Origin of the sequence: Maribacter luteocoastalis (assembly GCF_048890225.1) — a bacterium.
Lineage (GTDB): Bacteria > Bacteroidota > Bacteroidia > Flavobacteriales > Flavobacteriaceae > Maribacter > Maribacter luteocoastalis.
Map to the genome: position 1 here is coordinate 57,672 of NZ_JBMFZG010000006.1, position 57,671 is coordinate 115,342.

Below are 57,671 nucleotides of genomic sequence, written 5' to 3' on the forward strand. Positions count from 1 at the left end.
GGGTCAACTAGGTCAATAGACCTAATATCCAACGAGTTAAGAGCCTGTAAAAATTCTTCGAAGGGAATTGTGTTATAACACCAATAACATACACTATGATTAATATTGTATTTTAATTTATCCGCTATTTCCTGTTTGTTACTGTTGGCTACTACATTGGTTGTAGCCACTAAACCAACGGATGCTGCTGCCGCTGTTCCTATAAAACTTCTTCTTTTCATTGTAAAAATTGTTGATTTCTTAAAGATAATTTTTTTAGATTTAAAAAATGGAAATACAGCCGGATAAAAGCAAATTAATAGAATTGGCCCATTATAGAATGCCATTTGGGAAATATAAGGGGAATTATCTGGTAAATTTACCGGAAGCATATTTAATATGGTTTCAACAAAAAGGTTTTCCTGAAGGTAAATTGGGAGAATTATTGCGTTCTATGTTAGAAATCAAAATAAATAATTTGGAATTCATAATAAGAAAGATCCAGAAAGATTTTCCTAAGGAAAGCACTTAATTTCCTTTGGCAATTTGTAACTTTGTGTCCCGTAACACAGAAATCTATACATGTCACAAACAAAATACATCTTCGTTACGGGAGGCGTAACCTCTTCTTTAGGAAAAGGAATTATCGCTGCCTCATTGGCAAAATTACTCCAGTCAAGAGGATACCGAACCACAATTCAAAAACTAGATCCCTATATTAATGTAGATCCAGGTACTCTTAATCCGTACGAGCATGGTGAATGTTATGTAACCGATGATGGCGCAGAAACCGATTTAGATCTTGGTCATTACGAGCGTTTTCTTAATGTAAGGACTTCGCAGGCCAATAATGTTACCACTGGAAGAATTTACCAAAGTGTTATAGAAAAAGAACGTAGAGGTGAGTTTTTAGGGAAAACCGTTCAAGTAGTACCACACATTACCAACGAAATAAAGGACCGGGTTCAAATATTAGGTAAAAGTGGTGATTATGATATTGTTATTACCGAAATTGGAGGTACCGTTGGTGATATAGAATCTTTACCTTATATAGAAGCTGTACGTCAGCTACTATGGGAACTGGGCGATAATAACGGAATTGTTATTCATTTAACATTAGTGCCTTATTTATCTGCCGCTGGGGAGTTGAAAACCAAGCCTACACAGCATTCTGTGAAGACCTTAATGGAGAGTGGTATCAAAGCTGATATTTTGGTTTGTAGAACTGAACATGAAATATCTGATGAGATTAAAGACAAGTTGGCACTTTTTTGTAATGTCAAAAGAGAGGCAGTAATACAAAGTATAGATGCTTCTACCATTTATGATGTTCCATTGTTAATGCAGGAAGAAGGATTGGACACAGTTACTTTAAATAAACTTAATTTACCTGATACTACAGAGCCAGATTTAACCAATTGGAATAAATTCTTAAAAAGACATAAAAACCCAAAAAATGAGGTTACCATTGGTCTGGTGGGTAAATATGTAGAATTACAGGATTCTTATAAATCTATTTTAGAAGCGTTTATACATGCAGGTGCTGAGAATGAGGTAAAAGTGAAGGTACGTTCCATACATTCTGAACATTTAAAGGGTAAGAATTTAGATAATAAATTAAAAGGCCTTGATGGTATTTTGGTAGCTCCAGGATTTGGAGAAAGGGGAATTGAAGGAAAAATAAAAGCGGTAAATTATGCAAGGGAGAACAACATACCATTTTTAGGTATCTGTTTAGGAATGCAAATGGCCGTTATAGAATATTCTAGAAATGTACTGGGTATTAAGGATGCCTGTTCTACCGAGATGGATGCGAATACAACTAGTCCGGTAATAAACTTAATGGAAGAACAAAAAAACATTACCAACAAAGGAGGGACAATGCGTTTGGGTGCTTGGGATTGTTTGCTTAAGGACAATAGCTTGGTGCAAAAAGTTTATGATGGTGCCAAAGAAATTTCTGAACGTCATCGCCATAGATATGAATTTAATAATGCCTATAAAGAACAATTGGAAAATGCCGGATTAATTGCGTCAGGAATCAATACGGAGACCAATCTTGTTGAGATAGTGGAGTTAAAGGACCATCCATGGTTTATTGGTGTACAGTATCACCCTGAGTACAAAAGTACCGTGGCCAATCCACATCCTTTGTTCGTGGGATTTGTAAAAGCCGCATTAATACACAAAAAGGCACAAACTAATGCCAGTATGGCATAAACTGCCTAATTGGGCATATATTTGCTTTCTGAAAACCAAACAATTACCATACAATTAAGATATTTTAGATGGAAGAAAAGAAGTTGGATGTAAATTCTATAATCGGTTTTGTACTGATTTTTGGAATATTAATATTCATGTTTTATCAAAACAGGCCTACGCCAGAAGAACTTGAGGCAGAAAAGGCTAAACAAGAACAGATTGATGCACAGGTTGCTAAAGAAGCTATAAAAGAGGTAAAAGAGGTTGAGCCAGAACTTAACTTAAGTGATTCCACAGCTGTTGCAAATTATAAAAGTCAATTGGGGTCATTTGGGTTTACTGCCCCAACAGAAGGGACGACTACTTTAGAAAACGAAGTACTTTTTCTAAAAATAAGTAATAAAGGCGGTCAAATTGTAGAGGCAAAAATGAAAAACTTTGTCACCTATGATTCGGTTCCGGTTTACTTGGTGAAAGATGGAAATGCGTCCTTGGACATGAATTTTTCAACAACGGACAATAGGGTGTTAAGTACTTCAGATTTGTTTTTTGAGCCTTCAATGAGCAAATCAGGTGATAACCAAGTACTTTCATTAAAAGCAAAAACATCAGATAACCGATACTTGGAATATCGCTATGAAATGAAACCAGACGATTATTTGGTTGATTTCACTATACGTACCCAAGGGTTGGATAATGTTATTAATGACGGTAAACCGGTTACCTTGGATTGGAACTTAAAAGGAATTAGACATTCCAAAAGTATTCAATATGAGAACAGGTATACAAGGTTAACCTATCAGCATGAGGGTGATAAAATCAGTAAACTTTCAGAAGGTAGTGATGATGAAGAGGCTGAGGAAGCTATTTCTTGGCTATCCTACAGGCAACATTTTTTTAGTACCATCTTAGTTGCTGACGAGCCCTTCAAAAGTGGGAAATTGACTTCTACTAATTTGGTAGAAGAAGAGAGTAGAACTTTTGGGTTTACAAAGGAATATACTTCTGAACTACCAATTGAGGTTAAAGGTGGTGAAATAGCCAAAAACATGCATATGTATTTTGGACCTACCGATGTGGCAGTACTTTCTAAGTATGGTGATATGGGCTTGGTAGACTCCATTCCTTTTGGATGGGGAATCTTTGGATGGATAAATAGGTATGTGTTTACACCGTTTTATTCCTTTTTAAGTTCTTATTTCCCTTATGGTATAGCCATCGTAATTATGACCATATTAGTTCGTTTGGCAATGTCCCCGGTTACTTATAAGTCTTATCTATCTCAAGCCAAGATGAAAGTATTAAAGCCAGAAATCACAGAACTTGGTGAAAAGTATAAGGATAATGCCATGAAAAAGCAGCAAGAAACCATGAAGTTGTATGGCAAGGCAGGTGTAAGTCCCATGAGTGGCTGTGTGCCGGCTTTTCTTCAAATGCCAATTTTCTATGCATTGTTCATGTTCTTCCCAACGTCTTTTGCGTTGCGACAGAAATCATTTTTATGGGCAGATGATTTATCATCCTTTGATACGATATACCAGTTTCCGGAAGGTTTTTCAATTCCATTTTATGGAGATCATGTTAGTTTGTTTCCTATTTTGGCTTCTATTGCCATATTCTTTTATATGATGATGACTACTGGTCAGAATATGCCAACTCAACCGGGTATGCCAAACATGAAGTTCATCATGTATTTAATGCCTTTTATGATGTTGTTCTTTTTTAACAACTATGCCAGTGGATTAAGTTTATACTATTTTGTATCTAACTTAATTACCATTGGAATAATGTTGGTTATTAAAAATGTCATATTGGATAATGACAAGATACATGCACAAATCCAAGAGAATAAAAAGAAGCCTAAGAAAGAAAATAAGTTTCAACGTAAAATGCGTGAAATGATGGAACAAGCAGAATCTCAAAAGAAGAAATAATTACTCACATTACAGATTAAGTATAAAATGAAAAGCCTTTCCAAATTGGAAAGGCTTTTACCATTGATTAAGGTTTGGTTTGGTAAGTTTTGGGGATGTAAATATGTAACTAATTAAATGGTAAAAAAAAATTGAGTTGTCAAGTAGGTAAATTTGTATGCTAACCGATCTACTTATGTTGTTTGATTATACTAGTTTGCCAAATAGTTATAGTAACACCCTAATTAGTACACTTCATAAAAATCTGCTTTGAACTGTAATTTTGTATTTTTGTACCGACAAATATGTCAGTATGAAAAAAGTAGTTATTGGTCTTTCAGGTGGAGTAGATTCTAGTGTTGCAGCCTATCTTTTAAAAGAACAGGGTTACGATGTTATAGGCCTTTTTATGAAAAATTGGCATGATGATTCGGTAACTATTTCTGAGGAATGCCCATGGCTAGAGGATAGTAATGATGCATTAATTGTAGCTGAAAAATTAGGGATACCATTTCAAACGGTAGATTTGAGTGTGGAATATAAGGAACGTATTGTGGATTATATGTTCAGGGAATACGAAATGGGGCGTACGCCAAACCCTGATGTACTTTGCAATAGAGAGATTAAGTTTGATGTGTTTTTGAAAATTGCGATGCAATTGGGAGCAGATTATGTGGCTACAGGGCACTATTGCAGAAAAAGGACCATACAAAATACCGATGGGTCGGAAACTTACCAATTGTTATCTGGCAAGGATACCAATAAAGATCAGTCTTATTTTCTATGTCAGTTATCCCAAGAACAATTATCCAAAACACTATTTCCCATTGGTGAGTTGACAAAACCGGAAGTTCGTAAGATAGCTGCTGATATGAAATTGATTACCGCTGATAAAAAGGATTCCCAAGGACTTTGTTTTATTGGTAAAGTACGTTTACCTGAATTCTTACAACAAAAATTAAAGCCTAAAAAAGGTAAAATTATTGAGGTTGCGGCAACGGTATCTAAATATGAAAAACTTATACCGGTATTTGATTCTAAAAAAGAGGAATTAGCCTTTTATTCGCAAAAACCGGTATATAATGTTTCTGATGGAGTAGTGGTTGGAGAACACCAAGGAGCACATTATTTTACTAAAGGGCAACGTAAGGGGTTGCATGTAGGGGGTACCAAGGAACCTCTTTTTGTGATAGATACGGATGTAAATGAGAATATAATTTATACAGGTCAAGGTAAATCCCATCCAGGACTTTACAGACGTACTTTGTTTGTTCAGGAAAATGAAATACACTGGATAAGGGAAGACTTACGCCTTAAAGCTGATGAGAAATTAGCGGTTAAGGCTCGTATACGCTATAGGCAAGAACTCCAAAATGCTACTTTATATCAAATTGATAACGGTTTATATGTTGATTTTGAAGAAAAACAGTCTGCAATCACTGAAGGGCAGTTTGTGGCTTGGTATATAGGCGATGAGCTTATAGGTTCAGGTGTTATCAGTTAAGAAATAAATGCAAAATAAAATCACCCAACTATTTAAAATTCAATATCCTATTGTTCAAGGGGGCATGGTCTGGACCAGTGGATGGCGTTTGGCTTCTGCTGTGAGCAACGCAGGGGGATTAGGTTTATTGGGCGCAGGTAGTATGTATCCTGAAGTATTGCGTGAACATATCCAAAAATGTAAAAAAGCGACCGATAAACCTTTTGGTGTCAATGTGCCTCTACTGTACCCTGATATTGAGGAGCTTATGCAGGTAATAGTGCAAGAAGGGGTTAAAATCGTTTTTACTTCAGCAGGTAATCCTAAAACTTGGACAACATTTTTGAAGGAAAACGGAATTATAGTAGTACATGTAGTTAGTAGCTTAAAATTTGCGTTAAAGGCAGAGGAAGCTGGTGTTGATGCAGTAGTTGCCGAGGGTTTTGAAGCTGGTGGGCATAATGGGAGAGAGGAGACTACAACCTTGGTGTTAATTCCGACAGTAAAAGAGAAAATAAATATTCCACTAATTGCCGCTGGAGGTATCGCAACCGGGCAGGCCATGTTGGCAACCATGGTTTTAGGTGCCGATGGTGTTCAAGTTGGTAGTAGATTCGTCGCATCCAATGAGGCATCAAACCATTTAAATTTTAAACATGAGGTGGTTCATGCAAGTGAGGGAGCAACGGAATTGACCTTAAAGGAATTGACCCCGGTACGGCTTTTAAAGAACAAGTTTTATTATGAAATTAAGGAAGCATATACCCATAATGCCAACAAGGAAGAGTTGAAAAAATTATTAGGTAGGGGTAGGGCAAAAAAAGGCATGTTCGAAGGTGATCTCGAAGAAGGCGAACTGGAAATAGGTCAGGTAGCTGCTTTGATTCATGACATAAAGCCAACTGCCACCATAATCAAAGAAATGGTAGCAGAATATCAATTGGCCAAGAAATCGATAAAAGATATAAATTAATTAGCTATCCTTTTTCTTTAGACTTCCCAAATACTCCATTAAATCCCTTAATTCACGTCTACTAATCATTCTTCCCATTGGTGGCATTGCAGAAATGGAATTTTCCCTTTTAGCTATTCGTCGTAATGGAACTTCCATAGGTTCTGCTTCAGAAGTTCTTAATAATAAATCATGGTCACGTTCTTCAATTAGGACACCAGTCACTTTTTGTCCGTCTGTCATTGTCAAAGTTACCGATCCATAACCGGGAGCCAATCTTACACTTGGTTCTATTAATGCTTCCAATAATTTTTCACGAGAAAGTATATTGGCAATATTATCTAAAGCGGGGCCTACTTCACCTCCAGAACCATTAACAGCATGGCATCGTACACATTGGGCTGTAGGATTATTATTAAAAACAGTTCTTCCTGACCACCAGTTACCACCGTAAAGGGTTTCTTGATAGGAATCTGCAGTGTACCCGGCTTTTTTAAGCTGATCCATTTGTGTAATTAAATCGGTATCCTCAGTTGATTCAACAGATTCTATCAAGTCCAACATAATACCTTGTCCAATTTGGTTCTTGCTAGCTTTGGTTATAAGGCTAGCTAATATGGCCTTGCTTTTATCCGAAGGTAAATAACCCAAAACATTTAGCATTTCTTGTTGTTCGCCAACTGATCCTTTTTGGAATATTGGTCCCACAATAGCAGGTAGTTTTTCTTTAGGTAAATCCAGTTTTGATAACAAACTAACAGCAGATGTCCTAACCTCTTCATTTGCATCTTGCATTCCTAGAGACATTGCCATTTCCATTTTAGCAAAATTTAAATTCCCTAAAGCGGCCAACATAGCCGCCCTTACCTTTGGGTCCTTATTTTGACGAAAAATAGTATAAAGCCCATCATTATATGACTCAATACCAACTGCGCTGATTGCTTTTGATATACCAATTAATATTTCAGGGTTTTGATCCTCTAAGAAGATGGGAATTTCTTGCTGTAATTTGTTTTTCAAAATATCTCCTTCTCGGGTAATCTCTCCTCTATACCTTCCATCTACCCTGTCAAGAACGGAAGGTTGGTTCCAAGTTCCTAATGCTGCAAGTGCTTCCCCCCTTAAAATGTTAGAAACATTTTCACGTTTTGCAAAGTTGATAAGTGAGTTCAGCTCTTTTTCCGTTCCAACCCTTAACGCGGCGTTGATTGCTCTTCTTAGCAAGGGTTCCGATGTAAACCTTTCTTCGTTTAAGGTATTTGCCAGGGCAGGTAAAGCAGGCTCTATAGACCAATCATCATTTATTGCCCTAGCGGCTTCGGCAACTATATATTCATCCTTATCTTCAAGGAAAACACTAATATTGGGGTCCTGTAGTCTTCTTAAAACTAGAACTGCAGCAATACGTAAACTTTTATTTTCACTATTGGCTAATTTTAAGATAGGGGCAGTATTACCAATTCTAGATAAGGCCAATACTGCGGCATGTCTTAGATACAGGTCCTTGTCGCCATTGGAAGAAATTAAATTTAATAAGGGTTCTATAGCATTTTCATACTGTAACCTACCCAATGCCTGTGCAGCAAAAAACTTTACCCTGTCATTCTCATTGGCCAAAAGGTTCACTAAAGGTTCTGCAGCAGGTTTATATCTAACATCACCCAAAACTTTTGCTGCCTGTGCAATTATTTCAGGATCTTGATCAGTTAACAGAGCTAGTAGTGGTTCTGCCTTGTCATTACTGTCTGATGCTACTTGGCCTATGCCCCAAATGGCATGTATTCTTGCCAATTGGTTTTCCTCTTCAAGAATGGCCTTTTTTAGTGCTCTATAGCCCCAAAATGTTCTTTTTGCTAATTCAAATTGTGCTTTTTTACGAATACGCATGTCACCATAGCTCAATAACTTGATTAAATTATCGGTATCATCGTCTTTGTAATTATGCGTCATTAACCTTTCAGTTTCCAGACGCTCCTGTTCCAAATCGTTTTCATTCTCGGAAACATCCATTTTCCAAACCCTACCAAAATTTTTAGACCCCCAACCATTTATCCAATCCGCAATAAATAAGGCTCCGTCCGGTCCAAAGGCAATTCCAGTTGGCAATACACCTGTCAATATAGATTGATCAGTATTGAGCTCAAACGTTGCCCCTTTTGGTTTCAGGTCAAAAGACCATATATGTGATCGACTTGGGTCTCCTACAAATTCCACTAAAAAGAATTTGTCCAACCATTTTTTTCCTAATGCCGTACCAGGATTATAAAGCATGCCAGTAGGGCCATTGTGAAAATTTTGAATCGGAGGAATAATGTATGCGGCCTGACCTTCCCATCTAGGAATATATAGTTTCTCATCCATCCAAACGTTATATCCATTATTGTTTGGATCCGTATATTTACCATACTGCCAATTGGCCCGCCAACCAGCGTCAGAACCTTCTACGATATGTACTAAACGTTCACTCTCTCCCTTATGGTCACCATCATTGTCAGAAGATATAATATTGCCGTAAGCATCAAAAACAAATTCGTGTGTGTTTCGTAGTCCACGTGCGAAAACTTCAAAATCACTACCATCTGGATTACTTCTTACAATGACACCTTGGTTGGGATATTTATGGTTTACCCCATCTACAGTGGTGATGTTAGCGCCAATATCACCAATACCCCAATAAATTTTACCGTCGGGACCTTCAGTGGCACCGGACATGCCATGACCTCCAAAGCCAATATGTACCGCAAACCCTGTGGCAATACTTGTTTTTTCATCTAAAATTTTGTCGTCATTGGTATCTCTTAGACGGTACATGTCTGGCCCTATACCTAAAAAGACATCTTCATCACGTACCAAAAGTGCTCCGGCAACATCATTAACTTCATCATTAAAATCATTCAATATTTGAGTGGATACATCTGCAATACCATCGCCATTGGTGTCTTCCAGCATCCAAATTTCATCCTTTTCTACAGCCAAATCATGCCAATCATGTATGGAATCGTTATTTAAATCTGGAAACCAATTATTCTCCTTACTGCGCTCTGGCGCAAAGGTTTCATGTAGAAATTCCCTTCTTTCCTCAACAGATTGTAATCCAATAGATGCGGTCATCCAATCGCGATGTCCTCTAATGTCAAATTCTGAATTTTTGTTTCGATTAGATCTAGTGATGTAAACTTTGCCATTTTTATCCATATCCATCGCAATGGGGTCCGGTGCCAAGGAATCTGTTGCCCAAAGACTCAATTCCAGTCCGTCTCCAACAATGGCAGAGACATTGGCTCTAGCAGTATTTATTTTTTCGGTTACAGTAGTGCTGTCCTCAAAAATAACTACAGGTGTTTCAACGGGTTTTTTATTTTGGCAAGAAATAATCGTAATACATATAATGGTAATCGGGAGTAGGAACTTGAAAAATAATCTCATCTTGAATTGTATATTTTAGGAATCCCTAAAATTAATAAATATCGAAACCAAAGTACCAAGAATTATAATAGGATTTTTAGTGGTCTCTTACTCAAATTGTGAAATATTTATTTTTATATGCTGATTTTTGATTAAATACATGAATTTTACCATTACAAGGGTAGGGGTTAAGTGTGACTTGAACTATATTTGAAAGGATATATTAAAGCGACAGATTTATGAAATACAGATTTTTATTTTTCTCAATTCTAATTTTTAGTTATTGCACGGTAAAGGGTCAAGAAGGTCATCCTTTAGAAGGTAAATGGAATTTGACCATTACCCAAGAAGGTATGGAATTGCCAGCTTGGTTAGAGGTTAGACATTCTGGAACCAATACATTAATTGGTAGATTTACCTATGCATTTGGTAGTGCACGACCTATTGCGGAAATTAAAAAGTATGGCGATATTTTTTCTTTTGAAATACCGCCACAGTGGGAACCTGGTGCTTCGAATATGGAGTTTGAAGGTAAATTAGTAGGCGAAGGTCTTGAAGGCACTATGGTATATGCCGATGGCAAAACCTATAATTGGACAGCTACAAAATCACCTGAATTACCTTTTTATGAAAATATTAAAATGGGAAAGACCATTTCCCTGTTTAATGGTAAGAATTTAGATGGATGGGTGCTAAAACCTGATAATCAATGGTTAGTTGTTGATGGGATATTGACAAGTCCTAAATCTGGAGTAAACCTAATTTCGGAAGAAAAATTCAAGGATTTTAAACTTCATACAGAATTCCGTTACCCAGAAGGAAGTAATAGCGGTTTATATTTGAGAGGACGTTATGAGGTGCAAATAGCAGATAATATAGGATTGGAAGCAGCTTCTATATATTTTGGAGGTATTTACGGACTGCTTTCCCCAAATGAAAATGTAGCCATGAAAGCAGGGGAGTGGCAAACCTTTGACATTACCTTAATCGGTAGGCGTGTTACTATTGTCGCAAATGGTAAAACCGTTATTTCAAACCAAAATATTGATGGAATGACCGGTGGCGCATTAGATAACAATGAAGCTGAAGCTGGACCCATTATGATACAGGGCGATCATGGTCCTGTAGAGTTTAGGGTGATGGAAATTACACCTATAACCAAAGGGTAGCTTATAAAAAAAACAGTCACTGGCATTGTAGTATCCTATGACAATATCAGTGACTGTTCCTTAAAAGATTGATATCAGCAACAATACGCTCAATTTCTTCATCTTTTGTGCCGTCGTATACCCCGCGAATATGTTTATTCTTATCAATAAGGATAAAATTTGGGGTATGGATAAAGTCTTGTAGCCCACCATCACCTTGATCAACAACCGCAAAATAACTTTTACGGGCCAAATTATAAATATGCACTTTTTTACCAGTGGTGATATTCCATTTACCATCAATGGCACCATGTTTTTTGGCATATTTTTTTAGTATAGGAACACTATCCATTTCAGGAGTGACTGACATGGAAAGCAACATGACATCATTGTCATCTAAGAAGATATTCTGCAATTTTTCCATATTATTAGACATTATAGGGCATATACTAGGGCAACGCGTAAAAAAGAAATCAGTTACATAAATCTTATTTTTATAATCAGTTTGCGTGACTATTTTTCCATTCTGATTGACTAATTCAAAATCGGCAATGGTATGATCATTATTGCTATGTTGTAAGTACCGATCAACCAGTTGAGGGTTAAAATCCGTGGGCCTAAAAACGGGTAGTTCCGCGGATTTAGTAGTTGCCCTGTATCTAAAAAACAGCATTCCAATAACGAAAACCGCTGTCAGCGCATACCAATACTTTGATTTTTTATTGAATTTCATTATTCGCTTACTTAGAGGACAGAGGTATTTATATCGATATCGGCATGTTCCCAAGCTTTTTCAAATTCCTGCTTTATTACCTTGGCTTCTTCTGCCTTACCTTGCGCTTTTAAACTGTTATACAATCCCAATAAAGACCAACCATTTTGACGAAGAATTTCTAAATCTTCCTTAAATATTTTTTCTGCATCCTCATATTTATGGGCTTTCATTAATACCGCTCCTAAATTTTGTCGCGTAGGTATATGCCATGCAGCGGGTTCCGTATAGGTTAATCCATCCTCAAAAGCAACTGCTTTTTCTAGATGTTCAATTGCATTTGAAATATCACCTTTTAAGGCTGCCAATTCACCCGCTACCACTTCATAGGCTATATTGGCGGAGTGAATGGAAGCATTGTTTGCCGTTGCTATTAACGTTTCCAATTCAGGATCTTTTTTAAGTAGGGCAATTGCATCTAATTCTTCTTGCGCTTCTTTTATATTTCCCTTTCGTACAAATGCTATTCCCCTGGCATAATGCCGTATGAGGTTTAGGTGTTTAATTTTAGGATCAGGTGCCGGTATGGTTAGAATTTCGTTCCATTTACCAAATCGCGTATAAGCCAGTAATGGTGTTGAGGCAAAATCTTGAAGAAATGACATTTCTATTAATTCACCAACGGGAACTTTTTCCGCAGTCTTTTTAGCTGCATCTATGGCAATGCCACTACTACCTAACAAACTTGCCGAAGACCACAAGAAATGGATGTTATGTGGATAATACGATAAAGGGTATAACCCTTGGGAAAAACATTGGGCAATATAATCCTCATCTGCCAAAATTGCAGCTTGGTTAATTTTTACGGCATCTAAATATCTTCCTACCCTAATGTATATATGCGAGGGCATATGTACGATATGACCTGCGCCCGGCATTAAAGAGGCCAATTGATCGGCACTTGCAACTCCCAAATCGGGATAAGGCAATTCTACCATGTGTATGTAATAGTGATGTCCACCAGGGTTTTCAGGTTCTAATTCCATCGCTTTCTCAAGTGAAGCCTTTGCTCCTTTAATATTTGGAGACGGATTCCCGTCTTTATCCCAGTAATTCCAAGGAACGGTGTTCATGACCGATTGGGCATATAAAATTTGAATGTTGGCATCATTAGGGTATTGTTGTACCACTTTTTCCATTTCCTTCATGTAGGCCATATTAAGATTGGCTATGTCGGCACTTAAATTTTCGCTATATCTAGCGGACAATGCTTTTATTAATTTTTTTTCCTTAGGAGTGGCTTTGGTTGCCAAACGATTAGCCTTAGCCATTGCCTCGTTTATTTTAATCTTTCTTTCTTCAAGAGGTAAAGGATCATTTATGTTTGGTCCTAGGGCATATGCTTGTCCCCAATAGGTCATCGCAGAATTTGGGTCCAATCTTGCCGCCTCCATAAAAGAGCGGTGGCCTTCAGCATGGTTAAAGGCGTAAGATAATTTCACACCTTGATCAAAGAAGTCTTGAGCCCTTTTATTTTTAGTGCTTATTGTAAAATGGAGATTGCCAAGATTATTGAAGAGTGGAGAAATCTGTTGTGTGGTATCTACGTTGTCCAACATGAATTTTGTAGGCGTACACTTTGTTAAACTAAAGGACGCTTTTTGATAATTCTTAATCGTAGAACTACTGGTATTCTTGGTTATAAAATGAATGCCAATAAGTAATGACAATGCAACAATTACGATACCTAATTTTGTTTTCATCATGTTGGTTTTAAGTTATTCTTTTCGCCTTTTATTTAGATTGAAAATTGATCAACCCAAGCTTCGGCCTCTTTGATTTCAGGACGTTTACTGCTAGACTTTTTAATGAGTTTTAAAAGTGAATTAAAATAAAGTAATGCTTTTTCCTTATTGCCAGATTGTTTTGCTGCAACTGCTGCCCCATATATTCCATTAAATCTGTTTGGGCGTCTTTTTAGGTTTAGCTCATATACCGTTAACGCTTTGTTTGGCTGGCCTATCGCTAAATACAAATCTGCCAAAAGTTCATCTGCAGGTAAAATTTCCCCAGGTGTTACCGGATGTTTAGAAGTCTGGCTTTCCATATCTGCTGCTGCCGTCATTAGAACTATGGCTTCCCTTGCATTACCCATTTTTAGCTGTAACCATGCCTCTACTGATTTGACTTGGATAGCTACTTGATTCGCCTTATAGGCATCACCAAGTGTGATTAATTCTTTCTCTAAAGAATTTAACAATTCGAGTTCGTCTTTTGCCGAATTTAAGTCGTTCACATGAATGGCTCCCAATGCCCTTGCAAAATGTAATAATGATTTTTGCCAAGGGAAGTTCTCCCAATCCAATTCTAAATTTGGTGGTAGTTCTACTTTAGAAGCTTCTTCCCAATTCTTGTTTTCCACTGCAATACGGGCGGGAATTGCGGCTGCAGTATAGGCAATTTTAAAATTTTCAGGAAATACCTTTTCAAAAGTCTTTAGGTATTCATATTGCCTTATCGCATTGTTATTATCCCCTGTTTGTAAATAGGCATAGACCAAATAGCCCATGGCATGGATTTCCTCATTCCAATGTGCTCCTGCTTCCATGCTCTCTGAATAACAGGTAGCTGAGGAAGCTGAATTAATATTGGTATTTATAGATTCTTCCCATAGACCTAATCTCGTAAAGATATGTGAAGGCATATGCTGTGCATGGGCGGAAGCTGGCGCAATTTTGGCATAGCGTCGAGCCGTGCTTAAACCCAACTCTGCCAACTCGGGATAGTCATACGAGTGAATAATGTAATGTGCAATTCCAGGATGGTTTGGCTCTTTTTTGAAAAGGTCTTCCAATATTTTTCCTGCCTTGCGTTGTTTTGAATATGTTTTATCGGCTGGCAATGCGGATGCACGCAAAGCCAAAGCATAAAAAACGGCAACTTCAGTATCATCCTTATTTTCTAGATACATTTCTTCCATCTTTTGGGCATACCTTAATTTTCTGGTGTGGTTTTCAACCGTTTCCCAGTCCTTATAAAAAGCACCGATAGCCTCTAAATACTGTTCTGCTTTTTTGGATTTCGGCAATTTTTCGGCCACAGCCAGTAGTTTAACCCCTTTTTTTAATACTTCTGCACTTGGTGGCGCCCATAAGCCATGATAAATACTCATGGCTACGCCCCAATATGCCATGGCGCATTCTGGATCTGTATCTATAACTTGGACGAAAGCTTTTTCGGATTCGATATACTCAAAAGAATGTAACAAAGAAATTGCAAGGTTGAAAGTTTCTCTAGTTTCGTAATTGCATGTTTCCGAAAAGTTAACATCGCCAAACTGTCCATTACCGCACAATTGTAAATCTCCTCTTAGTAGATTTAAGGAACTTAAATCCGTTTTTAGTTTATTGTTTTTACAGCTAAAAAAGAAAAGTAAAACAAGTGACAGTAACCATGTGGCGTAATTTTTCATATCTACTATTTATTTGTCGTCAATTTTTGGTGAATTATTGTGCCTTCATTAATAACAATTTCTATAATCTCCTTAATATCTTGCTCTGAAGTCCTAAAGTTTACGATACAGCTTCTTAAACAGTATTTACCCTGTACAACGGCATTGGATAAAAAAACCTTGCCATCTTGTTGTAATGTATCCAATAAGGCCTCATTCAAAGTATTGAGATATATTTCCTTCTTTTCAATATTTTCCGGAAGGTTTTGGGATGGAATATATCTAAAGGTGGTGATACTCAAATTTTGGGTTATTGCTTCCAGTTCTAGATGTTCATCAGCTAAATCGAATAGTAATTTGGATAATTCAATATCCTCTGCAATCATTTTTTTATAACCATTGCTTCCAATTTGTTGTAATGCCATCCATACTTTTAGACCCCGAAACCCTCTAGAATTTTGGAGTCCATATTCATAAAAATTCAAGGATTTACCTTCCTCATTTTTACTAAAATTGTAGTATTCGGGATGTGAACTATAGGTGTTGATCAAATGTTGGGGATTTTTGACCAGTGTACAGCCTGCCTCAAGAGGTGCATAGAGCCATTTGTGGGGATCAAGAGCAATGGAATCTGCATCACCCAATCCATCAAAAAGATTCTTTAATTCGGGAAGAATGGCCGCAGGGGCACCATAGGCCCCATCAATATGAAACCAAAGGTTATTTTGTTTACATATGGATGCAATTTTCTTTAGATTATCTACAACTCCTGTACTTACATCTCCTGCGGTACCTATTACCATAAAGGGCTGATAACCCAATTTTAAGTCTTCCTTTATTGTTTTCGAAAGAACTTCATTGTCCATCTTGTTTTCCGAATCAGTAGGAATCCAACGAACAGATTTTGACCCATGGCCGAAAAGGATGGCTGCTTTTTCAACCCATGTATGTGTTGACTTTGAGCAATAAACCATCAGATTTGAATTGGTTTTTGTAAGTCCGTCATCCTTTAATTCTGGAGATGCCTTAGCAGTTCTTGCAGCCAAAAATGCTGTAAAATTGGCCATATTGCCGCCACTTACTAGAATACCACCATAACGGGGAGAAACGCCTATGAATTCTGCTAGCCACCCTATGGTTTGCTTTTCAATTTCAGTCGCCATAGGACTTAATAGCTGTGCACCGACATTTTGGTTTACGGATGCTGACAACATATCTGCAAGTATGCCAATAGGAGCAGGGGAAGAAGTGATGTAGCCCATAAATTTAGGATGCCCATTAAAAAGAGAGTGGTTAAGTAGAAGATCTGTAGATCTTGAGATGATTTCATCTGCAGAAAGGCCATTTTCTGGCATCCCTGAATTGCCCAAAAGTACTTGTAATTGTAAAGGTGATTCTCCTTTGGTAACAGGGTATTCGGTTATGCTATCCATAAAATTTGCTATGGTATCAATTAGTTGATAGCCTATTTTTCGAAAAGCCTCCTTCTCAATTTCAATGGGTGTTGCTTTACGTTTGTTCACTGCACTACTATTCTTCATACTTATATAATTGATTTGGCAATTAGGTTTTTACCTTTAAGGTTATTTTTAAAAGTAAATCGTGATATTTTCATCATTTATTGGTTGTCATTGATTATGGCTTCAATACTGCTATAGTTTATTGCGTTCCAAGGTAACTTCATCGCCATTGGGATGTGCATCCAAAATCATATTCTTGATGGCAATTTGGTTGGATGATTTTCTTTTTTGTTGCCAAAATTCTATTTTTTATGGGGTATTTGGTAATTAATAGAAAGTTGCATTTTATTTTGATCAATGGATTTACAGCACTAATGCTTTTTAGGGGATATAACAAAAACAAGTTACCCATAAATATCTATTAATTAAAAACTTACATTTTTAAAGAGGGCTAAATCACTATAAATTGAATTATTATGTAAATGTTAAAGACCTCAGTAAAAAATCTCTTTATATAAAATGCCAACGGATATGATCAATACCATACACCCAAAATATTTTTTAAGATGTTCACCTTTAATATAGTTAGATATATAAATCCCTAAGCATATGCCTAAGGTTGAGATTAGGGTAAAACCCAACAGAAAACGCCAGTTTATCACCAAATTTCCAATGTCCCCAGTAAAACCTATCAATGATTTTATGGAAATAATAAACAAAGAAGTAGCTACTGCTTTCTTCATCGGTATTTTCATAAATAGCACCAGTGTCGGAATAATCAAAAAGCCCCCACCTATGCCAACGATACCAGTGAGTAAACCGATAGTTAGGCCTGCAACTATAATAATTGGATAATTAAGGCGATACGTATTATGACCATTAATGGGCAACCTTTTTTTCAAAATCATAGATAGCGATGAAAGTAGCATGATGATGGCAAACAGGACCATAATGCCGGTATCTCTGGTAACCACAAATTCTTTTATAGTAACTATCTCAATAGGGATTATCGGTATTAGGTATTTACGGACAATATATACCGCAATGAATGCTGGGACACTAAAGACAATGGCTATCCTATAATCTACCAACCCCTTTTTCCAATTGCTTAATACACCTATCGTGGAAGAAGTGCCTACAACAAATAAGGAGTATGCAGTAGTTGTTATGGGGCTGATTTGAAATATGTATGTGAGAATGGGGATTGTTATAATTGAACCCCCACTTCCCATCAAACCTAAAACCAGACCAACGGACAATGCCCCCATATATCCGAAAATCTCTATGGTTTCCATAATTTGTACTTTAAAAAATTACTTCCTATTATTTGATACTTCGGGGGTTATTGCCCTTCTTTAATATAGCCCCAACCTTGCCCCTGTTTTTGGATAATCTCTAAAATACCATCAGGAACAGTCCTGACTCCGGTAATCAACTGAGAATCATCAATTTCATGACGATTCAAGGATGCTTGGCAAACCACAAAATCTACATTTTCATTTTTGGCAAGATCTTCCATATCTTCAGAAACAATTGAATTACCTTTCACTACCATACCATACGCACCGCTATATATGACTATCTCGAACTTAGAATCTGGATAGGCCTGGGCCATCATTTTTACATGTCGCATTGCCGATTCGTGAACCTGGGTGTTGCTACTAGCTACATCAAAAACGATTTTGACCGGTTTTTCTTGGGCAAGGACCATTATGCTGAAAAAGCACATCACTGCTAAATTTACTATTGTTTTCATATGTTGTTATTTGATTATTCACCGGCGTAAATATATCCACAGCCTTTCTCTTGAGCCCTGCCCAAGGCCCAAACACCTGATGGTACTATTTGAATTCCAGGCAATACCGCCGCTTTCCATTCTTCATATGTTTCTTTTGGGTCTAATCCCATTTGTTGTGCAATGGCACCGCTATAAACAGACATTGCCAAGTTGCATACGCAGAACATGGCACCTCTAGCTTGCATATCCTTGATTCCTTGAATAACAGGAAGTGGAAAATCACCTTCTTGAGGTTCATAATAAGGATTTCTCTCATAGTTGGTACCGTCAGCTTTTTTAACATGAAAAAGCTCTCCCAAAGGGTATTTTTTCCAAAGTGAAGAATTGAAGGCAAACGGAATACCATCGTGTCGTAAAACGGTCATCGCTGTGATATCATCGTCAGATGACCCAGTTTCGTTATTGGACAGGTAAAAGGCCCAGTTCCAAATTATTGGGAATCCTTTGTGAGGATAGGATCCATCATATACTATACGATGCTTTCCTTTTATTTTTTTGAACCAATCATCCGCTTCGTTCATTTGGGTTTCATTAAAATCTGTCATACCTGCAAATGCTGGATTACCAAGCACAGATAGGGTACTTGCTGTAGCGCCAAGCATGATGGCACCCATGAAGTTTCTTCTGGAATTTGTCTTTGTTTTCATAATTACTTATTTAGATTTAACAATATTATACTCATTTTTATAATACGCTATGATAGGTTGAAAAGGCCCTATTTGATGTTGCTGTATCGAGAAAGTATCGGAATATGGTCCATACGGGGTAGATACCGGTTTTCTTTTCAAGTCTGGAAAATCATGTTCTCTATTTAATTTTGAAGGTCTTTTCTGTTGATTTATATATCCTGCAACATCGTAAGCTTCTTCGTCATTTAATAAAGGAGCATCATGGGTACTTCCAAAGGGCATATTGGCTTTAATGAATTGTGCCGATGTTATCACACGGGTCATTCCTGCGCCATCATTGTAGGAATCGTTCCCCCAAAGCGGTGGATATTGATAAGTAAAACTTTCAGGTATTTTGAACCCTTGCCCAGTTTTACCATGACAGAGGGCACAGTTGGTTTCAAAAATTTGTTCGCCTTTTTCCAAACTAACGGCCCTATTTGGGATTTTAATTTTGACAAAGCCTTGTCCATATACCTTGCCATTTTCAGGGGCAAACCTACTCAGCCAAGCCATGTATTTGACAAATGCTTTCATTTCTGTACTTTCTATTGGAATTTTTCTTCCGTTCATGCTACGCTCCATACAACCATTGATTCGTTCCTCTATGGTGCCAATTTTGTTTTCCCTACCCCTAAACTGGGGGAATCTGTTCATGATGCCAATAAGAGGTGCGGAAAAAAGCTTCGTGCCGGCCTGTAAATGACAATTGTTACAGGCCAATCTATTACCGGAGTACACCATATCCGAATTGCCATTATCTGGACCAATATATTTGGGCGTATTTATAAACAGCTCATAGCCAAGTTTTATATCTGAATTTTTATCGGAATCATCTAATAATGAAATATCATAGCTCGATACTATTGGGTCAAGTGTAATTTCTGCTAATGGGATAGGGTCTTTTGAGAATGTACCCGAGTAAATCAATAGGATAAATACACAGGTCAATACCATAATACTACTGAAAACTGTGATTTGAAATCTCAGTTTTTTAATTAGATATTTAGTATCATTTTTCATAAAGCGTCGAACTACTTATTTTTTCCTAAAGTGTGGTCGGGGAGTGATACAAGTTTAGATATACTTCAGAAAAATGGTTTTCACTATTTATTCATTCGCTAGCAGTATTTGTGCAATTCTATTTCAATAACGTAATGTTTTTAGTGTTTCTCTTTTAAGAGGCCATGTGTCAAATTAAAATTTGACATCGAAGAACTATGGTTCAAAAAAACGTACAATTGATTTAAGTAGTTATCATTCTATTATACCTCTTTAAATCTTGTTTTTGTTACCCAAAAATTATATTTAAGAATTTTAACTTCGAGTAGTAAATTTTTTAGCGTTTACTTTTTTATCAATATTTTGATGGAACAAGTAATTGGGAAGAGAAGATTGGTGTTTTATGTTTAACTATATTTTATTTATAATATAATAGTTTGTAATTGAGATGTATAGCTGTTACTTGAAGGGAAGGTGTCTTTTCAGAAACAAACATATCCAGTTTTCTACTATAGATTTAGCTATGAATTTAAAAATTTTGGCAAATAATAGTGGTATGGTATGAATGGCTAATTTGATATATCACTAGGTGGGTAACCATATTCTTCCTTAAAGGCACGGCTAAACCATGAAGGATCGTTAAAACCAACGGTATAGGCAATTTCTGAAACCGATTTATCAGTATTTTGAAGTAATTCCTTTGCAGATTCCAAACGAATGGTTCTTATAAAAACGGCGGTTGACTTCCCTGTGATTGCCTTTAGTTTTCGGTAAACTTGGGATTCACTTAAACGCAGTTTAAGACTAAGTTGAGCGATACCAAAAGTAGAATTATCCAATTCTTCATGAATCAAATTGATGACTTTGGCAATAAACTTTGTTTCGGCATTTTTTGGTTGTTTTGCTATTACTTCGGTAACTTGGCCCTGTTGGAATTTATGGATTAATTTTTTCCTTAAAGAAAGCAATTGCTCCAATCTTGTAAATAACTCCTCTTTATTAAATGGTTTTGCCAAATAAGCGTCTGCGCCTTGGGTAAGTCCTATTACTCGATCTTTTGTGGTTGCCTTGGCGGTCAATAAAACAATAGGGATATGATCTGTACGTTCATCTTTTTTGAGCATACTACATACTTCATACCCATCTCTACCAGGCATCATAACATCCGATATTATAATATCAGGAGTGTGTTCAAAAGCCATTTCCAGGCCTATATTACCATTGATTGCGTGGATGGTATGATAATATCCGCTTAAGCATTGTTTTAAGTAATAGGAAACATCCTTATTGTCTTCAATAATTAGCACCAATGGTAAATTCTCATCGTTTTTAACGGTGTTATCCTGTAATCCTATAAAATCTATTTCTGGATCCGATTTTTTTTGATTTCGTTTTAATGATTCAATAGTGACCTTTGGGGCCTTTTGGGTTATGGGTAGTGTTACTTTGAAAACACTGCCTTTATTTGGTGTGCTATCTACCGAAATGTCCCCACCAAGTAAATTCACCAATTCCTTGGTTAAAGCGAGGCCAATTCCTGTACCATCCCTTTTTCTGGTAACTGTTGCATCAACCTGGTAAAATCTATTGAAAATATGAGGTAATTCCTCTTTGGTTATCCCCATACCCGTATCAGTAACTTTAATAATCAACATGGTATTGTTTTCATGGTGAATATGAAGAACAATCTTGCCTAAGGCTGGAGTAAATTTGATAGCATTTGAAAGTAGATTTGATATTATAGTTGATAATTTATGTGAATCCACATCCATTATTAATTCATCAACTTCAGAATAGACCGTAAAGTGAATGTCATCTTCTTGGGCAAAGGAATGAAAGCTTTCGCCTAAATATTTAATAAATGGTATTACATTGATTTGAACAAGATTGGTTTCCATATGCCCACTTTCAAGTTTGGAAAGATCAAGCATTTCATTAACTAGTGACAACAGATTTTTACCATTTCTACGAATCATATCAACCGCGTTTTTAATATGCGGTGTGGTATGGGTATCAAACTTGCTTTCTAGAGAATCTGTCATTCCTAGTATTACCGTTAATGGTGTTCTGAATTCATGGGTTATATTATCATATAAACTATTTTTTAATTGACTCACCTCTTTTAGGCGAAGGCTTTCTTCCACGGCCAATCTTTTTGAGAGTTGAAAGCGGTAAAACCTGTCGGCAAATGCCACTGCAATACTGGCATAAATAATATATGCCCACCAAGTTGCCCACCATGGCGGTAATATTTCAAGGTTCATTTGTAAAGGTTCTTGTTCCCATTCCTTACCTCGTGAAAAGCCATTAACTTGTAAGGTATAGTGACCAGCTGGAAGATTTAAGAACTGGATTTCAGGATCTTTTAAAATATTCCATTCTGTATCTGTAGGGAGTAGTTTATAGGCAAAAGATACATCTTTATGAAGTCTATAATCAATACTTGAAAAGCCAAGGTAAAAAGGGAATTCATTATTTTTGAATTGTAAACGCTCTGTCTTGTTAATTACGGATGTTAACCAAGGTTTTGTTGTATTGTGTGGTTTTACAATTTCATCCCTTACCCTTAATTGTGAAAAATAAAGTGATTCCGGCCTATCAATTTCTTCTAAGTTTTTGGGGTGAAAAAAGGTTACCCCTGCAACCCCTCCTAAATATATAATACCATTCCTGTCTTTAAATTTAGCATGGATGTCAAATTCTTTACTCTGAATACCATCTTGAACCCCGTAAAATTTGAAGTCCTCTAAAAGAGGATCAAACTTTACAATACCTTCTGTTGTACCTAACCACAGCTTGTCGGATTCGTCATGTTGAATACAATAAATTATTCCGTTCGTATTCTGTTTTTGTTTTCCCCATGATTTGAATTTGTGGTCTCCCAAAAATAGATTTAATCCATAATGGGTGGCCAACCATAATTTTCCTTTAGAATCAATGGTAATATCATATACTGAATTTGCCGAAATAGCATGGGTATCGTTTTCGTCTTCTGTATAATTAGTGAAAACTGCTTGGTCAAAATTGGTGCCTGAAAGACTTAGTTGGGATAATCCTCCTTGGGATCCAACCCAAAGTGTATTATGTTCATCAACAAGAATACATTGTGTAAAATCATTTATCAGAGAGTTTGGGTCTCCCTTGTCATTTTTGAATCTTTTGACCTTAGTATCATAGTCATTTGTCAGGGTAAGCCTGAAAATACCATGCCCGAAAGTTGCGCCCCAAAGATTATTGTTTTTATCCAAGGCAATACCTTTGATAAAATCGTTATTAATTGATTTTGAATTATTTGGGTCATGTTGAAATACTCTAAATTTTGGATTGTTGGGGTCAAAAGACACCAAGTCAATCATACTTAATCCACGGCTAGTTGCTAACCATAGCCTCTGGTTTATAGTGTCTTTAAGTATTTCGCGAACAACATTACCAGATATACTAGAGGGGTTATTTTGATCTACTTTGAAATAATAGGTTTTTCCACGGCTAATTAAATTTAACCCACCATCAGATGTGCCAATCCACAGTTGATCTTTGTCTTTTAAGATGGAAAAAACCACATTGTCGTTCAGTAGGTGTTCCCCTCTTTTATTTTTAGAGATATTATGAAAATAAGGGGCTTTAAAATCAAGGAGGTTTAAGTTATTGGCGGTACCAACAAAAATTTGATTTTCAGTTATTCTTAAAAGTGAATGAACGGTGTTATTGCTTAGACCAAGTGTTTCATTTTCATTATATTGAATCTTTTTTAAAACTTTTTTAGCGTCCCAATCAAATAAGAAGAGACCATTCCCAGTTCCTATCCAAACTTTTGATTCTCCTTCCTTTAAGAATTTTGTGACATGTTTTATGGGACTATCGCCCTTACTGTTCAGTTCAAAGGGGAATACTTCATCATTAATTTCATCGTATATAAAAATCCCCGTATCGGTGCCGATTAACAATCCGTCGTTGGTTTTATAAAATGCCTGCACATTACCTTGTACTTTAAATTTTGGCGAAAGAGGTGGATTTTTTAAATTGGATAGGTCCCATTTATAAACCTCCCCTTGAAAACCACCTATCCATAATTTTTTTTGATTATCTATTTGTAAAGCGCTTAAAGCTTTGTCATTTAAAAAATTATCTTGTTGAAAGGATGCACTGCTGTTAGACTGTAATCTATACAGTCCAGATTTTCTAGAGGCTACCCATGTAGTTCCATTTTCCTCAATTTCCAGACTGGTAATATTTTCATTTTTTTTGTTTCCTAACTTAATTCTATGGAATATATCCAATTCTTGGTCGTAATAATTAAGACCATCATCCAAAGTGCCTACCCATAAATTTCCATTATGACTTCCTAGTAATTTGGTAATGTAATTACCTGAAATTGTAGTGGAGTCTAGCTCGTTATAATTATAATGTTTAAACTCGTGTCCATCAAACCTATTTAATCCGTTTTGAGTTCCAATCCAAACAAATTCATTGCTGTCTTTAAAAAGGTTTAAAACCGTTACTTGGGAAAGACCATCATCTAAAGTGAAGTATTTTATTCTTGGATGGTTCTGTCCATAACTACTTGCACAGATTAGTAGTGAAATTAAGATGTAAATAACGGATATAAAATTAATTACAACTTTCATCTTTTATTTTTTGGTCTTGATTTAGTTGAAATTGAAGGGGAGTTTTACAACTAAAAATTTCTTTTACTTTAAGAATAAGCGATATGCAGACATTCTTTGAGTAACTAATGTAAGCATTGCTGTTTAAAAGAAAAACAAATCTGTGTGAATTGGTAATTGTAAAACTTTTTGAACTAAAATTTTATACCAACATTAGGCTTTTGTTGTAGTAAATAAAAAGATTTGACCCTTTCCGCTATTAGTAGCCGTCAGGAGTTTTATTAATTTTAAATCTTTCTACTTTAAAGTGCGGCAATACTCGTTAATACCGATATACTTTTTGATATTAAATAGGGAGGTGACACCTATTATAATTTTTGAATTAAAATTAAACGGTCAATTTTTTTGGTAGCTCGTTCAAATTTTAAAAGGTTTTGATTGAATTAAAAACCGAAATAATTAATCCAGATCAAAGCATTGGCACATCCATAACCAAAAACTTAGTGTCTGAGATGGCATCTATATTAAAAGAGTTGGTCTCCCATATACCAAAACCATCTCTCGTATCTAGTTTTTGTTCATTTATGATAAGATTGCCTTCCAATACAAAAATATAAGCACCATTGCCTTTTTTCTTAATGGTATAGGTTTCATAGGAACCTTGATCAAAATTTCCCAAATGAAACCATGCATTTTGATGTACCCAAACACCTTGATCGTCCTTATTTGGGGACAAAATTTGATATAATTCGTTTTTTACGGCTATCGGGGTCAATGTTACTTGATCATATCTCGGCGTTACTTCTTGTATGTTAGGGAATAACCAAATTTGAAGAAATTTTACCTCAGAATCAGAATTCTTGTTATACTCACTATGCGATACTCCTGTACCTGCACTCATCACTTGTACATCACCTTCTTTAATAACAGTAGAATTTCCCATATCGTCCATGTGTTGCAGATCTCCTTGTAAAGGAATGGATATAATCTCCATATTGCGATGTGGATGCGTGCCAAACCCTTTACCACCAGCCACGGTATCGTCGTTGAGCACTCTTAACGCACCAAAATTCATTCTTTTTGGGTCATAATAATTGGCAAAGCTGAAGCTATGAAATGAGTTTAACCAACCATGATTTGCATGGCCCCTAGTATTAGCTCTGTGTATTATGGTTTTCATTGGTAATTTTTATTAAGAAAAATTAGTCGGAATGTGATTTGTAAAATTACATGGTATGATTTGATATAGGTCTTAAAGAATTGATAATTCTAGGTAGGGTTTTAAGATGTGAAATTGTTTTAAAGATATAATTAAGGGCTAAAATTTTAGGATGAATTTTGCGTTCATGGTTATACGTTATATTTCCCGAGGTATTATGAAATACGTTTTTATCACTCTTTTCTTAGCAATTGGAACTATGGGACAAGCCCAAGAAATTGAAAATGTAGCCAAACATGTTGGTGCAGGTGCTGTTATTGGGGGAGTAGGCGGTTATGCAGCCCATAAAATTTTTAAAGGTCAACGAGGATGGACGTGGGCAGGTGCCATCGGTAGTAGTCTGGCTGCCGGTTTAGCCAAAGAAACTTACGATAAATCTACTGCGGGGGTTTGGCAAACAGATGATGTGCTTTACACCACTTTGGGAGGTATAATTTCTGGTTTGGCAATGGAATTGCTTTTTAATAAAAATAATAGGAGTGGAAAAGGTGGCCTGCGAAAAAATTGTGGTTGTCTTGTATCCAATAAAAATAATCAAATATTTGATTTTATGCCTTTGGCAAAAGCCAATGGTTCTAAAAATATTTCTTCTGAAATACAAGTTTCCTATTTTTTAAAATAGCCCTAGAGCAAACCTCTAGCCTTAATTTCTAAGTACTTGTTAATTGTGTTTATGGTCAATTCTTCTGGTTTGGTCAAAATGGTCTGAATACCATACTTTTGAAGTTCTTTTTGCATAAGAACCTTTTCAAAAGAGAATTTTTCTGCTATCGTTTTATGATATATAGATTGCAGATCCTCTACATCTGTTGAAATCAATTTTTCCAATTCAGAGTTCTTAAAGAAAACAACTACTAAAACATGTTTTTTTGCCAAAGCCAAAAAATAGGGAAGTTGTCTTTTAAGTGATGAAATATGTTCAAAATTAGTGTAAAGAAGCAAAAGGCTCCTTTGGTTAATTTTACGCTTTATATGACTGTAAAGAACTCCAAAATCTGAATCGGTAAATGAAGTATCAATGTTGTACAGTTGTTCTAAAATTGTATTGAGATGTGTAGGTTTTTGTAATGCCGGGACATAAGAATTTATAGCTTTTGAGAAACCAATTAGTCCTGTTTTGTCATTTCGTTTTAAGGCAATATTTGAAAATGCCAAACAGCTATTAATGGCATAATCTAAAAGTTTTAAATCGTTAAATGGCATTTTCATCACTCGACCAGTATCAATTATGGAATACACTGGTTGTGATTTTTCATCTTGGTACTGGTTCACCATTAACTGATTTTGTTTGGCGGTAGCCTTCCAATTTAGCGTTCTAACATCATCTCCCTGTACATATTCCTTAATCTGTTCAAATTCCTGTGTATGTCCAATTCTTCTTATTTTTTTAAGACCCAACATGGAAAGTCGGTTACTGATAGCTAAAAAATCATACTGTTGCATTTGTATAATAGAAGGATAAACAGGAACCATTTGGTCTTTTTGAATAGCGAATTTTCTTTTTAGTATTCGTAGTGGGGAAGAAGCGAAAACTATCAAGTTTCCAAAAACATATTCCCCTCGGTCAACCGGTCTTACAGTATATTTAAATTGTTTTTTTTCTCCTTTTATCAATGTATTCTTATAATCAAAATCACGTTTTTGAAATTGCTTCGGCAGTTCATCTACAATAGAGATGTAGGTTTTAAATGGGTAGTATGCCTCAAATTCGATTTTAATGGGATTTGCATCACTATTAGAAAGTTTTAATGGCAATTTTCTTCGGGCCTGGATACCTTTTCCCAATCCGTAAAGTAATAGGATATCAAAAAAAAACAAGCCTACAAGTAGTAAGAAAAGTACCCAAGCAATAGGATATAGTACTTTTATCCAATAGGAAACCACAAAACAAGCGGCTAAGCAACCCAAGTACCTAAAAAAAATATTATGAATGTAGAAGGATTTTAGAAACTTCATCTAACGTGGAATTTCTACACTTTCAGTAATCATTTTAATGACGTTTTCTGTAGTCATACCCTCCATTTCCCTTTCTGGAGTTAGAATTACCCTATGATTAAGTACAGGGACCAGTGCTTTTTTTACATCTTCTGGAGTAACAAAATCCCTACCGTATATGGCGGCAAAAGCCTTGGCACTGTTTAATGTGGCAATTGAGGCACGTGGGGATCCACCCAAATACAAATGTGGATGGTTTCTGGTCTTGGTAACTACTTCTGCTATGTATTTAAAGATTTTTTCTTCAACAATAATTTCCTGTATTTGGTCTTTAAAATACTGAAGTTCCTTAGGGTCAAGGACATTTTTAAGTAATGATTGCGGCAATGCACCTTTTCTGTCGTGGTGTGTTTTTAAAATTAGTATTTCCTCTTCTGTTTCTGGGTAGGATACTTTTATCTTAAATAAAAATCGGTCTAATTGAGCTTCTGGTAGTGCATAGGTACCTTCTTGTTCAATTGGGTTTTGTGTGGCCAATACCATAAAGGGAGTATCCATTTTATAGGTAGTGCCATCCATGGTCACCTGTTTTTCTTCCATGGTTTCGAACATGGCAGCTTGTGTTTTTGCCGGGGCACGGTTTATCTCATCAATCAAGATAATATTGGAAAAAATAGGTCCTTTTTTAAACTCGAATTCCGACTTTTTTACATTGAAAATGGAGGTGCCTAAAATATCACTTGGCATTAAGTCAGGTGTAAATTGGATTCTACTAAAATCTGTATTCAATGTTTGGGCAAAAAGCTTGGCGGTTATGGTCTTGGCAATACCCGGAACTCCTTCTATAAGTACATGGCCATCTACCAAAAGAGAGACAATTAAGAGTTCAATAAAGTTGTCTTGTCCTACGATTACCTTGGCCAATTCCTGTTTTATATCTAAAACCGCCTTTTGTAGTTCAGCTAACGAAATCCTATTATCAAAACTTAGGTCGTCCTTACGTGGTTCATTATTTTCCATTGGGTTCAAATTTATATTTTTGAATAAGTTGGTTAAGGTCTATTAGTTCACTATCGGTTATTTGTGCCTTATTCTTAAGTTGTTCTATATAACTAAATAGCGTTTTTGTTTGTTCTAAAGTATGTCCGCTTTTTAATGCTAATTTCTTTAGGAAATCATCATCAATTACATTGCTGTCTACATAGTACTTATTCCTTAAATAGTTTAAAAAGTAATTTATCTTGTGCCCAACAATGGTTTTTTGGTCATTTTTTTCAAAATACATATCGGAAATAGTACGTGTAAATGCCAAAGTCTGATTTTCAAGTGGCTTTATAACAGGAATGGCCCGTTGTTTTCTTTTACCTTCGAAAATGACATAAATCAAGGCCCCTATTAAGACAATATAATAGGCCCATTTTAATTCTTTAGTGTTTAGAAATATATACATGGGCGATGTGTAAAACGCTTTGCCACTCTTGTAATGGTTGTCTATGTAAATAGTGCCGCCATTGTTGAGATAAGTACTCAAACCTGCCGTGTAGTCCTTATTGTTATCTTCTAGGATAAAATAGTTGGTGAATGCCTTTGGAAAGGTTGATAGTATAATTTCACCACTACCAAAATTGGTATGTATGGCAGTTACATTATCAATTTCCTCTGGCTTGGATTCACTTGGGAGGGTAACAGTGGCTAAAACGGTTGTATTGGTAGTATCTAACTCTGAGAAAATAATTACCGCAGTTGTTTTTTCATAACTATAGTCGTGATCATTTTTGAAATTTGGATTTACCAGTTTATGGTTTTGCTTTTGGGCCGTTTCAAAACCACCGTATTTCATACTAGTTTTAATCTTCAAGGTATCTGAAAGATGTTCATCAAATCCTTCAGCGGCAATGAATAGGGTATTTCCTTTGGCTGTCCATTCCAGTAATCGGTTAAACTCAACTTCATCAAATTGAATAGTATTGTTAATGAATACATAAGTACCTTTTGGATTATCTTCATTCGTAAGAAACTCAAAAGGAGAAAGGGTAATTTGGGTAACTTTATTTGGGTATAAGGTATTGGTGATGAGTTCATTGAAGATAAAAGTCCCATAAGGGATTTTGTGCGTGCCCACGAAAGACTCAAACCAATTAAGTTCCTTTGGTTTATTGTATTGCAATAACATAAGCACCGCTAAGGTGGCTAGTAAACCAATACTATAAAACGTACCTTTTTTACGCATCTAATACTATTTTCTTTAAGGCTAAAAATTTGGATTCCGCTTTTACATATTTAGTCTTGTCAATTGGGAAATCACCGTACCATACATAATCATATAATCGGGTTATGGATTGAAATGGCTCAATTAATTGTGTCTGTTGGATTTCGTTTAAAAAGTCCTCATTGGTTTTTTGATGTGCCCAATCTATAATGTCTTTTTCTGTCATAATTTGAAGCATGTACAAATAGTAATATCTAACCGCCAAGCGATAATTATCATTGTCCAATGCCCCTTTTATGAGGGTCTGTATATCTTCATTCTTAATAATATGTTCTTCTTCCGATAGCGCTACCGTAGACTGATTATTTTTCGCAAAAAGAATAGACCTTGCATTTACAGTAATAAAAAATTTTATGAGGATAAAGAGCAACACTACAAGTAAAAGGTAGGGTACTATTTCAAGAAATATGTTAAATGCTCCACTAGCTTTTTCTACCCCAAAAATCCATTCGAAAAAACGTAAGACTAGGTTGGATAGCCAGTTTTTAATTGAAATCCACCATTCTGGGGCACTAGATTTTATTATTTCATAGTCAAATTTTGGGTCGCTCAAGTAAGTTTCTAAATCACTAACCTTTATCTCTTTAGGTAGTATATGGGATTCATCATATACCAGTGATAACGAATCTTTTTGAGCATGGATCACACTACCTAAGAACATTAACAAGATGATAAACAAAAAGTGTTTGGTCATTAATTAAATATCAGATATTTTTCCTAAACTTTCTATTTGCTCGTAGGTACCGGTAAAATTCTTTTTTTCGTTAAGGTTAAAATACACAAATACGGCACCTATGATGGATATCAAATTCAAAATAAACTGTCCTAATGTACTAATGATATTTAATACTATATAAATAGGGTCTTGTACTGTACCCATCATATTTTCAGCATCCATTTCACCAGAGAAAATGCCCATTTTCATATATTGATAAATTACAGTGGGTATGGCAAAGGCATATGTTGCCACTGTAACGATGATTCCTATGATAAACAAAGTGGCAAACGTTATCCACCACTCATCTTTCACTAGTTTAAAACAATAGCTGTAGGCATCGGATACACTCATTTTATTAAAGACCAGAACACTAAAAGAAAGTACCAATGGCACATATAAATAGATACCTGGAATTATACAAAATATAAAGCCTACCATAACCGATATCCCTACTAAAATACCGAGTCCTATAAAACTCCAAAAACTACCATACACTTCCTTTTTTATAGTATCAAAATCAGTTGTTCCCTTGCCATTGGCATAAGATTTAATATAATGTAGCACCGTAGACTGTGACATAACATACACGGCTATTATAGAAAATATATATAGCAACGCAACAAAGGCTATTATAGCAATGTTTGAGGTGCCGTTACCACCATCAATCAACATGTAATTGAAGGTATCGCCGATATAGAACATATAGCCGATGAGTGCTAATATCATCACCAATAAGAAAGGGCCAACTATCTTTAAATAAGTGCTAAAAAAAGGTTTGAATTCAGCTCTTAGAAATGCAAATGTATCAGATAATATCTCTCCTAATTCACGTTGTTTTTTAAATTCTATATAATTGGTTTTCATTCAGTTTTGGTTTTTTTATGTAATTGATTTGGGTATATAACGTAATAAAACAATATTAGTGTCAAGGAGCCAATAATGATTAAAATGGCCAGCAAGTCAGGCATTTCGGTGTGTCTAGTCACAAATCCCTCTAAAAATCCAGCGATTATAAAAAATGGAATGGTACTTATCATTATTTTAAGTCCGTTTTTCATTCCCCTTTTAAAAGACGCTAAACGTGTATACGTTCCAGGGAACAACATGCCGTTGGCAAGTACTAATCCGGCACAGCCTGCGATGATAATCACGGAAATTTCGATAGTGCCATGAATCCAAATGGTACGCACCGATTCCCATAGTAGACCCTTTTCATAAAAGAAATATTGAAAGCTCCCTAACATAATGCCATTTTGCAGCATTACCATTAGGGTTCCAATACCTAGTAAAATACCATAAACAAAAGCCATTAAGGCTACCCTGATATTATTTATCGTAATCCCAAGGAACATATTAAACTCCCCCATTTGCTTATAAACGGCCATGGGGTCTCCTTTTTCGATATTTTCAAGGGTCATATTAACATAGCCATCCCCAAGTATTGAACGCACAAAATCGCCTTCATTAGCTGCTGAAAAGGCCCCTACAAATGAAAAGAAAACAAATACCAAAAAAGCAATTAGCAATTCTCTATGATGTTGTTTGAACATATGTGGAAATTCTGTTTTCCAAAAACGTATTATTCTATTTTTCGACTCTCTTTTTGACCTATAAATCTTTTGGTGCGCTTGTGATGACAACGCGTTTAAGTAAATAGCTGTGTTACTATTAGGATAAAAGGTTTTTGCGTAACTTAAATGATCGGTTACTTCTATGTAGAGATTGGACAATACATCTGGGTCCAGATTCGTTTTATTAGCCAAAGCACTTTCAAAAGTTGACCATTTGTCCTTATTTTGCTTTACAAAGGCGGCTTCGCGCATTAACTATAGGGTTTATATCAAAGAAACAAAACAATGGAACAATTTCAAATAGAAACAGCCCAAAATATAAGTATAGACCAAAATACGGCACACCTTGGTGATAGGATCCTCGCATTCATCATAGATACCCTTATAATTGTAATCTATTATGTGTTAATGGTCTGGTTACTTTTGGCAATGGATGTTGAGGCAAATGACCAGTGGGCAATTTATATGTTACTTGGACTACCTGCATTTCTGTATTATTTTGTGATGGAAACCTTTATGGACGGGAAGACTATTGGAAAAAATTTTATGCAGATAAGGGTTGTGAAGCTAGATGGGACAAAACCTAACTTTTCCAGTTTTTTTGTTAGATGGATTCTTAGAATTATAGATATTTCATTAAGCTCCGGAGGTTTGGCGATTTTAACAATTTTGATTAGGGGAAAGGGACAACGAATTGGAGATATTGCAGCAGGCACTACAGTAATAAGCGAGAAGAAACGGGTGTTTTTAAAAGACACCTTGTTTCGGGAATTACCAGCAGATTATAAACCTAAGTTTCCACAAGTAATCATTTTTAAGGATGCTGAGATGCAGACCATTAAAAATGTATATGATAATGCTAAAAGGAATGGTAACCATACTGTTATTATAACTTTGGCCGATAGAATAAAAAAAGTGACCGAAATCTCAACCGATTTTACCCCTATGGAATTTATAGATATCGTAATAAAGGATTATAGTTTTTATACCCAACAGATGTAAGCTATGTTTTACACCTTAATAGATATATTGGGTACTGTGGCCTTTGCTATTTCAGGTGTATTGGTCGCCATGGAGAAAAAACTAGATGTATTTGGGGTTTTTATCATAGCATTTGTGACGGCGGTAGGTGGAGGTACCCTACGGGATGTTTTAATAGGAAACACACCTGTAGGTTGGATGAAAGAACCGATGTACATATTGATTATCCTATTGGCAGTTGTTTTGGCAATTTTCTTTTCCGGACGATTAAAATATTTTAGTAGATCACTCTTTTTGTTTGATACCATTGGTATTGGGTTGTACACTATGGTAGGTATCCAAAAAGGGTTAAGCGCAGAATTGGCACCGGTTATTTGTATAGCGTTGGGTACTATGACCGCGAGTTTTGGTGGTGTATTAAGGGATATATTATGCAAAGAGATTCCAGTTATTTTCAGAAAGGAAATCTATGCCACGGTTTGTATTTTAGGAGGGGCTATTTATTTTCTTTTGATACAGTTTCCATTAGATTCAACTCTAGCATATATAGTGGGTATTGTATCAATAATAGTTTTACGCATTTTAGCAGTACGATTTAAAATATCCTTACCGGATATTTATCCCAAAACATAGTTGAAAACTTCTATTCCAAAACTTCCGCTTTGGTAATGTATATGTTCTGAGAAGGCCAATCCCCTTTGCCAACAGGCTGGGCGTTGATTTTATCAACCACATCCATGCCCTCTATTACTTTTCCAAATGGGGTGAAATCCCCATCTAAGTGATAAGAACCAGGTTTGGTAACTACAATAAAAAACTCATAAGGTGAGGCCAACATATGGGGATTGTTTATTTCGCTGCTTGGCATAGAAACAATTCCACGATGGTGTTTGTATCCCTTTCTAGTATCGGGAGGTAAGAGGTATCTACCAATTTCCCTTCGTTTATTTGCGGTCTGTTTATCATCAGAATTCCCTCCTTGTATGATAAAATCTTTTACTACCCTATGAAACTGTGTGTAGTCAAAATATCCTTTTCTGGTCAAAAAGATAAAATTCGCTTTATGATAAGGCACGTCATCAAATAATTCTATGGTAAAATCCCCAAAATTAGTAGTGATCTTTACTTTGTTAACTTTTAAATCTTTCTGATAATCAAAGAAAAAATCTATTGCATTTTCTTCGTCAAGAATAAATTTTTCTTCCTTTGCTACGGCAGCCTGTTCCTTAATACTGGTAGTATCCACTATTTTTACATCTTGTGATTCTGTGCTTTCTAATTTCTTAGAATTATCTTTACAGCTTAATAGGACCAGTGTTCCTAACACGAGCGAAAACAGAATATTTTTTAAACACATGGATTTTAACATTTTTGAACAACGGTTGTCAAAAATAAAAGATCTACCACTTCCTGGCGAGGCTTCACATTATAAAATGGCACCCAAAGAAAGAATTGATGCCCTTTTAGAATTTGGTAAGTTATCAAAAAATCCAAGAAAAGCGGCGGTAATGGCATTGTTTTACCCAGATGTGAAGAACAGGACCAAGTTGTTATGTATACTTCGAAAAACGTATAAGGGAGTACATTCCAACCAAGTTGCCTTTCCTGGTGGCAAGGTTGAAGAAGTGGATATTGATTTACGGCAAACCGCCTTACGAGAAACATATGAGGAAGTGGGTGTGCCACCATCTGAGGTTACCGTTCTTCGAAAAATATCAAAGGTTTATATTCCTCCAAGTAATTTTGAGGTACAACCATTTATCGGACTATATAAAGAGCCAAAACCATTTACAATTCAAGAATCAGAAGTAGCATCTATTTTAGAAATATCACTTATGGATTTTATCGAGGATGCGAATGTGGTTACAAAAAAAATGACTACTTCCTATGCTTTGGAAATTGATGTACCGGCCTTTAAATTAAATGATTACATTGTTTGGGGGGCTACGGCCATGATGATGAGTGAGATTAAAACCCTTTTAAAACAGGTGTTATAAGCAGTATTTCTTATTTTAGCGGTTATGGGATTATTTAAGAAAAACCCTTTTGGGCACAATTTGTTTTTGAAAAAATGGCTGATACGTATCCTAGCGGTTATGTCCCATCAGCGGTATAAGCGATTTAACAAATTGGAGATTGAAGGTTCTGATATAATTAGAAGCCTACCAGATACCAATGTGCTTTTTGTAAGTAATCACCAGACCTATTTTGCGGACGTTGTTGCCATGTTCCATGTTTTTAACGCCAGTCTTAGTGGTAGGGAAGATTCCATAAAAAACTTAGGATATATATGGCAGCCAAAACTAAACATGTATTATATAGCAGCTGCTGAAACTATGAAGAAAAGTCTGTTGACCAAAATTTTGGCATATGCCGGTTCTATTAGTGTAGAGCGTACATGGCGAGCAGAAGGAAAGGATGTGAACAGACAAGTGAAAATGAGCGATATCTCCAATATAGGAATGGCCCTAAAAGATGGTTGGGTAATTACTTTTCCGCAGGGTACAACAACCCCTTGGAAACCCTTGCGTAAAGGTACTGCCCACATTATAAAGAAATACAAACCTTTGGTAGTGCCTGTTGTTATTGATGGTTTTAGGCGTTCGTTTGATAAAAAAGGGCTTCGGGTAAAGAAAAAGGGTATTTTACAGTCCATGGTTATAAAAGAACCACTTGATATAGATTATGAGAACGAGTCAACTGATGCTATAATAGAAAAATTAGAGTATGCTATAGAGCAGCACCCTTCTTTTCTAAAGGTTATTTCTAAAAAGGATTTGTTAGCCTATGAAGAGGAAAACAAGCAACGGAAATGGAAAGCTTAAATTTCCAATTGTCTTAGTTCATTATAATTCCTTTTAAGCTTTCTTAGGAGCAGACCATAAATTAAAAAATAAACACCTCCCATAAATAAGGTAAGTAAAATTCCAAAAATCCCCATTGAAAGCATCAGTGTTATTTTAAGCTTATCTGGTGAAATTTCTTCTAAACTATCCTTTAAATCTGGGAAGGCACTGGCAATATCATCACTAAGATAAACGCCAACTATCATAATTAAAACCGTGACCATAATCATGGTTAAAGAAAAAATCACATAATGTTTTACCGTTTTTCTTGTTCTAATAATCTTACGCATTAGATTTTTGGAATTGTCCAAAACCGAAATTTCCTTGAACCTTTTGTAGAACTGTACAATGAAGTAAATGACCACGGCATATGAAATTATAGATAGTCCCAACAAATATTTAGATACACCTATATTCTCGTAAACCTTCAAACTATCCTGCATAGAAGGTATTAGGTATAGTAAATGAGGTAGTGAGAACTCTAGAACACTAATTATCAGAATCCATTTAACAATAGAGGAAGATTTCTTCCATATCATCTTATGAATATCGGTATATGATAGTTTTGGCAGCTCCGCATCCTTATTCTGCCAATGTTTTTTTAATAATTCCAATTCATCAGTCATAACCTAGGGGTTCAGTATGGTTTTTAATTTTGTTTTTATACGGTTCATTTTTACTCGAGCATTTACTTCTGTGATACCCAATGTTTCGGAAATTTCCGTATAATTTTTATCTTCCAAATACATAAAAACCAATGCTTTGTCAATATCTCCTAATTGCCTTACTGCCTTGTACATTAGTTTTAATTGTTGTTCTTCAGTTTCATCGTATTCATCGGCCTTAATTTTAAATATAACCGATTCATAATCTTGTGTATGTATTCTTTTTTTAGATTTTCTGTATAATGTAATCGCTGTATTAAGTGCTACACGATACATCCAAGTACTAAATTTAGATTCCCCCCTAAACTTTGGATAAGCTTTCCAAAGTTGTATGGTAATCTCTTGGAACAGATCATTGTGCGAATCCCTATCATTTGTATAAAGTGTACAGATCTTGTGGACAATATTTTGATTGTCCTGTAGTTCCGTCACAAATTTATGTTCCAGTTCTTGGTTCACTAAAGGTTGGTTATTCTTATATTATAAGTCTCGTTAAGTCGGGTTTTGTTACAAACCTTTTAAAATATTATAAAAAAAAGTGCACAAGAAAATCTTGGCACTTTTTATTGATATGATTTTGGTTTAGTTTCTATAGTCTAATGCTGGGGCCCTATCGCCAAGTAGTGGAATATAAGTGAAATTAGGACCTCTCTTTTCTTCAAACTCGGCTTTAGCCGCTGCAACCAACTTTTTGTCCTTAAAAAGATCTATTGCCGTCATAGTAAGTGTTTTTGCCGCAATCATCATTCCCTTGGTTCCTATAGAAGTTCCACCGGCAGCAACCGCTTGCCAACTATGGGCAGGTGTTCCAGGTACCCATGTGGCTGTTCCCATACCTACAGTGGGTACTGTAAAACTTACATCACCTACATCTGTAGACCCATATGCCTTAGCTTCTGTTTTATAAGGTTGAACATTTTTGGCAATAGAAAGATCTGCTTTTTCATAACCTAAAGTCTTTGCGATTTTGTCAGCAAACTCTTTTTCTTCTTCGGTATAATCTATTCCTCCAACAGCGCTGAGGTTATCGTGCATTACCTTTTGTAAGGTTAAATTGGGAAGTAGCTCATGTGTTCCGCCAATCATTTCATAATCCATCGTTGTGCCTGTACCTAATGCAGCTCCCTCGGCAGCCTTTACAATTCTGTCGAAAATATCTATAACCACATCTCTTTTGTTATGTCTAGAATAATAATAAACCTCCGCAAAATCTGGGACAACGTTAGGCGCTTTTCCGCCATCGGTAATAACATAGTGGATTCGAGCATCTGAAGGTATATGCTCTCGCATCATATTTACCATCATATCCATAGCTTCTACACCATCTAAAGCGGAACGGCCTTTTTCAGGAGATCCAGCGGCGTGGGCTGAAACTCCATAAAATCTAAATTTAGCCGATTTATTCGCTAGGGCCGCACCTGCGCTAGCTGCGTTTTGTGCCCCTGGATGCCAGTGTAGTGCAACATCAACGTCATTAAATAGTCCTGCTCTAACCATATATACTTTTCCGGAGCCACCTTCTTCTGCTGGTGTGCCATAAAATCTGATAGTGCCTTCCATTTTATTGGCTACTAACCATTGCTTGGTAGCGATAGCAGCTGCTGTAGAGGCAGTACCAAAAAGATGATGGCCACAGGCATGGCCTGCAGCTTTACCAGCGGACTTTTTTTCGGCAGTGGCTTCTTGTGATAAGCCTGGTAAAGCATCATATTCTCCCATGAACGCAATTACAGGGCCGCCACTACCATATTCGGCAATAAAAGCAGTTGGTATACCAGCTACTCCTTTTTTAATGGAGAAACCTTCGTCACTCAATGTTTTTTGAAGTAAGGCAGAACTTTCTTGCTCTTGATAACCCATTTCCGCATATTCCCAAATTTGATGGGCAATGTCCCCATACATTTCTGTGTTTTCTTCTAACTTATCTATTATAGCAGCCGTTTTCTTTTGTGCTTGTAAAGTGCAAAAAGAAGCAATGACCATGGCTCCAAATAAGAATGCTTTTTTCATAATTTTAATGTTAGTTTATTTTATTGATTAGTCTATGATTTTAAAAGTGTTCTTTATAAACTATTACCATAAATAGCTTTAAAAAATTAAATTTAAAACCTATTTGTCCATTTTTATCTAGGAATTACGATTTTGCTAATTTTTGACTTTAATGTTGGGATGAAACAATTTTAAGTATTCCGTTTTTACGATAAAAATAATAAGGCAAAATTAGGAAAGATGTTCTTTTGGCCATAGCTTGGAGCTTAATACAGCAGGTATTGATAAAGATACTTAAAAATGAGATAATCTTTTCTAATGGTGGTGTGATTGTTTAATTTTACCACACATATCAAAACTATGAACATACCCCGTTCCAACTACCCAAGAATAGTTATTATTGGTGGAGGATTTGCTGGCATTTCGCTGGCTAAAAAACTAAGTAAACAAGAAGTCCAAGTTGTTCTACTGGACAAAAATAACTACCATACATTTCAACCCTTGTTATATCAAGTTTCTACCGGTGGGTTAGAGCCAGATTCTATAGCGTATCCTTTGAGAAAAGTACTCATAGGTTACGATAATTTCTATTTTCGTTTGGCAGAAGTTCAGGAGATAAATAAGGAAAATAAGAAACTCATAACTTCAATAGGCGATTTATCTTATGATTATTTGGTGGTCGCCACAGGGTCTAAAACTAATTATTTTGGGAACAAGGAACTGGAGCGAAACGCCATGGCAATGAAATCAATTCCACAGTCTTTAAACCTGCGTAGTTTAATATTGGAGAATTTTGAACAAGCATTGTTAACAGACGATTATCATGAACGTGATGCCTTAATGAATTTTGTAATTGTAGGCGGAGGACCTACAGGTGTGGAACTGGCCGGGGCACTTGCTGAAATAAAAAAAGGAATTTTACCTAAGGATTATCCGGATTTAGACACACGCAGGGCGCAAATTAATCTTATCCAAAGTGGCGATAGATTATTGAATGCCATGAGTGAAAAAGCTTCTAAAAAGGCTGAGGATTTTTTAGAGGAATTAGGTGTTCAAGTATGGAAAAATGTAAGGGTAACCGGTTATGATGGTAAAACGGTTACAACCAAGACCGATCTTACCTTTGAGTCTGCAACCTTTGTGTGGGCAGCAGGTGTAAAAGGAGCAACGATTAAAGGTTTGGATACTGAGGATTTGATTACTGGCACAAGACTAATTGTAAATGAATTTAGCCAAGTTGTAGGTTGTCCGGAGATATTTGCTATTGGGGATATTGCTTGTATGGCAGACAAGGATAACCCACATGGCCATCCTATGATGGCACAACCAGCAATTCAGCAAGGTGAAAACTTAGGAGAAAATCTTATCAGGTTAATAGGAGGTAAGCCATTGGAGGCATTTGTTTATAAGGATAAAGGAAGCATGGCTACAGTTGGGAGGAACAAAGCGGTTTGCGATTTGAAACGAATAAAATTCCAAGGTGTTTTTGCTTGGTTCGTATGGATGTTTGTTCACTTGTTTTTCCTTATTGGGTTCAGAAATAGGGTAGTTGTCTTTGTGAACTGGGTCTACAACTATGTGCGTTTTGATAGGGAGGCAAGACTAATAATACGCCCTTACAATAGGGATTATAGTCAATTTAAGGATTGATTATATCTATTTTCGTGGATGATATTTGTTCATGACCTCTGCTAAATGTGTTCGATCTACATGCATATACACTTCTGTTGTGGTAATACTTTCATGGCCTAACATTTGTTGTATTGCCCTAAGGTCAGCGCCATTTTCCAATAAATGTGTGGCAAACGAATGGCGAAATGTATGAGGGCTTATATTTTTCTTTAGGCCAATTTTCTCCGCAAGGTTTTTAACAATCGTAAAGACCATAGCACGCGTTAGTTGTTTTCCCCTTCTGTTCAAAAAAAGAATATCCAGGGATTCTTTCTGAATATTTACATGAACACGAACTTCATTTTTATAAATCGAAATATATTTTTTATTTATGTCACTAATGGGAACAAAACGTTGTTTATTTCCTTTGCCAGTTACTTTTATAAAATCCTCATCAAAAAAAAGGTCCGATATTTTTAAGCCTATAAGTTCAGAGACACGTAGACCACAACCATAAAGTGTTTCTATCATTGCTTTGTTTCGGGTACCTTCAGTCTTACTAAGGTCAATGGCATCAATTAGTTGGTTTATTTCAATCTCGGAAAGGGTATCGGGTAGTTTACGTCCTATTTTCGGTGATTCTATTAAATCCAATGGGTTATCCGTCCTATAATCCTCAAACACCAGATAGTTAAAGAAACTTTTTAATCCTGATATGATGCGGGCCTGTGACCTAGGATTGACAATTTTTGCTATCTCATAAATGAAATGTTGTACGGTGTCCTTATGAATGGAAATGGGAGTTTCATTTATGTTAGATGAATTTAAAAAACCAACTAATTTTTCGACATCCAATATGTAATTTTTTATGGAATTGTCTGCCAAGCCCCTTTCAAGTCTTAAATAGTGGCTATAGTCTTTTAGGGCTTGATTCCAATTCATGCCTAAAGATACATTTAATATGGAATACCTTTTTTTGCTTCACTTCTTGAAAAATCATTGATTTAGGTACATTCTACTTTCAAAGATTTTTATATTTGAATACACTAACAAAAAATATGTAAAATGAAAAAACTATTATTTATTGTAGCTATATTTTCAGTAGGAGTACTTAGCTTATCTGCGCAAGATGACCTTAGGTTTGGTGCAAAGGCAGGACTTAATATTTCTTCTTTGGGTGGCGATGCTGCGTATAGTTATGATTCTAAACTTGGTTTCCACTTGGGGGGAGTTGTAGAAATTCCCTTTAATGATATTATCACTGTTCAGCCAGAGGCATTTATCTCATTGCAAGGAAGTGGTGGTTTTTTCGAGGATGACCTAAATTTTTGGTACTTGAACATTCCAGTCCTTGCAAAATATAATGTTTGGGATCAAATTTATATAGAAGCTGGTCCACAAATAGGATTGCTACTCTCAAATAATCTAGATGGAAATACGTATGGTGGAACATTAGAAACCTTTGATGCCACTAACGGATTGGATATAGGGCTTGCCATTGGTGCAGGATATAGATTGGATGAAAACTTCTATTTCCAACTTAGGTTTACTGCCGGATTTATTAATGCCATTGAGGATATAACCTCCAAAAACAGGGTAGTTTCCGTTTCTGCGGTTTACTTTTTGTAGTATTAATTGCGCTATAAAAAAAAGCGAAGGGAATTCCCTTCGCTTTTTTTTTATAAAATATAATTAGCCAAAACATGTAATCTATAAAGTATGGGCTAGAAAATTTTTATCCGTTTAAAAATGAAATAATTTGATGGTATAGTTTATGTTTGAAGGCTTAGCTTTTCTCCTTAAAACAAGTGTTTTACAACTAAAATAGGCCTACTTACAACTTAAATTATATAACTGTGATATAGATGTTAAGTTTACAAAGAATAACAACCAACTTATAAATTCATGAAAACTTTTACAATCTTTTTATTTTTAGTGATCTTTAATATGGCACTGCATGCCCAAGTAGACAGGACCAACTTTAGGGCAGGTTTAACTGCAGGTATGACTGTGGGTGATTATTCAGAGGCCTATGGTTTAAATTTAGGAATAGATATTACACAGCATTGGGGTGTTTCTAACGAATTGGATTTAGGTATAGCATCAGGTTTTATAAATGCATTTGGTGAAAAAACAACTGCTAATACTGGAGGATTAACGGTGCAAACGGAGTTTGATAATATTCAATTTATACCAATAGCAGGTTCCATAAGAATTTACCCTGCCTCTGGTTTTAAGATAGGTGGTGATGTAGGTTACGGATTAGGGGTAAATAAAGGCAATGACGGTGGTTTGTTATATAGGCCAATGATTGGCATAGATATGAATGGTGGTTCTTCTGAATTAAATGTTTCCTATTTTGCGGTAAATGATGAGGTAACTTTTTCAAGTATACTAGTAGGCTTTTTGTTTCTCTTTTAAATAAAATAAAACATATTATGATGAAATGGTATTCTGTGGGTACCATTTTTTTTTGGGACAAAATAATTAGTATTTTTACCCACATGCGCATTATAATAATTAACGGGCCTAATTTGAACCTATTAGGCAAAAGGGAGCCAGATGTATATGGCAACAAAACCTTTGAAGACTATTTCTCAGAACTTCAATTTAGGTTCAAGGATATACAATTAGAATATTACCAGTCTAATATAGAAGGAGAGCTTATTTCTAAGATACAGGAAGTTGGTTTTTCCTATGATGGTATTATATTGAATGCTGCCGCTTATACGCATACCTCTGTGGGTATTGGAGATGCTGTTAAGGCTATTTCAACACCTGTAGTGGAAGTACATATCTCAAACACACACAAACGGGAAGATTTTAGACATGTTTCCTATATTTCTTCTGGGGCAAAGGGAGTAATTCTAGGTTTTGGATTACAGAGCTATGATTTGGCCATAACAAGCTTCAAAAATTAGCTAGCTGTTTTAAGATATTTATCATCTACATAGAATGTTGCAAATGGCAATAGGGAGGCAATACCAAATATTACAAACCTTTTTATGCCCCATTTTTTATTAATGCAAACTAGTAATGCCAGTATTACGAAAGCAATGAATAATACACCATGGGCATAGCCAACTACTTTATTGGGTTCTGGAATTTCAGCCCAATATTTTAAAGGCATGGTTACTCCGAAAAGCGCCAAATAAGATATGCCTTCTAAAATTGCCGTAACCCTAAACGTCTTTAATAACATGTGGTAATGTTTTATTAAAAAGGGCGCCCCAACTTTTAAAAATGTCAGTACGCCCTTTTATATATGTAATTTATTAGAGATGGATTACTTCATCGTAGGCATCGGCTACTGCTTCCATAACCGCTTCACTCATAGTTGGGTGTGGGTGAACCGCTTTTAAGATTTCATGGCCTGTAGTCTCTAATTTACGAGCTACAACGGCTTCCGCAATCATATCTGTCACTCCGGCACCAATCATGTGGCAGCCTAACCATTCTCCGTATTTGGCATCAAAGATCACTTTTACAAATCCGTCAGATGCACCGGAAGCTTTTGCTTTTCCACTTGCTGAAAATGGAAATTTTCCAATTTTAATGTCTAAACCTTTTTCCTTTGCTTGTTTTTCGGTTAAACCAACAGAGGCAATTTCCGGAGTACAATACGTACAACCTGGTATATTTCCATAATCCAATGGCTCAACATGCATTCCAGCCAATTTTTCAACACATAAAATACCTTCTGCAGAAGCTACGTGTGCCAAGGCTTGTCCAGGTGTAACATCACCGATGGCGTAGTATCCAGGGATATTTGTTTGGTAATAATCGTTCACTAAAATCTTATCACGATCAGTGGCAATACCTACATTTTCAAGACCAATATTTTCAATGTTTGTTTTAATACCCACAGCGGAAAGTACAATGTCAGCCTCTAAAACCTGTTCACCTTTAGACGTTTTTACAGTAGCTTTTACACCATCACCCGTTGTATCAACCGAGGTTACCTCGGCAGATGTCATTATCTTAACACCGTTCTTTTTAAAGCTACGTTCCAATTGTTTGGATACATCCTCATCTTCCACAGGAACAATATTGGGTAGGTATTCAACAACGGTTACCTCTGTGCCCATAGAATTATAGAAATAAGCAAATTCGATACCAATGGCACCACTACCAACTACAATCATTTTTTTTGGTTGCGCTGATAAGGTCATTGCCTCTCTGTAGCCAATAATTTTCTTACCATCTTGTGGAAGACTAGGTAACTCCCTACTTCTAGCACCGGTGGCAATAATAATATACTTCCCGTTATATTCAGTTTCAGAACCATCTTCTGTTTTTACGGATACTTTTTTGCCAGCTTCAAGGGTTCCGTATCCTTTAATGACTTCTATTTTGTTCTTTTTCATTAAAAACTGAACACCTTTGCTCATACCTTCCGCAACACCACGACTTCTTTTTACCACGGCATCAAAATCTTTGTCTACGCCCTCTGCTTTAAGTCCGTAGTCTTCCGCATGTTGAAGATATTCAAATACTTGAGCTGATTTTAGTAATGCTTTGGTAGGAATACAACCCCAATTTAAACATACGCCACCAAGGCTTTCCTTTTCAATAATGGCGGTCTTGAAACCTAATTGGGAAGCTCTAATGGCAGTTACATATCCACCAGGACCACTACCCAAAACTATAACATCGAAAGTGCTCATATTTTAATTTATTTGAAGTTCAAAATTGATGTGCAAAAATACAAAACCAAAATGAAATTTGGCCTGTAGTATCAAATTAACCTTAAGTTGTTAAAGTTCGTACTGCTGTGTAACGGTTTATAAGATTTAGTAATGAAGATTCACCTTATACAAAAAAACCAGCTTCCATGCAATTGGAAACTGGTCTGTGTTTTTAACTAGAACTGTATTTTATTTGGCAGGAATAAAATCTAAAGCAACTCCATTGATACAGTGGCGTTCACCAGTGGGAGCCGGTCCGTCTTCAAAAACATGGCCCAAGTGTCCACCACAGGTCGCACAATGTTCCTCAGTTCTTTTGTAGCCAATTTTATAATCAACATCAAAGGCTACATTACCTTCTATTTCCTTATAGAAACTTGGCCAACCTGTACCGGAATCAAATTTGGTACTGCTCTCAAAAAGAGGGGTTTTACATGCCGCACAAACATAAGTACCTTCTTTTTTGTTATCGAGCAAATCACTCGTGAAGGGGTTCTCGGTTGCCGCATTACGTAAAACATAAAATTCAGCAACGGTCAATTCTTTTTTCCATTCTGCTTCAGTTTTTTGAATGCTAAATTCCTTTTTGTCTTTGGTTTCTGTAGCCTTTTCTTTGTTCTGTGCATTGCCGTTACAACTTAGCATCAATAAAAAAACACCTAGCACTAGGTTAAATTTCATAATATTTTGTTTTTAATTTTGTTGGGTTTAAGTTAAAATCCTTACAAATTTAAGATACTTACGCAAAACATCCTGTTAAGGTTTTAATAACCCATACTTCATATAAAAGGCCCTATCAATTTTAAGATAAGGCCTATAAACTTTCAAAAAAAAGTAAGCTAGTTCATTTTTACCTTCTGGATATCTTTTTCATTTATGCCAAGTACACCCATTACCGAATTAATATTGGTAACATCCAATTTACCGGATTGAGTGGCTTCTGCCGGTAACACCGCTATTCTAAACACTTGGTTGTCTGTGTCTGCTGGGGGTAAGGTACTCAAATCAAAATCTGACTCTAGGAAAATGCTCACATCAAAAAAAGTGTAGTCATAATTATATTGTAATAAACCTTGGTCTAAAATTCTGGTCTGCGGCAGTAAACGCCAAATATCAACTGGGTCGCCATTTCCATCTTCTGTTACGTCCCATAATAAATAAACCAAAATTACATCTGTTTCAAATACTTCAATAGTTTGCGGAAATTCATAGAAAATACTATAATCATTACCAATGGAGAACGTGCCTTCAATATCTATAACTTGTCCCAAGATATTTATGCCGTCCTGGCCATCTATTCCGTCCCTGCCATCAAAACCATCAAATCCAGGGGGGCCTTGTGGACCTTCGCAGGATATAAAAAATAGTGCAACTAACATTCCAATTACTAGGCTCGCTTTTTTCATGATATTTAATTTTTTTGGTTCAATTATTATATTTTGTTAGAGCGAATTCAAAAAGCGTTCCAAATTTTAGTATTTTACAAACTAAATAGGAAATCTATCAAAAAGCACAGTATTAATTATGAAATTGCAAAGTTGTTTTTAAGTTGATTAGATTTGCCCTTAAATAAAAATGTATGCCCAAAGTAATATCCCATTCACTTTTTACCGAGTTTGATATAAACCTATTTAAAGGTGGAAAGCACTATCGTTTGTATGATAAATTAGGTTCACATCCTATTGAGTTCGATGGTCAAAAAGGCACTTATTTTGCGGTATGGGCACCTTCTGCCAAGGCAGTTTCCGTTATAGGGGATTTTAATCATTGGAATGAAAATGAGCATAATCTTAATGTCCGTTGGGATTCTAGTGGTATTTGGGAGGGTTTTATTCCAAATGTTGGTGTAGGTGAGAAGTATAAATATAAAATACAATCGCATAATAATGATTTATGGACAGAAAAAGCAGATCCTTTTGGTCGCTTGTGTGAACATCCCCCTAGAACTGCCTCTGTAATTTGGGAGGCAGATTACCAATGGAATGATGAAGATTGGATGGGTTACAGAAAAGAAAAAAATGGCCTGGATCGTCCTTATTCGGTGTATGAGGTGCATTTAGGTTCTTGGAAAAGGGATAAAGAGAATAATTTTTTAAGCTATAAGGAACTTGCAATAGATTTGGTTTCGTACGTAAAGGAGATGGGCTATACCCATGTAGAGTTTATGCCTATCATGGAATATCCTTACGATCCATCATGGGGATATCAATTAACTGGTTATTTTGCGCCAACTTCTAGATTTGGTACACCTGACGAGTTCAAATTATTGGTTGATGCATTTCACCAAAACGATATTGGGGTTATTTTGGATTGGGTGCCATCACATTTTCCAGAGGATGCCCATGGACTTGGCTTTTTTGATGGCTCACATTTGTATGAACATCCAGATAGAAGAAAAGGGTATCATCCAGATTGGAAAAGTCTAATTTTTAACTATGGTAGAAATGAGGTGCGTGCTTTCCTAATTAGCAACGCCTTATTTTGGCTAGAGCAATTTCATGTAGATGGCTTGCGTGTAGATGCGGTTGCATCTATGTTATATTTGGATTACTCACGTGAAGATGGTGAATGGGAGCCTAATATGTATGGTAATAATGAGAACTTGGAAGCCATGTCCTTTATAAGGGAATTAAACCAAGAAGTGTATGCAAGTTTTGATGGGGTACAGACTATTGCAGAGGAATCTACGGCATTTACAGGGGTCTCTAAGCCGGTTAATTTTGGTGGTTTGGGATTTGGGATGAAATGGATGATGGGTTGGATGCACGATACTTTGGAGTACTTTAAGAAGGAGCCAATTTATAGAAGGCATCATCAAAACGACCTAACCTTTAGTATGACCTATGCGTTTACTGAAAATTTTATGCTTCCTTTTTCGCATGATGAGGTAGTGTACGGCAAACAGTCCTTGGTATATAGAATGCCTGGCGATGAGTGGCAGCAATTTGCTAATTTACGATTGCTTTTTGGCTATATGTTTACCCATCCTGGTACAAAATTAATGTTCATGGGTGGTGAGTTTGGACAAACATCTGAATGGAATTTTCAACAAGGTTTAGATTGGCGTCTGTTGCAGTATAAAGTGCATTCTGGAATACAACAATTTGTTAAGGATTTAAACCATTTATATAAAGGTTCTCCTGCTTTATACGAGAAACAGTTTAGCCCAGAAGGTTTTCAATGGATAGATTATGGAGACCATGAAAATTCAGTGTTAACCTATATAAGAAAAGGGCATGATGAAAAGAATGACTTAATTATTGCTTGTAATTTTACGCCAGTGGTTAGAGAGAATTATAGGGTTGGTATTCCTAAGAAGGGTCGTATAAAGGAACTTTTAAATAGTGATGATGTTAAATATGGCGGGTCTGGGTTACTAAATACTACGATAAAATCTTCTACAAAGCCATGGCACGGACATAAGAAATCTGTAGAAATCACCATTCCGCCACTAGGTATTGTCATTTTAAAGTAGTTTAATTTATCTATATCGTTATTGTTTGTAAATACTCGGATAATATTTCTTTGTTATGTGCGAATATGTTTTTTTTGTTGGTCAATAATTTTGTGAATTATGATTACGAATACAGAATTGGAATACAAGGGTAATCTTTATCCTAACCAAATAGTCGAATTTAAGCAAGACACAGATAAGTTATATTTTACCACCGAAAATGGGGTAATACTTCAAATAACAATACTAAGGGGTAGTGTTATAAGGTTTAGATATGCCACAAATTATATTTTTGAGCCAGATTTTTCCTATGCTATAGATCCTAAGGCTACCTTAGGTTACAGCATGTTGAAGGTAGAGGAGAAAGACACGGAGTATATTATTAAAACTGCACGAGTTAGCATTTTGGTCGATAAAAAGACTTTGCGAATTCAAATCTCAGATTTAGAGGGTAACATTATAAATGAGGATGAATTAGGCTTTCATTGGGAAGAAAATTATGAGTATGGTGGGAACACTGTAAAAATGAGTAAAATTACCCAGACAGGTGAAAGTTTTTATGGTATGGGAGACAAGGCTACCCATAGTAATCTAAAAGGTAAGCGCGTAGAAAATTGGGTAATGGACCAGTATGCCTATGGCAAGGACCAAGACCCTTTGTATAAGGCAATTCCATTTTACATAGGTCTTAATAAGGGTATAGCGTACGGTCTTTTTTTTGATAACAGTTTTAAGACCCATTTTGATTTTTCACATGAGCGAAGAAACATAACAAGTTTTTGGGCAGATGGAGGTGAAATGAACTATTATTTCTTTTACGGCCCTGAAATGTCCAAAGTTGTATCTGGCTATTCTAACCTAACCGGAGCACCGGAACTTCCGCCAATGTGGGCCCTAGGATACCATCAATCTAAATGGAGTTATTATCCAGAGAGTAATGTTAAAGAAATAACCAAGCAGTTTAGAGATCTTCGAATACCTTGTGATGCCATTTATTTGGATATTGATTATATGGATGGTTTCCGATGTTTTACATGGGATAAAAATTATTTTCCAGATCCAAAAAGAATGATAGGTGAATTGGAGGAAGAAGGGTTCAAGACTGTAGTAATGATAGATCCCGGTATTAAGATAGATAGGGATTATTGGGTATATAAGGAAGCATTGGAAAATGATTATTTCTGCAAAAGGGGAGACGGTCCTTTAATGCAAGGCAAAGTCTGGCCTGGAGAATGTAATTTTCCAGATTTTACCAATCCTGAAGTACGTGAATGGTGGGCAGAATTGTATAAGGAATTCATGAGTGATCTAGGTGTTCATGCTGTATGGAATGATATGAACGAACCTGCTGTAATGGAGGTGCCAGGGAAAACAGCTCCTTTAGATACTAGGCATAATTATGATGGCCATCCTTGTACACACAGAAAAGCACACAATATTTATGGTATGCAAATGGTAAGGGCCACTTATGAGGGCGTTAAGAAATATGTGTACCCTAAAAGACCTTTTGTAATAACCAGGGCCGCTTTTTCTGGTACACAAAGATATTCGTCAACATGGACGGGTGATAACGTTGCCACATGGGAGCATTTGTGGATTGCCAATGTTCAAATGCAACGTATGTGCATGAGTGGTTATTCATTTGTGGGGTCGGATATTGGTGGATTTGCGGAACAGCCAAATGGTGAGTTGTTTGCCAGATGGGTACAACTTGGGGTATTTCACCCCTTTTGCAGGGTCCATTCCAGTGGTGATCATGGTGATCAAGAACCATGGTCCTTTGGGGCTGAAATTACGGATATAGTTAGAAAGTTTATAGAAATCAGATATCAATTACTGCCGTATTTGTATACCATGTTTTATAAGTATAGTAAGGAACATATCCCCATGTTAAAACCTTTGGTTTTTTACGACCAAGGAGATCCCCAAACACATTTTAGGACAGATGAGTTTATCTTTGGGGAACAAATATTGGTTTGCCCTATTCAGGAGCCAAATTCACAAGGTAGGAGGATGTACCTTCCCAAAGGAAAATGGTATGATTTTTGGACTGATGAATCAGTTGAAGGAGGTAAGGAAAAATGGGTAACGGCAGAATTGGATAAATTACCGCTTTTGATTAAAGAAGGATCTATCATTCCTAAATATCCTATTCAGCAATATGTAGGGGAGAAAAAAGTTGAGGAACTAATTTTGGAAACGTATTATAAAATCGGTGTTGAAACTTCTGAAGTTTATGAAGATGGTGCAGATGGTTATGATTATAAAAAAGGAAGGTTCTCACTGCGTAATTTTAAGTTAACAGGAAAAGAAAAATCCTTAAGTATTCAGCAGTTTAAGGATGGCAGTTTTGTTACCGAATATGAAACCTTGAAATTCAACTTCCATGGGTTGCCATTTGAAATTGGAACGATCCAAGTAGATAATGAAGAAGTGCCAATTAAATCAGTTCGTCCAAATGGTAATAACACTTTGCATATTGACAAAAACTTTACCGTTTTGCATATAATAGCGAAATAATATTTTTGTAATTTTCGGAAACTAAACACTAAGTATCATGAAAAAAATAGTAATAGGAATGGTTTTGTTCCTAGGTGTTGCTGCCTGTAAAGTAAACCCTTTTACAGGACAAAAAACACTGAATTTTTATCCTAACAGTCAGATTTTTCCAACTGCATTTGCTCAATATGACCAATTTTTAGGTGAGAATAAGGTCGTTACCGGAACTGCTGAAGCACATATGATTACCAGGGTAGGGCAAAGAATTTCCTCAGCCGCAGAACGTTGGCTTTCTGCCAATGGTTATCCCGGATATTTAAAGGATTATAAATGGGAGTATAATTTGGTGAACGATGAAACGGTTAATGCGTGGTGTATGCCAGGAGGTAAAATTGTATTTTACACTGGAATTTTACCAATAACACAATCAGAAACAGGTGTTGCTGTAGTTATGGGCCATGAGGTAGCACATGCTTTGGCAGACCATGGTGCTCAACGTATGAGTGCTGGCACTTTGCAGCAATTAGGTGCGGTTGCTGGTAATGTAGCTATAAAAGATCCACAAAAGAGAAATATGTTTAACCAAGCCTATGGTATTGGATCACAAGTTGGTGTAATGTTGCCTTTTAGTCGTGGTCATGAAACCGAAGCAGACCGTATTGGCTTGCAAATCATGGCAATAGCAGGTTATAATCCCTATGAAGCGGCCGAGCTTTGGAAACGAATGAAAGCTAATAGTGGTGGGCAGGCGCCACCGGAATTTATGAGCACACACCCTTCCAATGACACTAGAATAAATAACCTTACGGTTTGGGCTCCCGAAGCAGCAGCCGAAGCGGCTAAATTTGGAGTGACCACTTTTAAATAAACTAAAGGTTTTATTGTATATTGAAGCCGTTCCAAGAGAACGGCTTTTATTTTTAATAATGTCAAGAACACTTGTATTAAAGGGCAGTAAAAAATTATTGAATGCTTGGGCATTCTATGATTGGGCCAATTCTGTTTATAGTTTAGTCATTTCATCTGCTGTTTTCCCCATTTTTTATGGAGCTCTATTTAGAACGGCAAATATTGAAAAAGTAAGCGTTTTTGGAGGTGAAATAGCAAGGGCACCCCTCATAAGTTATGTCACCTCTTTAGCTTTTGTTTTTATAGCCATTGTAACTCCTTTGGTTTCTGGAATTGCAGATTATCTTGGAAACAAAAAAGTCTTTATGCAATTCTTTTGTTATCTAGGCGGTATTTCTTGTATAGGACTATATTGGTTTTCCTTAGAAAATATTTATTTAGGTCTAACCTGTTATTTCTTTGGTTTGGTGGGATTTTGGGTAAGTTTTGCCATTAATAATTCATATTTGCCAGATGTGGCATACCCAGAACAACAGGATAGGGTTAGTGCCAAAGGTTTTTCTTTAGGCTATATAGGAAGTGTTATTCTTTTACTGTTTAACCTTGCTATGGTTATGCAGCCTGATATTTTTGGGATAACTACCGATGAAAATGATTTGGCCGAGTTAAAGGCAATGAAGTATTCCTTTGTCTCCGTTGGTATTTGGTGGATTATTTTTGCTCAATATTCTTTTTATTATCTGCCAAAAGGGTATAAGAGAGCTGGGGAGAGAAACAATGTGATTCTAAATGGTTTTAAGGAATTACGACTGGTTTGGGGAGAATTAGGCGAGCAGTTTAAGTTAAAAAGATATTTAGCAGCTTTTTTTGTGTATAGTATGGCGGTACAGACCGTAATGCTTATTGCAACCTATTTTGGAGAAGAAGAAATTAATTGGGGAACAGATAGCGAACGAACTACAGGTCTTATCGTTAGTATTTTACTCATACAAATAGTAGCTATTTTAGGTGCCGTATTAACTGCTAGGGCATCAAAGGCATTTGGTAATATTATAACCTTGATAGTTGTTAACTTCCTTTGGGTCATTATTTGTATTTACGCCTATTACGTAATTACCCCGACGGATTTTTATATAGCTGCTGGGTGTGTGGGCATTGTAATGGGAGGTATTCAAGCCTTGTCAAGATCCACCTATTCAAAATTTCTTCCCGAAACTAAAGACACTACATCTTATTTTAGCTTTTATGATGTTGCGGAAAAAATAGGAATTATAATTGGGACATTTTTATACGGTTTTGTAGCCCAAGTAACGGGCAGTATGCGAAATGCCATAATTTTTTTGGGGTTGTTTTTTCTTGTTGGTATGATATTGCTCTTACGAGTTAATAAAATAAAAAGCCCCTAAATTAGAGGCTTTTTACTGTTGTTGATTGTTCGTTAGTTTGATTGTTATCCTTTTGAAATATCTCCGGAACCTGAGGTCTTGGTATCAATTTTATCAGGATTTCCCCTATACGTAATATCCCCAGAGCCCGATACCCTTGCTTTCAGCATTTTTTTTGCAGTAACTTTTATATCGGCAGAACCAGAAACCGTAGCATCAACATTATCAGCTTCCATGTCAAAAGCTTTGATATCACCACTTCCGGAAACGGTAGCATTAAAATTTTCGGTAGTGCCACTTAAAGTAATATCCCCTGATCCAGACATTGTTGCCTCTACTGTATTTGCTTCAACATCTAGGGTAATATCCCCCGATCCCGACATAGCCGTTTTAAAGGTATTGGTCTTAATTGTTTTTTTTCCGACAATATCACCAGAACCAGATAAAGCTATGGCATCTACACTTTCTATAGGAACTTTAATTTTGATACCGCCGTTCCAGTTGGAAGGTTTTAAATTCAAACCTTTTTCGGTTTTTATTGTTAATTTCCCATTATCTACCTCAGTTATAATATGCTCTAATAAATTAGATTCTCCAGTTAAGGTAATTTGTCCCTCTTTACCATCAATCAAATCCACATCAAACCATCCAGAAACCGTTATGGCATCATAATCTGTTGTTGATCTATCTATGGTAACTTGGTTACCATTGCCTTTTATGGTCTTGCCCCATTGTGCTGAACAGGATAGGGTCACGGCCATAAGAAATGTAAGTGTTGCTAATTTTTTCATTTTTAATTGATTTTTATGATTGATTAATTTTTTGTGAAACTAATACCGCCATAATCACTACTCAAAGTGACCATGTTTCCACTTCCCTGACTTCCGTAATAACCTTTGTATTGTTTGCTTGAAGATTTTTCTATACTAACGTTCAGTTCAAACTCCTCTTTACCACTAACTCCCGCATAACTGGTATTTATATCAAAATCAAAATGGTACAAGGGATTATAACCAATCTTGACACTGGTATAATCGGTTCTAATAGAAACATCACCTGCGTCTTCGGCTAGCTCGCCTATGCGAATGGACCCATAATCTGAAGTTATGTCTATATCACCATGTACAATACCTAATTTTATGGTTATGTAATCACCGTTTCCATTGACATTATTTACTTTTCCAACCTCCATTTTACCATAATCGCTGGCATAATCTAAATTGTCCATAGATAAAATGTTAGCATTAGTATAATCAGCTTTTATGTTTAAGTCACCGGCTTTTTCAATGGTAAAACCAGAATAATCGGCCTTAATTTCACCACTATTCATATATTCAATTGTGGATTTGGACGTGTAATCAAAATTCAACTGATTGTTCCTACCTCTAAGCTCGCCAATTTCTAATCGCCCGTAATCACAATTTATTTTTGCATGACCATCAATACGATCTAGAATAATATTCCCATAATCATTATCAAGATTAACACTGTTTTTTACAGGAACTTTTATGGTGTAGTTAATTTGCATATTTACATTGTTACTATTGCCCCAGTTCCAGCCCCAACCACTTTTGTTGTCATTGAACTGGGTTTTGGCATATACTTCACTTTTACTTGCCTCAAACAAGACAGTAATTTCATCAAGTTTACGTTGTACTTTCTCTAAATTGTTACCATTGGTCTTAATATGAACCTCAATAACAACCCTGTTCTCATTCCAAGAAGTGATGTTTAAATTGCCATAATTATTGTTTACCTTAAGTAAGGCATCCGCATTTACATTAAACTCTTTTTTTATGGTCTTTTCTTTGGTATACTTGCCATTAAGTTTGTCATTGTTGGCCAAGGTATTGGTGGTACTTATGAGCAATAGTACTAGCGTGATATTAAATAGTAAGGTTCGCATTTTCTGTATTTTTTAAAGTTTTTATGTTTTCAATTTGTTGCATGACATCACTGAGTAAATCAATCCTTGTTTGGTAGTTGGTTATCATGGCACTTAAAATTAATTTTGAATTACCACCGCTTAAAAGATCTTTTTCTAGACTTTTATAGTCCATTTGCAATGTAGCAAGCTGGTTCAGCGTATCAGCGATTATTTGTTTTGTTTCAGGTGCTTCCTCAGCCTCCAATTCTTTCACTTGTTCTTCTATTAAGCTGGCAAAATAAAATTGTGTGTTGGACACTTCCGGTGAAATTTCAGCCACTTGTTCCTCGATACTGGGATTCAGTTTGGATTGCCCAATTGCAAAAATTATCACAACAGAAGCAGCAATGGACAATGGTTTCCACCAAGAAAAACCTAGCTGGGATTGTTTAGGTCCATTTTTAGAATTCTCCAATTTTTCTAGAAACCGATGTTGGTGACCATTATTGGGTTCTTCAAAATCAAACGTTCCTTCTAGGTCTATAAATAACTTATCTAGATTATTTTTTTCCATTAGTTGGTGATTAACATTTTTTGTCTAAGACTTTCCTTTGCCCTGGAAATAGTAGTTCTACAATTTGCATAGCTCATGTTCATAATGGAGCTAATTTCCTCATAGTCATACCCTTCTATTAAATGTAAGGTCAAAGAAATTCTGTAATTATCTTTTAAGCGTTTCATGGTTTCCATCACTTTTTGAGCCTTTTGTTCCGCAAACACATGATCCGAAGCAATTCCGTCATTATCTTCGACCTTGTACATTATATCATCCAAAGCAACTTCCTTCTTTTTTCGTTTCTTGTTGTAATGATAGATACTGTTGTTAATTACAATCTTTTTTAACCAGGCCCCAAAGGTAACTTCACCTTTGAAAGTATGCAGTTTCGTAAACGCGTTTAAAAACGACTCTTGCATAATATCCTCTGCCTCGGCGCTATTTTTTACAATTCGTATTGCCGTATTGTACATGGCTTTGTAATACGCATTATAAACCTGAAGCTGTGCACTTTGTTTTCCTTCCATGCACAATTGCAATAATTCATCAATATGTACTTTTTTTTGGCTCAAAAAGTGAATGGTTTGTCTTAGAGATGTAACAATTTACCAATTGTTACAGTTTGATGTAAAAAGATTTTTATTTATGTAGAATATAGTGGGTAAAAATTGAAGTAAACGATAATAGCTTTTGACAAATTTATGGCTTGGCACAAGAATTGAATTAAATAGTAAAAGAAAGGAGCCTTTATATTGAAAATGCTATAAATGATAGGCTTTGACAATTATAATTAACGATTTTAAAAATTATATTCTGTTAATTTAATGACAGAATGACCGATATATGAGTATGGGAGATTCTAAATTTTCAAATTTTGACAATATGTCCTTACAAGGAATTGATGAGGACTCAGAGTTAATACCATTATTAACAGCGGAAGATGAAGAGCAAATGAACGGTGAATCATTACCGGAAACCTTGCCAATATTACCTCTTAGAAATACGGTATTATTTCCTGGGGTTGTAATACCAATTACGGCCGGAAGGGATAAATCTATCCAGTTGATAAAGGATGCAAATAATGGAAGCAAGGTAATTGGCGTGGTTTCACAAAAAGATGAGCATGTTGAAAACCCAGATGTTGGTGATATCCATACCTTGGGTACAGTTGCAAGGATTCTAAGGGTATTGCAAATGCCAGACGGGAATACCACAGTAATTATACAAGGTAAAAAACGTTTTGAGATAGCTGAGGTTCTCACTAGAAAACCGTATTTCACTGCCACAGTTCGTGAAACTGAGGAAATTAGGCCAGAAAAGGATGATAAGGAATTTTCAGCCATAATTGATTCCATCAAGGATTTGGCACTTAAGATAATTAAGGACAATCCAAATATTCCAAGCGAGGCTTCTTTTGCCATAAAAAATATTCAGAGTGATTCTTTCTTGATAAACTTTGTATCGTCTAACTTAAACCTGGATGTGAAAGACAAGCAGGATCTTTTAGAAATAGGTAATCTTCAGGATAGGGCTCTAGCTACTTTGAAGTATATGAATCTTGAACTTCAAAAGTTGGAGTTGAAGAACGATATACAATCCAAGGTACGAAGTGATCTTGATCAACAACAGAGAGAGTATTTCCTGCACCAACAAATGAAGACCATTCAAGAAGAATTGGGCGGAGTTTCCTATGATGAGGAATTTGAGGAAATGCGAGCAAAGGCCAAGAAGAAAAAATGGGGCAAGAAGGTAAAAGAGCATTTTACCAAGGAATTGGCAAAAATGCAACGTA

51 protein-coding genes (2 of these 51 cut by a window edge) are annotated in these 57,671 nt (G+C 36.0%); 20 read left to right on the forward strand and 31 right to left on the reverse strand.

Features of this window, described 5'->3' with window-relative positions; all coding sequences use genetic code 11:
- Positions 1 to 221 carry the 5' portion of a hydroxypyruvate isomerase family protein gene (locus ACOCEA_RS12555; RefSeq protein WP_420756599.1) on the reverse strand. Its footprint begins 649 nt before the window's first position, so 221 of the gene's 870 nt are visible here — the first part of the coding sequence; it begins with the start codon at positions 219 to 221; its stop codon lies beyond the left edge, outside the window.
- A 47-nt stretch (positions 222 to 268) separates the two neighbouring features.
- Between ACOCEA_RS12555 and ACOCEA_RS12560 the strand changes: the two genes are divergently transcribed.
- The 5 genes from ACOCEA_RS12560 (at position 269) to ACOCEA_RS12580 (ending at position 6,550) form a co-directional block, all read left to right on the forward strand.
- Positions 269 to 511: a DUF3820 family protein gene (locus ACOCEA_RS12560; protein WP_420756600.1), complete on the forward strand. Its 243-nt coding sequence runs from the start codon at positions 269 to 271 to the stop codon at positions 509 to 511.
- 50 nt (positions 512 to 561) lie between these two features.
- Positions 562 to 2,199 carry a CTP synthase gene (locus ACOCEA_RS12565; protein WP_420756601.1) on the forward strand — a complete coding sequence of 546 codons (1,638 nt, stop codon included), beginning with the start codon at positions 562 to 564 and terminating at the stop codon, positions 2,197 to 2,199.
- A gap of 68 nt (positions 2,200 to 2,267) precedes the next feature.
- On the forward strand, positions 2,268 to 4,115 hold the full coding sequence (yidC, locus tag ACOCEA_RS12570) for a membrane protein insertase YidC (protein WP_420756602.1): 1,848 nt from the start codon (positions 2,268 to 2,270) through the stop codon (positions 4,113 to 4,115).
- A gap of 292 nt (positions 4,116 to 4,407) precedes the next feature.
- Positions 4,408 to 5,598, forward strand: a complete 1,191-nt coding sequence (mnmA, locus tag ACOCEA_RS12575; protein WP_420756603.1) for a tRNA 2-thiouridine(34) synthase MnmA — start codon at positions 4,408 to 4,410, stop codon at positions 5,596 to 5,598.
- Between the two features lie 7 nt (positions 5,599 to 5,605).
- On the forward strand, positions 5,606 to 6,550 hold the full coding sequence (locus ACOCEA_RS12580; RefSeq protein ID WP_420756604.1) for an NAD(P)H-dependent flavin oxidoreductase: 945 nt from the start codon (positions 5,606 to 5,608) through the stop codon (positions 6,548 to 6,550).
- Here the strand turns inward: ACOCEA_RS12580 and ACOCEA_RS12585 are convergent, their stop codons facing one another.
- Positions 6,551 to 9,955: a HEAT repeat domain-containing protein gene (locus tag ACOCEA_RS12585; protein WP_420756605.1), complete on the reverse strand. Its 3,405-nt coding sequence runs from the start codon at positions 9,953 to 9,955 to the stop codon at positions 6,551 to 6,553.
- Between the two features lie 218 nt (positions 9,956 to 10,173).
- Between ACOCEA_RS12585 and ACOCEA_RS12590 the strand changes: the two genes are divergently transcribed.
- The gene (locus tag ACOCEA_RS12590) at positions 10,174 to 11,103 is read left to right on the forward strand and encodes a 3-keto-disaccharide hydrolase (RefSeq protein ID WP_420756606.1); all 930 of its coding nucleotides are present in this window, start codon (positions 10,174 to 10,176) and stop codon (positions 11,101 to 11,103) included.
- 46 nt (positions 11,104 to 11,149) lie between these two features.
- On the opposite strand, the gene ACOCEA_RS12595 is transcribed toward ACOCEA_RS12590, so the two are convergent.
- The 10 genes from ACOCEA_RS12595 to ACOCEA_RS12640 all read right to left on the reverse strand — a co-directional run bounded on the left by ACOCEA_RS12595 (position 11,150) and on the right by ACOCEA_RS12640 (position 25,957).
- Positions 11,150 to 11,815 carry an SCO family protein gene (locus tag ACOCEA_RS12595; protein WP_420756607.1) on the reverse strand — a complete coding sequence of 222 codons (666 nt, stop codon included), beginning with the start codon at positions 11,813 to 11,815 and terminating at the stop codon, positions 11,150 to 11,152.
- A gap of 11 nt (positions 11,816 to 11,826) precedes the next feature.
- On the reverse strand, positions 11,827 to 13,557 hold the full coding sequence (locus ACOCEA_RS12600; RefSeq protein ID WP_420756608.1) for a tetratricopeptide repeat protein: 1,731 nt from the start codon (positions 13,555 to 13,557) through the stop codon (positions 11,827 to 11,829).
- A gap of 35 nt (positions 13,558 to 13,592) precedes the next feature.
- Positions 13,593 to 15,266 (reverse strand): tetratricopeptide repeat protein, encoded by a 1,674-nt coding sequence (locus ACOCEA_RS12605; RefSeq protein WP_420756609.1) that lies wholly within the window; start codon positions 15,264 to 15,266, stop codon positions 13,593 to 13,595.
- 5 nt (positions 15,267 to 15,271) lie between these two features.
- Entirely contained in the window at positions 15,272 to 16,786 is a 1,515-nt protein-coding gene (locus ACOCEA_RS12610; protein ID WP_420756610.1) for a pyridoxal phosphate-dependent decarboxylase family protein, read from the reverse strand.
- Between the two features lie 413 nt (positions 16,787 to 17,199).
- Positions 17,200 to 18,000 (reverse strand): sulfite exporter TauE/SafE family protein, encoded by an 801-nt coding sequence (locus tag ACOCEA_RS12615; RefSeq protein ID WP_420756611.1) that lies wholly within the window; start codon positions 17,998 to 18,000, stop codon positions 17,200 to 17,202.
- A gap of 47 nt (positions 18,001 to 18,047) precedes the next feature.
- Complete coding sequence (locus ACOCEA_RS12620) at positions 18,048 to 18,461, reverse strand: DsrE family protein (RefSeq protein ID WP_420756612.1); 414 nt, start codon at positions 18,459 to 18,461, stop codon at positions 18,048 to 18,050.
- Between the two features lie 14 nt (positions 18,462 to 18,475).
- Positions 18,476 to 19,150: a Tat (twin-arginine translocation) pathway signal sequence containing protein gene (locus ACOCEA_RS12625; RefSeq protein ID WP_420756613.1), complete on the reverse strand. Its 675-nt coding sequence runs from the start codon at positions 19,148 to 19,150 to the stop codon at positions 18,476 to 18,478.
- Positions 19,151 to 19,156: 6 nt separating this feature from the next.
- Positions 19,157 to 20,194, reverse strand: coding sequence for a c-type cytochrome (locus ACOCEA_RS12630; protein WP_420756614.1), 1,038 nt, complete (start codon positions 20,192 to 20,194; stop codon positions 19,157 to 19,159).
- A gap of 548 nt (positions 20,195 to 20,742) precedes the next feature.
- On the reverse strand, positions 20,743 to 24,798 hold the full coding sequence (locus ACOCEA_RS12635; protein WP_420756615.1) for a hybrid sensor histidine kinase/response regulator transcription factor: 4,056 nt from the start codon (positions 24,796 to 24,798) through the stop codon (positions 20,743 to 20,745).
- A 448-nt stretch (positions 24,799 to 25,246) separates the two neighbouring features.
- Positions 25,247 to 25,957 (reverse strand): pirin family protein, encoded by a 711-nt coding sequence (locus ACOCEA_RS12640; protein ID WP_420756616.1) that lies wholly within the window; start codon positions 25,955 to 25,957, stop codon positions 25,247 to 25,249.
- 151 nt (positions 25,958 to 26,108) lie between these two features.
- Here ACOCEA_RS12640 and ACOCEA_RS12645 point away from each other — a divergent pair, with 151 nt between their 5' ends.
- Complete coding sequence (locus tag ACOCEA_RS12645) at positions 26,109 to 26,618, forward strand: hypothetical protein (protein WP_420756617.1); 510 nt, start codon at positions 26,109 to 26,111, stop codon at positions 26,616 to 26,618.
- Positions 26,619 to 26,620: 2 nt separating this feature from the next.
- Here ACOCEA_RS12645 and ACOCEA_RS12650 read toward each other — a convergent pair whose 3' ends face one another.
- From ACOCEA_RS12650 to ACOCEA_RS12675, 6 genes are read right to left on the reverse strand one after another with little or no spacing between them, the layout of a single operon-like run.
- Positions 26,621 to 27,952, reverse strand: coding sequence for a DUF58 domain-containing protein (locus tag ACOCEA_RS12650; protein ID WP_420756618.1), 1,332 nt, complete (start codon positions 27,950 to 27,952; stop codon positions 26,621 to 26,623).
- Positions 27,953 to 28,951 (reverse strand): AAA family ATPase, encoded by a 999-nt coding sequence (locus tag ACOCEA_RS12655; RefSeq protein ID WP_420756619.1) that lies wholly within the window; start codon positions 28,949 to 28,951, stop codon positions 27,953 to 27,955.
- Entirely contained in the window at positions 28,941 to 30,161 is a 1,221-nt protein-coding gene (locus ACOCEA_RS12660) for a DUF4350 domain-containing protein (protein ID WP_420756620.1), read from the reverse strand. Before ACOCEA_RS12660 ends, ACOCEA_RS12655 begins: the two co-directional genes overlap by 11 nt.
- The gene (locus tag ACOCEA_RS12665) at positions 30,154 to 30,894 is read right to left on the reverse strand and encodes a DUF4129 domain-containing protein (RefSeq protein ID WP_420756621.1); all 741 of its coding nucleotides are present in this window, start codon (positions 30,892 to 30,894) and stop codon (positions 30,154 to 30,156) included. The genes ACOCEA_RS12660 and ACOCEA_RS12665 overlap by 8 nt, the downstream gene beginning before the upstream one ends.
- 3 nt (positions 30,895 to 30,897) lie before the next feature.
- Positions 30,898 to 31,782, reverse strand: a complete 885-nt coding sequence (locus ACOCEA_RS12670) for a hypothetical protein (RefSeq protein WP_420756622.1) — start codon at positions 31,780 to 31,782, stop codon at positions 30,898 to 30,900.
- On the reverse strand, positions 31,779 to 32,741 hold the full coding sequence (locus ACOCEA_RS12675) for a stage II sporulation protein M (RefSeq protein ID WP_420756623.1): 963 nt from the start codon (positions 32,739 to 32,741) through the stop codon (positions 31,779 to 31,781). The genes ACOCEA_RS12670 and ACOCEA_RS12675 overlap by 4 nt, the downstream gene beginning before the upstream one ends.
- A gap of 33 nt (positions 32,742 to 32,774) precedes the next feature.
- On the opposite strand from ACOCEA_RS12675, the gene ACOCEA_RS12680 reads away from it, so the two are divergent.
- Both ACOCEA_RS12680 and ACOCEA_RS12685 read left to right on the forward strand, forming a co-directional pair.
- Positions 32,775 to 33,491 carry an RDD family protein gene (locus tag ACOCEA_RS12680; RefSeq protein ID WP_420756624.1) on the forward strand — a complete coding sequence of 239 codons (717 nt, stop codon included), beginning with the start codon at positions 32,775 to 32,777 and terminating at the stop codon, positions 33,489 to 33,491.
- 3 nt (positions 33,492 to 33,494) lie between these two features.
- Complete coding sequence (locus ACOCEA_RS12685) at positions 33,495 to 34,103, forward strand: trimeric intracellular cation channel family protein (RefSeq protein WP_420756625.1); 609 nt, start codon at positions 33,495 to 33,497, stop codon at positions 34,101 to 34,103.
- A 10-nt stretch (positions 34,104 to 34,113) separates the two neighbouring features.
- Here the strand turns inward: ACOCEA_RS12685 and ACOCEA_RS12690 are convergent, their stop codons facing one another.
- Positions 34,114 to 34,827, reverse strand: coding sequence for a peptidylprolyl isomerase (locus ACOCEA_RS12690; protein WP_420756626.1), 714 nt, complete (start codon positions 34,825 to 34,827; stop codon positions 34,114 to 34,116).
- Between ACOCEA_RS12690 and ACOCEA_RS12695 the strand changes: the two genes are divergently transcribed.
- Positions 34,826 to 35,467, forward strand: coding sequence for an NUDIX hydrolase (locus ACOCEA_RS12695; protein WP_420756627.1), 642 nt, complete (start codon positions 34,826 to 34,828; stop codon positions 35,465 to 35,467). The genes ACOCEA_RS12690 and ACOCEA_RS12695 overlap by 2 nt on opposite strands.
- Positions 35,468 to 35,491: 24 nt before the next feature.
- A complete protein-coding gene (locus ACOCEA_RS12700; RefSeq protein ID WP_420756628.1) occupies positions 35,492 to 36,295 on the forward strand; it encodes a lysophospholipid acyltransferase family protein in 804 nt (267 codons plus the stop codon).
- Here the strand turns inward: ACOCEA_RS12700 and ACOCEA_RS12705 are convergent.
- From ACOCEA_RS12705 to ACOCEA_RS12715, 3 genes are all read right to left on the reverse strand, one after another.
- Positions 36,292 to 36,942, reverse strand: a complete 651-nt coding sequence (locus ACOCEA_RS12705; protein ID WP_420756629.1) for a hypothetical protein — start codon at positions 36,940 to 36,942, stop codon at positions 36,292 to 36,294. The genes ACOCEA_RS12700 and ACOCEA_RS12705 overlap by 4 nt on opposite strands.
- Before the next feature lie 3 nt (positions 36,943 to 36,945).
- The gene (locus ACOCEA_RS12710) at positions 36,946 to 37,440 is read right to left on the reverse strand and encodes an RNA polymerase sigma factor (protein ID WP_420756630.1); all 495 of its coding nucleotides are present in this window, start codon (positions 37,438 to 37,440) and stop codon (positions 36,946 to 36,948) included.
- A gap of 123 nt (positions 37,441 to 37,563) precedes the next feature.
- Positions 37,564 to 38,991 (reverse strand): amidohydrolase, encoded by a 1,428-nt coding sequence (locus tag ACOCEA_RS12715; protein ID WP_420756631.1) that lies wholly within the window; start codon positions 38,989 to 38,991, stop codon positions 37,564 to 37,566.
- A 339-nt stretch (positions 38,992 to 39,330) separates the two neighbouring features.
- On the opposite strand from ACOCEA_RS12715, the gene ACOCEA_RS12720 reads away from it, so the two are divergent.
- Positions 39,331 to 40,620, forward strand: a complete 1,290-nt coding sequence (locus ACOCEA_RS12720) for an NAD(P)/FAD-dependent oxidoreductase (protein ID WP_420756632.1) — start codon at positions 39,331 to 39,333, stop codon at positions 40,618 to 40,620.
- 6 nt (positions 40,621 to 40,626) lie between these two features.
- Here the strand turns inward: ACOCEA_RS12720 and xerD are convergent, their stop codons facing one another.
- The gene (xerD, locus tag ACOCEA_RS12725) at positions 40,627 to 41,523 is read right to left on the reverse strand and encodes a site-specific tyrosine recombinase XerD (RefSeq protein WP_420756633.1); all 897 of its coding nucleotides are present in this window, start codon (positions 41,521 to 41,523) and stop codon (positions 40,627 to 40,629) included.
- A gap of 123 nt (positions 41,524 to 41,646) precedes the next feature.
- On the opposite strand from xerD, the gene ACOCEA_RS12730 reads away from it, so the two are divergent.
- The 3 genes from ACOCEA_RS12730 to aroQ all read left to right on the forward strand — a co-directional run bounded on the left by ACOCEA_RS12730 (position 41,647) and on the right by aroQ (position 43,502).
- Positions 41,647 to 42,210: a porin family protein gene (locus tag ACOCEA_RS12730; RefSeq protein WP_420756634.1), complete on the forward strand. Its 564-nt coding sequence runs from the start codon at positions 41,647 to 41,649 to the stop codon at positions 42,208 to 42,210.
- A gap of 276 nt (positions 42,211 to 42,486) precedes the next feature.
- Positions 42,487 to 43,002 carry an outer membrane beta-barrel protein gene (locus ACOCEA_RS12735; protein WP_420756635.1) on the forward strand — a complete coding sequence of 172 codons (516 nt, stop codon included), beginning with the start codon at positions 42,487 to 42,489 and terminating at the stop codon, positions 43,000 to 43,002.
- Between the two features lie 83 nt (positions 43,003 to 43,085).
- Positions 43,086 to 43,502, forward strand: coding sequence for a type II 3-dehydroquinate dehydratase (gene aroQ, locus ACOCEA_RS12740; RefSeq protein ID WP_420756819.1), 417 nt, complete (start codon positions 43,086 to 43,088; stop codon positions 43,500 to 43,502).
- On the opposite strand, the gene ACOCEA_RS12745 is transcribed toward aroQ, so the two are convergent.
- From ACOCEA_RS12745 to ACOCEA_RS12760, 4 genes are all read right to left on the reverse strand, one after another.
- Positions 43,499 to 43,783, reverse strand: coding sequence for a DUF3817 domain-containing protein (locus ACOCEA_RS12745; protein WP_420756636.1), 285 nt, complete (start codon positions 43,781 to 43,783; stop codon positions 43,499 to 43,501). The genes aroQ and ACOCEA_RS12745 overlap by 4 nt on opposite strands.
- 73 nt (positions 43,784 to 43,856) lie before the next feature.
- Positions 43,857 to 45,248: a dihydrolipoyl dehydrogenase gene (gene lpdA, locus ACOCEA_RS12750; RefSeq protein WP_420756637.1), complete on the reverse strand. Its 1,392-nt coding sequence runs from the start codon at positions 45,246 to 45,248 to the stop codon at positions 43,857 to 43,859.
- A gap of 210 nt (positions 45,249 to 45,458) precedes the next feature.
- On the reverse strand, positions 45,459 to 45,950 hold the full coding sequence (gene msrB, locus ACOCEA_RS12755) for a peptide-methionine (R)-S-oxide reductase MsrB (protein ID WP_420756638.1): 492 nt from the start codon (positions 45,948 to 45,950) through the stop codon (positions 45,459 to 45,461).
- A gap of 158 nt (positions 45,951 to 46,108) precedes the next feature.
- Positions 46,109 to 46,675 (reverse strand): collagen-like protein, encoded by a 567-nt coding sequence (locus ACOCEA_RS12760; protein ID WP_420756639.1) that lies wholly within the window; start codon positions 46,673 to 46,675, stop codon positions 46,109 to 46,111.
- 173 nt (positions 46,676 to 46,848) lie between these two features.
- Between ACOCEA_RS12760 and glgB the strand changes: the two genes are divergently transcribed.
- The 4 genes from glgB (at position 46,849) to ACOCEA_RS12780 (ending at position 53,477) form a co-directional block, all read left to right on the forward strand.
- Positions 46,849 to 48,744, forward strand: coding sequence for a 1,4-alpha-glucan branching protein GlgB (gene glgB, locus ACOCEA_RS12765; protein WP_420756640.1), 1,896 nt, complete (start codon positions 46,849 to 46,851; stop codon positions 48,742 to 48,744).
- A 99-nt stretch (positions 48,745 to 48,843) separates the two neighbouring features.
- Positions 48,844 to 51,243 carry a glycoside hydrolase family 31 protein gene (locus ACOCEA_RS12770; protein WP_420756641.1) on the forward strand — a complete coding sequence of 800 codons (2,400 nt, stop codon included), beginning with the start codon at positions 48,844 to 48,846 and terminating at the stop codon, positions 51,241 to 51,243.
- Between the two features lie 37 nt (positions 51,244 to 51,280).
- Positions 51,281 to 52,090, forward strand: a complete 810-nt coding sequence (locus tag ACOCEA_RS12775) for a M48 family metallopeptidase (protein WP_420756642.1) — start codon at positions 51,281 to 51,283, stop codon at positions 52,088 to 52,090.
- Positions 52,091 to 52,148: 58 nt separating this feature from the next.
- Positions 52,149 to 53,477, forward strand: coding sequence for an MFS transporter (locus ACOCEA_RS12780; RefSeq protein ID WP_420756643.1), 1,329 nt, complete (start codon positions 52,149 to 52,151; stop codon positions 53,475 to 53,477).
- 44 nt (positions 53,478 to 53,521) lie between these two features.
- Here ACOCEA_RS12780 and ACOCEA_RS12785 read toward each other — a convergent pair whose 3' ends face one another.
- The 4 genes from ACOCEA_RS12785 to ACOCEA_RS12800 are packed head-to-tail and all read right to left on the reverse strand — an operon-like array spanning position 53,522 to position 56,451.
- Positions 53,522 to 54,247 (reverse strand): head GIN domain-containing protein, encoded by a 726-nt coding sequence (locus ACOCEA_RS12785; RefSeq protein ID WP_420756644.1) that lies wholly within the window; start codon positions 54,245 to 54,247, stop codon positions 53,522 to 53,524.
- Positions 54,248 to 54,270: 23 nt separating this feature from the next.
- Entirely contained in the window at positions 54,271 to 55,362 is a 1,092-nt protein-coding gene (locus ACOCEA_RS12790) for a DUF4097 family beta strand repeat-containing protein (RefSeq protein ID WP_420756645.1), read from the reverse strand.
- Positions 55,343 to 55,897, reverse strand: a complete 555-nt coding sequence (locus ACOCEA_RS12795; RefSeq protein WP_420756646.1) for a hypothetical protein — start codon at positions 55,895 to 55,897, stop codon at positions 55,343 to 55,345. The genes ACOCEA_RS12790 and ACOCEA_RS12795 overlap by 20 nt, the downstream gene beginning before the upstream one ends.
- On the reverse strand, positions 55,897 to 56,451 hold the full coding sequence (locus tag ACOCEA_RS12800) for an RNA polymerase sigma factor (protein WP_420756647.1): 555 nt from the start codon (positions 56,449 to 56,451) through the stop codon (positions 55,897 to 55,899). Before ACOCEA_RS12800 ends, ACOCEA_RS12795 begins: the two co-directional genes overlap by 1 nt.
- A gap of 277 nt (positions 56,452 to 56,728) precedes the next feature.
- On the opposite strand from ACOCEA_RS12800, the gene lon reads away from it, so the two are divergent.
- On the forward strand, positions 56,729 to 57,671 hold the beginning of the coding sequence (gene lon, locus ACOCEA_RS12805; RefSeq protein WP_420756648.1) for an endopeptidase La. Its footprint extends 1,508 nt past the window's final position; only the first 943 of its 2,451 coding nucleotides appear in the window; it begins with the start codon at positions 56,729 to 56,731; its stop codon lies beyond the right edge, outside the window.

What these genes read in the sequence shown, in the direction of transcription:
- ACOCEA_RS12715 (WP_420756631.1), bottom strand. Translation starts at nt 38,991, where the DNA reads ATGAAAAAAGCATTCTTATTTGGAGCCATGGTCATTGCTTCTTTTTGC.
- ACOCEA_RS12785 (WP_420756644.1), bottom strand. Translation starts at nt 54,247, where the DNA reads ATGAAAAAATTAGCAACACTTACATTTCTTATGGCCGTGACCCTATCC.
- yidC (WP_420756602.1), top strand. Translation starts at nt 2,268, where the DNA reads ATGGAAGAAAAGAAGTTGGATGTAAATTCTATAATCGGTTTTGTACTG.
- ACOCEA_RS12775 (WP_420756642.1), top strand. Translation starts at nt 51,281, where the DNA reads ATGAAAAAAATAGTAATAGGAATGGTTTTGTTCCTAGGTGTTGCTGCC.
- ACOCEA_RS12640 (WP_420756616.1), bottom strand. Translation starts at nt 25,957, where the DNA reads ATGAAAACCATAATACACAGAGCTAATACTAGGGGCCATGCAAATCAT.
- ACOCEA_RS12700 (WP_420756628.1), top strand. Translation starts at nt 35,492, where the DNA reads ATGGGATTATTTAAGAAAAACCCTTTTGGGCACAATTTGTTTTTGAAA.
- ACOCEA_RS12720 (WP_420756632.1), top strand. Translation starts at nt 39,331, where the DNA reads ATGAACATACCCCGTTCCAACTACCCAAGAATAGTTATTATTGGTGGA.
- mnmA (WP_420756603.1), top strand. Translation starts at nt 4,408, where the DNA reads ATGAAAAAAGTAGTTATTGGTCTTTCAGGTGGAGTAGATTCTAGTGTT.
- ACOCEA_RS12745 (WP_420756636.1), bottom strand. Translation starts at nt 43,783, where the DNA reads ATGTTATTAAAGACGTTTAGGGTTACGGCAATTTTAGAAGGCATATCT.
- ACOCEA_RS12635 (WP_420756615.1), bottom strand. Translation starts at nt 24,798, where the DNA reads ATGAAAGTTGTAATTAATTTTATATCCGTTATTTACATCTTAATTTCA.
- ACOCEA_RS12670 (WP_420756622.1), bottom strand. Translation starts at nt 31,782, where the DNA reads ATGAAAACCAATTATATAGAATTTAAAAAACAACGTGAATTAGGAGAG.
- lpdA (WP_420756637.1), bottom strand. Translation starts at nt 45,248, where the DNA reads ATGAGCACTTTCGATGTTATAGTTTTGGGTAGTGGTCCTGGTGGATAT.
- ACOCEA_RS12695 (WP_420756627.1), top strand. Translation starts at nt 34,826, where the DNA reads ATGGATTTTAACATTTTTGAACAACGGTTGTCAAAAATAAAAGATCTA.
- ACOCEA_RS12735 (WP_420756635.1), top strand. Translation starts at nt 42,487, where the DNA reads ATGAAAACTTTTACAATCTTTTTATTTTTAGTGATCTTTAATATGGCA.
- ACOCEA_RS12760 (WP_420756639.1), bottom strand. Translation starts at nt 46,675, where the DNA reads ATGAAAAAAGCGAGCCTAGTAATTGGAATGTTAGTTGCACTATTTTTT.
- ACOCEA_RS12595 (WP_420756607.1), bottom strand. Translation starts at nt 11,815, where the DNA reads ATGAAATTCAATAAAAAATCAAAGTATTGGTATGCGCTGACAGCGGTT.
- glgB (WP_420756640.1), top strand. Translation starts at nt 46,849, where the DNA reads ATGCCCAAAGTAATATCCCATTCACTTTTTACCGAGTTTGATATAAAC.
- ACOCEA_RS12585 (WP_420756605.1), bottom strand. Translation starts at nt 9,955, where the DNA reads ATGAGATTATTTTTCAAGTTCCTACTCCCGATTACCATTATATGTATT.
- ACOCEA_RS12770 (WP_420756641.1), top strand. Translation starts at nt 48,844, where the DNA reads ATGATTACGAATACAGAATTGGAATACAAGGGTAATCTTTATCCTAAC.
- ACOCEA_RS12565 (WP_420756601.1), top strand. Translation starts at nt 562, where the DNA reads ATGTCACAAACAAAATACATCTTCGTTACGGGAGGCGTAACCTCTTCT.
- xerD (WP_420756633.1), bottom strand. Translation starts at nt 41,523, where the DNA reads ATGAATTGGAATCAAGCCCTAAAAGACTATAGCCACTATTTAAGACTT.
- ACOCEA_RS12600 (WP_420756608.1), bottom strand. Translation starts at nt 13,557, where the DNA reads ATGAAAACAAAATTAGGTATCGTAATTGTTGCATTGTCATTACTTATT.
- ACOCEA_RS12630 (WP_420756614.1), bottom strand. Translation starts at nt 20,194, where the DNA reads ATGAAAAATGATACTAAATATCTAATTAAAAAACTGAGATTTCAAATC.
- ACOCEA_RS12685 (WP_420756625.1), top strand. Translation starts at nt 33,495, where the DNA reads ATGTTTTACACCTTAATAGATATATTGGGTACTGTGGCCTTTGCTATT.
- ACOCEA_RS12675 (WP_420756623.1), bottom strand. Translation starts at nt 32,741, where the DNA reads ATGCGCGAAGCCGCCTTTGTAAAGCAAAATAAGGACAAATGGTCAACT.
- ACOCEA_RS12655 (WP_420756619.1), bottom strand. Translation starts at nt 28,951, where the DNA reads ATGGAAAATAATGAACCACGTAAGGACGACCTAAGTTTTGATAATAGG.
- ACOCEA_RS12615 (WP_420756611.1), bottom strand. Translation starts at nt 18,000, where the DNA reads ATGGAAACCATAGAGATTTTCGGATATATGGGGGCATTGTCCGTTGGT.
- msrB (WP_420756638.1), bottom strand. Translation starts at nt 45,950, where the DNA reads ATGAAATTTAACCTAGTGCTAGGTGTTTTTTTATTGATGCTAAGTTGT.
- ACOCEA_RS12580 (WP_420756604.1), top strand. Translation starts at nt 5,606, where the DNA reads ATGCAAAATAAAATCACCCAACTATTTAAAATTCAATATCCTATTGTT.
- ACOCEA_RS12590 (WP_420756606.1), top strand. Translation starts at nt 10,174, where the DNA reads ATGAAATACAGATTTTTATTTTTCTCAATTCTAATTTTTAGTTATTGC.
- ACOCEA_RS12650 (WP_420756618.1), bottom strand. Translation starts at nt 27,952, where the DNA reads ATGAAGTTTCTAAAATCCTTCTACATTCATAATATTTTTTTTAGGTAC.
- ACOCEA_RS12790 (WP_420756645.1), bottom strand. Translation starts at nt 55,362, where the DNA reads ATGCGAACCTTACTATTTAATATCACGCTAGTACTATTGCTCATAAGT.
- ACOCEA_RS12645 (WP_420756617.1), top strand. Translation starts at nt 26,109, where the DNA reads ATGAATTTTGCGTTCATGGTTATACGTTATATTTCCCGAGGTATTATG.
- ACOCEA_RS12620 (WP_420756612.1), bottom strand. Translation starts at nt 18,461, where the DNA reads ATGAAAACAATAGTAAATTTAGCAGTGATGTGCTTTTTCAGCATAATG.
- ACOCEA_RS12795 (WP_420756646.1), bottom strand. Translation starts at nt 55,897, where the DNA reads ATGGAAAAAAATAATCTAGATAAGTTATTTATAGACCTAGAAGGAACG.
- ACOCEA_RS12730 (WP_420756634.1), top strand. Translation starts at nt 41,647, where the DNA reads ATGAAAAAACTATTATTTATTGTAGCTATATTTTCAGTAGGAGTACTT.
- aroQ (WP_420756819.1), top strand. Translation starts at nt 43,086, where the DNA reads ATGCGCATTATAATAATTAACGGGCCTAATTTGAACCTATTAGGCAAA.
- ACOCEA_RS12560 (WP_420756600.1), top strand. Translation starts at nt 269, where the DNA reads ATGGAAATACAGCCGGATAAAAGCAAATTAATAGAATTGGCCCATTAT.
- ACOCEA_RS12780 (WP_420756643.1), top strand. Translation starts at nt 52,149, where the DNA reads ATGTCAAGAACACTTGTATTAAAGGGCAGTAAAAAATTATTGAATGCT.
- ACOCEA_RS12665 (WP_420756621.1), bottom strand. Translation starts at nt 30,894, where the DNA reads ATGACCAAACACTTTTTGTTTATCATCTTGTTAATGTTCTTAGGTAGT.
- ACOCEA_RS12690 (WP_420756626.1), bottom strand. Translation starts at nt 34,827, where the DNA reads ATGTGTTTAAAAAATATTCTGTTTTCGCTCGTGTTAGGAACACTGGTC.
- ACOCEA_RS12625 (WP_420756613.1), bottom strand. Translation starts at nt 19,150, where the DNA reads ATGAAAACAAAGACAAATTCCAGAAGAAACTTCATGGGTGCCATCATG.
- ACOCEA_RS12680 (WP_420756624.1), top strand. Translation starts at nt 32,775, where the DNA reads ATGGAACAATTTCAAATAGAAACAGCCCAAAATATAAGTATAGACCAA.
- ACOCEA_RS12610 (WP_420756610.1), bottom strand. Translation starts at nt 16,786, where the DNA reads ATGAAGAATAGTAGTGCAGTGAACAAACGTAAAGCAACACCCATTGAA.
- ACOCEA_RS12660 (WP_420756620.1), bottom strand. Translation starts at nt 30,161, where the DNA reads ATGCGTAAAAAAGGTACGTTTTATAGTATTGGTTTACTAGCCACCTTA.
- ACOCEA_RS12705 (WP_420756629.1), bottom strand. Translation starts at nt 36,942, where the DNA reads ATGACTGATGAATTGGAATTATTAAAAAAACATTGGCAGAATAAGGAT.
- ACOCEA_RS12605 (WP_420756609.1), bottom strand. Translation starts at nt 15,266, where the DNA reads ATGAAAAATTACGCCACATGGTTACTGTCACTTGTTTTACTTTTCTTT.